This is a genomic window from Streptomyces sp. NPDC001137 (assembly GCF_040298885.1).
Taxonomy (GTDB): domain Bacteria; phylum Actinomycetota; class Actinomycetes; order Streptomycetales; family Streptomycetaceae; genus Streptomyces.
The window spans coordinates 541504-588175 of record NZ_JBEPBA010000004.1 but is presented as its reverse complement, the minus strand read 5'-3'; the positions used below and the strand labels follow the sequence as shown (position 1 = coordinate 588175).

Below are 46672 nucleotides of genomic sequence, written 5' to 3'. Positions count from 1 at the left end.
TATCAACATATCTGGCGTTGATTTTTGGCACGCTGTTGAGTTCTCAAGGAACGGACGCTTCCTTTGTACTCACCCTCTCGGGCTTTCCTCCGGGCGCTTCCCTTCGGTGTTCCAAACTCTATCAGTGTTTTTCCGTCCCCCTGACCACCTGGCTGCAGACATGCAGAAGGTGACCCCGAGATAGGATCTGACAAGTGTGGGTGCTGCTGAAGCCAGGACACTCAGTGGCGCCGCTCGGCCTCAAGCAGGAGTACGACTGTACACGCGGCCGGGAAGCGCGTGCAAATTGAGCGAGCTGGTGGTCTAGACCACTATCCGGTATCTTCCATGCGGAACCGCCAGTTCATCTGACATACGCTGCTCCACAGTGCGCCGTCCGGTACAGGCAGTGACGGCCCATATGGATCTCCACCTCTGGGAGGCTTCCCATGACCACCGTGACGTCCCCGATCGCAGGACGCGCCATCGGCCTGGCTGCAGTGCCTGATCCCGTCTTCTCCGGGGCCATGGTGGGCCCGGGTACGGCCATCGACCCCGTGCGCGAACCGTCCGAGGCCGTTGCTCCCGTGGCCGGAGTCATCGTCTCTCTTCATCCGCACGCTTTCGTCGTCGTCGACGAGCAGGGGCACGGTGTGCTCACACACCTTGGTATCGACACCGTGCAGCTCAACGGTGACGGCTTCGAGCTGCTGGTGAACAAGGGCGACACGGTGACACGGGGACAGGGCGTGGTCCGGTGGAACCCGGCGGCCGTGGAAGCGGCCGGCAAATCCGCGGTGTGCCCGATCGTGGCGCTCGAGGCCACTGCCGAGGCTCTCTCCGATCTTCGTGACGATGGTGACGTGAAGGCGGGCGACAGTCTTTTCGTCTGGAAGTGACGTCAGTGCCGTCATATGACGGCGTGCAGGACAACCACGGCGGCGGCGGGACCCGCCGCACTATCGGAGACGGGTGAGATGGAGACAACGCTGCGAGGCGTCGGTGTGAGTCACGGTGTGGCGATCGGCGAGGTTCGGCACATGGGAACGGCGGTGCTGGAGCCGCCTGCCAAGCAGATTCCGGCGGAGGACGCGGAGCGTGAACAGGGGCGCGCCCGCCAGGCCGTGGACGCTGTGGCGGCCGATCTGATGGCGCGCGGCAATCTGGCCGGGGGCGAGGCCCAGGCGGTGCTCGAGGCGCAGGCCATGATGGCGCAGGACCCCGAGCTGATGGCGGACGTCGAACGGCGTATCACCGTCGGAAGCACGGCCGAGCGTGCCGTGTACGACGCTTTCGCCGCCTACCGGGCCCTGCTGGCCGGTGCCGGCGAGTACCTGGCCGGTCGTGTGGCCGATCTGGATGACGTGCGGAATCGTATCGTCGCCCGGCTGCTCGGGGTGCCGATGCCTGGTGTTCCGGACAGCGACGAGCCGTACGTTCTTATTGCACGTGATCTTGCGCCCGCCGATACGGCGCTGCTCGACCCCGCACTGGTCCTCGGTTTCGTCACCGAGGAGGGTGGGCCGACCAGCCACAGTGCGATTCTGGCGCGGGCGCTGGGTGTTCCGGCCGTCGTGGCGCTGCCGGGCGCCGGTGAGCTCGCCGAGGGCACGGTGATCGCTGTCGACGGCAGCACCGGCGAGATCTTCGTGAACCCCAGCGAGGACAAGAAGGCGCAGCTGGAGGCCGCGGCCGCCGAGCGCAAGGCAGCGCTCGCCGCCTCGACCGGTCCCGGCGCCACCTCCGACGGTCACAAGGTGCCGCTGCTGGCCAACGTCGGCGGGCCTGCGGATGTGCCCGCCGCCGTCGAGGCCGGGGCTGAGGGTGTGGGCCTGTTCCGTACCGAGTTCCTCTTCCTGGACGACAGCAAGAACGCCCCTTCGGAGGCGAAGCAGGTCGAGGCGTACCGGCAGGTGCTCGCGGCGTTCCCCGAGGGCCGTGTGGTCGTCCGTGTACTGGATGCCGGCGCGGACAAGCCGCTGGAATTCCTCACTCCGGCCGACGAGCCCAATCCGGCGCTGGGCGTTCGCGGTCTGCGGACGCTGCTCGATCACCCCGAGGTTCTGCGCACCCAGCTGACGGCGCTCGCGAAGGCCGCGGAGGGGCTGCCGGTCTACCTCGAGGTCATGGCCCCGATGGTGGCGGACCGTGCCGACGCCAAGGCGTTCGCGGACGCCTGCCGTGAAGCGGGACTGCAGGCGAAGTTCGGCGCCATGGTCGAAATTCCTTCGGCCGCGCTCCGGGCTCGGTCGATTCTGCAGGAGGTCGAGTTCCTGTCCCTGGGGACCAACGACCTCGCGCAGTACACGTTCGCGGCCGATCGTCAGGTGGGTGCGGTGTCCCGTCTGCAGGATCCGTGGCAGCCCGCTCTCCTCGATCTGGTGGCGCTGTCCGCTGAGGCGGCGAGGGCCGAGGGCAAGAGCTGTGGCGTGTGCGGTGAGGCGGCGTCCGACCCTCTGCTCGCGTGTGTGCTGACCGGTCTTGGTGTCACCTCCCTTTCCATGGGTGCGGCGTCGATTCCTTATGTGCGGGCCACTCTCGGCAAGTACACGCTGGCCCAGTGCGAGCGTGCTGCCGCTGCGGCGCGGGCTGCGGAGAGCGCCGAGGATGCGCGCACCGCGGCTCAGGCGGTGCTGTCCGGCGAGTAGCCGAGTCGGCACGTCGGCTGATTGTTTCGCCGGCTGTTCTTGAGGGGCGTTCCACCCGCGGGTGGAACGCCCCTTCTGCTGTCAGTGGCGGTGACCCGGTGTCTGTCCTTCCTCCCCGAGGTCCGGCGGTACGCAGTAGTCGACGTCTGATTCCGGGGAGATCAGGTCTCCGGATTCGATGTCGGTGCAGTAGGCGTCGAAAACCTCGCCGGCCGTGAGGGGTTCGAGGCCTTCCCCGCGCAGACGCCAGCCGTAGACGCGGTCGGTGGTGCCGGGGGCGCTGGTGCGAATGACGAGTCCGCCCGGGCTCTGGGTGGCGATGCCGAGAGCCAGGACAGTGGTGAATTCGAGGGCTTCGGCCTCGTCGAGTTGGATGGCGCCCTCGTCGTCCTCGTCGGCGTGGAGGGCGGACAGGAGCGTCTCGGGTGTTGCCGTGACACTGCAGACGAGGTGGCGCTTGCCTGCCCCTGCTGTGTCGAGGATGCGTACGAGAAGGTGGGAGGCGCGTGTGAAGGCGGCGCGGCCGATGTCCTCGCCGCAGGAGGCGCAGGCGCCGAGGCGGGCGAGGAGTGTCGATGCGTACTCCCAGGTGGCCTGGCGGACGGCCTCGTCGACAAGGGCGGGGACCAGGTCGGCCAGGGGCTGGCCCTCGTAGGGAAGCACGGGTCCTTTGGTGGCCAGTTCGGCGGTGAAGCGGGTGCGGCTGGACTGGACGTCGGGGTCGAGGCCCGTGTCGGCGCAGAATTCCGCGTACTCCTGCGGGTCGAAGAGGGCGACGGCGGTGTGGCTGCCCTGGGAGGCGCGTGTCTTGAGGAGCGCCTCTACCTGTTGGAGGTAGCTCGTGTGGTTGTCGAAGGCGAAGCTGCGGTAGCGCCGCATGGCACGGAAGTCGTGCTCGTCGGTCAGCAGGCCGATGGTGCCTGCGATTTCGCGACGCAGGTCGCGTCGCATCGTCTGGTGGTCGTTGTGCGCCATGTTTCCCCCTGTACACGGTCGATCAATGCTCACTCACAGTAACCGGCGGCACTGACAATGGCGTCCGCGTGAGGCGATCACGGACCAGGCGGTGCTGAATCAGGCAGGTCAGGCCGATGATGGCGCCGAAGGTCAGCCAGCCGGCCGGGCCCGTGGTGATGGCGGCGGTGACGGCCAGTGGCCCGACGCTGCGTTGGGCGGACTGGGCCAGGCCGTGCACGCCGAGGTAGGCGCCCTGCGCGGTGCCGGGGGCCAGGGCGACGGAGAGTTCCCAGGAGATGGTGGCGTGGAGCATCTCGGCAACGGTGAAGGCGACAGCCGACGCCGTGAGGAGCAGGGTCGCGGTGACGGTTTCCCCGGTGGCCGAGAGCGCCATGGCGATGCCGCCGAGAGCGAAGGCGGCTGACAGCGGGAGGAGGAGCGCGCGGGCGGCCGCAGTGGTGGTCCCGAAACGGGCCAGGGGAACCTGGAGGGCCACCACCATCACGTTGTTGAGGACCAGGAGCAGGGGTGCGAGGCCGTGTGGTGCGTTGCCCGCGTGTGCGATCCACAGCGGAAGGCCGACCTTGAAGACGGCGTCGTCGAGGAAGAGAACGGTTTCGGTGGCGACGTAGGCGAGGTAGGTGCGGTCGCGCCAGGGATTTGCCCTGGTCGTCTTGGTCGCGGGTGGGGTCTTCGAGGTGGCGACAGTGCGGGAGGCGGACGGGGGCTCGCCGCAGCGCAGGGTGAGGAGGGCGGAGGCAAGGAAGGAGAGGGCGTCGCCGGCGAGGAGCCACTGATAGGCGGAGGTGGTGCCGAGGGCCAGGGCGGCCGCGGCGGCAAGACCGCCCAGGGCCCAGCCGGCGTTGGCGATGGTGCGGTGGACGGCCTGGTAGCGGACGCGGTCGGGTCCTGCCACGCGGGTGGCGTAAAGCCTGGTGAGGACGCTCGCCGCGCGGTCTCCGAGGCTGCCGACCGCGGAAAAGGCGAGGAGCAGGGCGTAGTCGTTCGTGGTGAGGAGCGCCAGGGAGGCCACTGCGCGCAGGAGTTGGACCGCGAGCAGAACGCGGGTGAGCGGGAATCGGTCGGCGATGCGGCCCCCGAGGGGCGCTCCGGCGATGCCGATGGCTCCGGCGGTTGCGGCGAGCGTGCCGACCTGGGTGACGGAGAGACCCGAGACGTAGGTGAAGTACAGGACGGAGACGGACGCCCACAGCCCGCTGCCGATGCGGTCGACGAGGGCGATGGTGAGCATTCTGCGTCCGTCACGCCCTCCGGGTATGCGGCTCGACCATGCGGCTGCGCGGCGCATCGGATGCACTGCTCCCCCTTGCCTTCAGTTATGTACTGATACATAATTTTCAACGTGGCAACACAATATGGGATCTCTGGTACGACGGCCAAGGGAATTGCGGCGTCCGTCGAACGGGCCGTGACGGATGGGTCGTTGAGGCCCGAAGCCGCGCTGCCTCCCGTGCGGCGGCTCGCGGATGACCTCGGAGTCAGCCCCGGCACCGTCGCCACCGCCTACAAGGAGCTGCGTCGGCGGGGCATCGTCGTCACACGCGGGCGGGGCGGGACCGTGGTGGCCCCGGCTCCCGCGGTGGCCTCACGGCGGCCGCCCAAGGTCCCACAGGGGCTGCGGGACTTGTCCGGCGGACATCCGGATCCCGCCCTGTTGCCCGCTCTCGTACCGCCGTCACGGCTGTCCCCCGGTGCCCGTTCGCACCGTTCGACGCCGAGGCTGGCGCGGCTGGAGGACGCCGCGCGTGACTGGATGGGGGCCGATGGGGTCCCCGTGGAGCATGTGACCTTCGCGCATGGGGCGTTGGATCTGATCGGACGGCTGCTGTCCGTGGAGTTGCGCCCCGGCGACGCCGTGGCGATGGAGGACCCGGGGTACCACCATCTGCTGGACCTGATCACCGCGTTGGGGCTGCGCATCGTGCCGGTGGCCGTGGACGACGAGGGTGTGCGCCCCGAGGCCCTGCGGGGGGCGCTGCGGGCAGGTGTGCGAGCTGTGGTGTGCAGTCCTCGGGCACAGAACCCGTACGGTGGCTGCTTCTCCGTGGCACGCCGGGACGCGCTCGTGGACGTGCTCGGGGACCAGCCTGACGTGCTGGTCGTCGAGAACGACCACGCGTCGGCCGTCGCCGCCGCGTCCCTCCACTCACTGACCGGGAGCGGATTGACCCGCTGGGTGCATGTACGCACGGTGAGCAAGTTCCTCGGGACCGACCTGCGGTGGGCGGCGGCCGCGTGCGACGCGACGACACTGGCCCGCCACGACGGGCGGTTGCTGCTCACCTCCGGATGGGTCAGTCATCTCCTCCAGGAGACCGTGCACGGGTTGCTGACCGACACCGCCACGCGCGCGTTGGTGGCGCGTGCCCAGGAGACGTACGAGGTGCGCCGCGGCGCACTCCTGCGTGAGCTGGAAGACCGCGGCATTCCTGCGTGCGGAGCCAGCGGGATGAACCTGTGGGTGCCCGTGCAGGACGAGTCGGCCGTGGTGAACGGGCTGCGCTCGTACGGCTGGTGGATCGCCGCCGGGGCCCGGTTCCGGTCCTCGTCGCCCCCAGGGGTGCGGATCTCCGTGCCCGAGCTGGAGCCGGTCGACGCGGGGCGACTGGCCTCGGACTTCGCTGCCGTGCTCGGTGAGTCCGAGGCCACCTACGGCGGTTGAGAGGGCCGGGTCAGGCGCGTTTGCGGGCGAGGTCCTCGTAGAAGTGCAGCAGATCCAGGTTGTCGATGGAGCCCGGGTTGACGGCCTTTTCCAGCGGAGTGCCCTGGAGGAGGCGTTTGACGGGGACCTCGATGCGCTTTCCGGTGAGGGTGTGCGGAATGCCGGGGACCTCGATGATCTCGTCGGGTACGTGGCGCGGTGAGAGCTGCTCGCGGATGGTCTGCTTGATCCGGGCCAGCAGGGCCTCGTCCAGGGTGGCGCCGGCAACGAGGTGCACGAACAGGGGCATCCAGTAGCCGCCGTCAGGTTGTTCGATGCCGATGACGAGGGATTCCCTGATCTCGGGGATGCGCTCGACGGCTTCGTAGATGTCGGCCGAGCCCATGCGCACGCCCTGGCGGTTGAGCGTCGAGTCGGAGCGGCCGTGGATGACGACCGAGCCGCGGGAGGTGACGGTGATCCAGTCGCCGTGGCGCCATACACCGGGGTAGGTGTCGAAGTAGCTGTCGTGGTAGCGGCTGCCGTCGGGGTCGTTCCAGAAGCGGGTCGGCATCGACGGCATGGGGTTGGTGACCACGAGCTCGCCGACCTCGTCGATCAGGGGCTTGCCGGTCGGATCCCAGGACTGCAGATCGGTGCCGAGGCCGGGTGCCTGGAGCTCGCCGATGTACACCGGGAGGGTCGGTACGGCTCCCGCGAAGCAGGAGCACACGTCCGTGCCGCCGCTGACGGAGGCGATCCACAGATCGTCGCGCACCTCGTCGTGCAGCCAGCGGAATCCGTCGGGCGGCAGCGGGGATCCGGTGGTGGCGACGCACTGGACCTTGGAGAGGTCGAAGTCGCGGGCCGGGTGGACGCCGGCCTTGCGGCAGGCCATGATGTACGCCGCCGAGGTGCCGTAGAGGGTGGCTCCGGTCCGTTCGGCGATGCGCCATTGGGCGCCCGTGTCGGGGAAGCCGGGGCTGCCGTCGTAGAGCACGATCGTCGTTCCGGTGAGGAGGCCGGAGACGAGGAAGTTCCACATCATCCAGCCGGTCGAGGTGTACCAGAAGAAACGGTCCTCGGGGCCCAGGTCGCAGTGCAGGCCGAGCTGTTTGAGGTGCTCGATCAGAATGCCGCCCTGAGACTGGACGATCGCCTTGGGCAGGCCGGTCGTGCCCGAGGAGTAGAGCACCCAGAGGGGGTGGTCGAAGGCGACCTGCTCGAAGAGCGGTTCCACGTCCGCGCTGGTCAGGGCGGACCACTCGAGCGCCCCTGCGGGGGGCTCGGTGCCGAGAAGGGGGATGTGGACGACGGCACGCAGCGTGGGCAGTTCGTGGCGCAGCTCGGCGACGATGTCGCGCCGGTCGTGCTCCTTGCCGCCGTAGCGGTAGCCGTCGACGGCGAACAGGACGACCGGTTCGATCTGCTGGAAGCGGTCCAGGACGCTGCGGGCGCCGAAGTCGGGGGCGCAGGACGTCCAGACGCCTCCCACGGCGGCCGTGGCGAGGAGGGCGACGACGGCCTGCGGGATGTTCGGGAGGTAGCCGCTGACGCGGTCTCCGGGGCGTACGCCGAGGGCGCGCAGTTCGGCGGCCAGGGAGCCGACCTGGCGGCGCAGCTCGGACCAGGTCACCGGGCGCGGCTCGTGTGTCTCGTCGACGTGCAGGAGGGCCGGTTCGTCCGCGCGGGTGGCGGCTGCGCGCAGGGCGTGCTCGGCGTAGTTGAGAGTCGCCCCGGGGAACCACTGGGCGCCCGGCATCGAACGGTCGCCGAGTACGCGCGCGTAGGGCGTCGAAAACCGTACGTCGAACCACTGGGTGACGGCTTCCCAGAACGTGTCCAGTTCGTCGACGGACCAGCGGTGCAGTGCCGCGTAGCCGCCCTCGGCGGGAGCGCCGTGCTGCTCGGCCGCCCAGGCCTGGAACTTCGTGACCTGCGCCTGGGCGATGCGTTCCGGATCTGGCTGCCAGAGCGGCTGGGGGTTCACGGTCGACATGGGGCGGCTCCCGGACTGTGCGCGTCGTATGCGTCGGTCGCGCACGGGCTGGGGTGTGCGCGTGACGCGGCTGACACGGACGATGCCATGTGATCGACTTCTACACCAGGGCGCGCCCCACATAGTCCGCGTCGTGAAGATGTGGTCCTGGCACGGGTGAACGGCAGTTGAACGACACGCGCGCGTGGGGCGGTCAATGGCAGGGTGAGCAGCATGGACGGTCGTGACCTGGTGCGTTCGATAAGGGTGGTCGGTTCGGTGAGGTCGGCCCAGGGGTTGCGTACCGTGAGGGCTGCGTGGCGCAGGAGGCGTGCCGATGCCTCCGCGCTGCCGTCGCGGGGTGCCGAGCGTGCCCGGGTGCCCGGGACCGTGCAGGAGGTGGAGCCCGGTCCGGGCGGTGGCATCGTCCGGTTCAGCCGGTCCGAGCTGCGCATCTTCGTCGCGGTGAACGGGGCGGTCTTCTGGGGCTGGGACGGGGCCTCTCCGGAGCCGTCGTACGCGCTCTCGGGCCGCTGTCCGGAGCCGGATCCCCGGGCGGTCCTGGAGCCGGACAAGGACGGCGGCTGGCGGGTCGTGGCCGAGCGGGTGACGGTCGTCGTCTCGCGGCACGGCGCGATCGAGGTGCTCACCCCCGGAGGCGTGCCCCTGCGCCGTGATCTGCCGCCCCGGTGGTGGGAGCCGGTCGGGGGCGGTACCGCGCGCTGGATGCAGCGCTCGGAGACGGCCGCGGACGCGCGGTTCTTCGGGCTCGGCGGGCGGGCATCGGGGCCGCGGCTGCGCGAAGGAACGTACCGCCTGTGGAATACGGACCAGGGGCGCGCGTTCGGTCCCGGAGAGGATCCGCTGTACCTCACGATGCCGGTGCAGCTGGTGGTGGCCGACGCGGCGACGCATCTGGTGTTCCACGACACCTCGTGGGACGGCACGGTGACGCTGCGGGAGGGCGAGGAGGGTGCCGGTTCCGGGCACGACCGGGCGGGGACGTGCGAGCTGCGGATGGACGGCGGCCCGCTGCGCTGCTGGGTGGTCGTGGGCACCCCCGCGCGCGTGCTGCTCACCTGGGCGTCCCTGACGGGTGCGCCCGCGCTTCCGCCCGCGTGGGCGCTGGGCCATCACCACGCGCGCTGGGGCTTCGGCAGTGAGCAGGAGGTGCGGCGGATCGTCTCCGGCTACCAGGAGCGCGGGCTGCCGCTCGACGCCGTCCATCTGGACATCGACCACTACGACGAGCACCAGGTGTTCACGGTCGACCAGGAGCGTTTTCCGAAGCTGCCGGTGCTGGCCGAGGAGCTGCGCCGGGACGGCATCCGGCTGGTGTCGATCGTCGACTGCGCGGTCAAGGCCGCAGAGGACAACGCGGTGTACGCGAGCGGGGCCGCGGTGGACGCGTTCGTGCGTGACGCTTCGGGGCGGCTGGTGCGGGGGGTCGTGTGGCCCGGAGAGGCGGTCTTCCCGGATTTCACGCACGCGCGCGTGCGTGAGTGGTGGGGCGGTCTGTACGAGGAGCGGCTCGCCCAGGGGTTCTCGGGTTTCTGGCACGACATGAACGAGCCCACTTCGTTCGCCGCTTTCGGGGAGTCGACGCTGCCGCGTTCGGCGAGGCACTCGCTGGAAGGACGGGGCGGAGACCACCGGGAGGCGCACAACGTCTACGCGCTGGGCATGGCCAGGGCCGCCTACGAGGGGTTGCGTGAGCTGGCTCCCGAGGAAAGGCCGTTCATCTTCTCGCGTTCCGGTTGGGCCGGCCTGCAGCGCTACGGGGGAACGTGGTCCGGTGACCTGTCGACGGGCTGGCCCGGGCTGCGGGCCTCACTGTCGCTGGTCATGGGGCTGGGGCTGTGCGGTGTGCCGTATTCGGGGCCGGACGTGGGTGGTTTCGACGGGAGCCCGTCGCCCGAGCTGTATCTGCGCTGGCTCCAGCTGGGCGCGTACCTGCCTTTGTTCCGCACGCACGCGAGTCTGCGGGCGGGGCGCCGGGAGCCCTGGGAGTTCGGTGCCGAAGTTCTGGAGCACGCGCGCGTGGCGCTCGTCGAACGCCGTCGGCTGCTGCCGTACTTCATGACGCTCGCGCATCTGGCCCGGCGCACCGGAGCGCCGTATGTACGGCCGCTGTGGTGGGCGGCGCCCGAGGACCGTGCGCTGCGCGACTGCGAGGACGCGTTCCTGCTGGGCGACTGTCTGCTGGTGGCGCCGGTGCTCGACCCGGGCGCGGACCGGCGGGCGGTGCAGCTGCCCCGGGGGCGCTGGTACGACACGGTGACGGAGCAGGTGTACGAGGGGCCGGGGCAGGTGCTCCTCGACGCCCCCTTGTCGCGGATTCCGGTGCTCGCGCGCGCGGGTGCGGTCGTCCCCGTGCGCGGGGACGACGGCGGACTGGAGCTGGAGGTCTGGGCGCCCGCCCGGGGACGGAGCGGGGGCGGGCTGGTGGTGCAGGACGCGGGTGACGGATGGGACGAGCCGGAACTGGAGCGCTACGTCGCCCGTTGGACGAGACGGCGGCTCATCGTCGAGCGCCAGGGCGAGGGCGGCACGAGCGAGCCGCCCTACCCGGTGCGTGTGCGAGGCCTGAAGGAGGGCTGACTCAGACGTACCGGCCCTCGAACCAGGCCCGTACGGCGAGCGTGTGCAGGGGGAAGGCGAGCTCCTCCGGCCTGCGCAGGAGGTGCCAGCCCTCCGTCTCGTCGGTGGCCGTGGACTGCGGGAGGCCTTCGGCCGGCCGCTCCGGAAGGAGTCCGAACAGCAGCAGGTGCCCGTCGGGTGAGCTCATGGCGTCGACGAGCCGCACGTCGCGGCCGGCCGCGTCGATGCCGGTCTCTTCCTTGAGCTCGCGGACGACGGCCTGCCGCCAGTCCTCGCGGTCGTCGATGTAACCACCGGGCAACGCGATGCCTCCGCGCGCGGGGGCGACGGTTCGGGTGATGACGACCAGGGCGGTGCCCTTCGTGTCGTACACGGGCTGGAGCGCGATGGCCACCGGCAGCGGGTTGCGGTAGGCCACCGCGTGGCAGGCCGGGCAGGTGCGGGGCCAGCCGGAGACGCCCTCTCCGTAGGGCGCTCCGCAGCTCGAACAGTGTGAGTCGGGCGCGGAGTTGGGGGTGGAGGCATGAGTTTCGGACACGAAGCGGAATGTATCCGATCAACTGATGGACGTCTCCGGGGGGCGGCTCAGTTGCCGCTGGTGAGCGCCTTCCAGGAGACGGGGAAGTCGAAGTAGGTGTCCGGGTAGGGCTCGGGCTTGTACGTGTAGTGCCACCATTCCTCGGCGAGGTTCACGAATCCGAGCCCTTCAAGGGTGGCCTTGAGGAGCAGCCTGTTGGCGCGCTGTTCGCCCTGGATGCGCGGGTCGAGGGTGTGGGCGAGGGTGTCGAAGCAGTCGAAGCCGGTGCCCATGTCGACGGAGTTGTCGGGGAAGCGCTCGTCCTTGGGGGCGTAGCAGGGCACCAGGGGCTCTCCCGGGTGGTACGGCCGGGTCGGTTTCGCGGGGAGCTTCACGATCGTGAGGTCCATGGTCGAGCCGCGGCTGTGGCCGGATTTCTCCGCGATGTAACCGTCCTCGAACAGACGGGTCTTGTCGACGTTCGGGTAGAACTCGCCCTTCATCGCCTGGTCGTCGAGGTCCTCGGCCCAGCGGACGAAGTGGTTCACGGCGCGCTGCGGCCGGTAGCAGTCGTAGACCTTGAGGGTGTAGCCCTTGCGCAGCAGCCTCAACTGGGCCTTGTGGAGTGCTTCGGCGGCCGGCCGGGTGAGGAGGCAGATCGGCTGCTGGTAGCCGTCGATGCGCTCGCCGACGAAGTTGTGCGGGGTGAAGTAGCGCATCTCCTGGATGATCGTCGGGTCCACGGTTCTCAGGGCCACGAAATCCCTCGGCGCCCTGGGCTCCGTCGTGGCCCGGGTGGGAGCGGAGGCTGCGGTCACGGCCAGCAGGGCGGCGAGTGCGGTGATCAGACCGCGTACTGCACTGGAGAGACGTGTCATGTCTCCTGCCCTGCCCAATTCCGGATGCCCGTGACACACTTCTGACGTCCCGTCAGATCGTATGCCAGGGAGGGGCTTTGTCTCGTACACGCATGCCCGTGGTCGACGGGTGGTTCACCGGCGACGGGGACGGCTTCAGGCTCCTCGGCACCCGCTGCGCATCGTGCGGCTCGGTGTTCTTCCCCCGCGAGGACACCCACTGCCGGAATCCCGGATGCGCCGGCGGAGCTCTTGAGGAGGTGCCGCTGTCCCGGGGCGGGCGCATCTGGTCGTACACCGACAGCCGGTACCGGCCACCGTCACCCTATGTGACCGATCCGGAACTTCCGTGGGAGCCGTACGCGTTGATCGCTGTGGAGCTGGAGTCCGAGCGGATCGTGGTGCTGGGGCAGGCGGCTCCCGGGGTCACCGTCGCCGATCTGACGGTGGGCATGGAGGTGGAGGCCGTCCCGGGCGTGCTCCATGAGGACGGGGAGACGGTCTGGACGACCTGGCACTGGCGGCCGACGGGGGTGAGGGCATGACGGGTGAGGTGGCGGTGCTCGGCGCGGGAATGCACCCGTGGGGCAAGTGGGGGCGCAGCTTCGTCGAGTACGGGGCTGCGGCGGCCCGTGCGGCGCTCGCCGACGCCGGGCTGGAGTGGCGGGACATCGGCTCGGTCGTCGGCGCCGACACCGTGCGGGGCGGCTATCCGGGCTATGTGGCGGGGGCGACCTTCGCGAAGGCTCTGGGCTGGCAGGGGGCAAGGGTGGCCAGTGTGTACGCGGCGTGCGCGTCCGGGGCGCAGGCCGTCAACACCGCGCGGGCGCAGATTCTTTCGGGACTCGCGGACGTGGTCCTCGTGGTCGGCGCCGACGCGGCACCCAAGGGGTTCTTCCGCCCGGCGGGAGGGGACCGGCCCGACGATCCGGACTGGCTGCGCTTCCGGGTGCTGGGGGCGACGAATCCGACGTACTTCGGGCTGTACGCGCGCCGCCGCATGGCCGTGCACGGCGACACGCCGGAGGACTTCGCACAGGTCAAGGTGAAGAACTCGGTCCTGGGGGCGCTCAATCCGAACGCCCGCTACCGCAAGCCGGTCACCGCCGAGGAGGTCGCCGCCTCGGCGGTGGTCGCCGATCCGCTGCGGCTGCTCGACATCTGCGCGACGTCGGACGGAGGCGCGGCTCTGGTGCTGTCGAGCATGGAATTCGCACGTCGGCACGGAGCGAGCCGGCCGGTGCGGATCCGGGCCGTGTCCACGGTGACGCCTCGTTACCCCAACACGGTCCTTGATCTGCCGGACATCGCGACGGACTCCGCGGTGGCGGTGGAGCCCGCCGCCGACACGTTCCGCGCGTCGATCGCGCGGGCGGCCTACGAGGAGGCGGGCCTCGGCCCCGAGGACCTGTCCCTCGCGGAGGTATACGACCTGTCCACCGCCCTGGAGTTGCAGTGGTACGAGGATCTGGGGCTGTGCGGGCAGGGAGAGGGCGCCAAGCTGCTCAGAGAGGGGGCGACGGCCCTGGGCGGGCGAATACCGGTGAACGTGAGTGGCGGGCTGGCCTCCTTCGGAGAGGCGGTTCCCGCTCAGGCGATTGCCCAAGTGTGCGAGCTGACCTGGCAGTTGAGGCAGCAGGCGGGTCAGCGGCAGGTGGCGGCGGCGCGTGTGGGCATCTCGGCGAACCAGGGACTGTTCGGGCACGGGTCGGCGGTCGTCGCGCTGCGGTAGGACGACGTCGCAAGCCCTTTCCCATACGCTGAGTGATCGGCCCGGAATCCTGCGTGAACGTCTCATGAACTGGGCCTGGGCGTGCGCCGGCGGAGCCATCATGCTCCCGTGCACTCCTGGACGGATACTCTCCGCTTCGCCTTTCAGCCGGTGGTCAACCTGACCACCGGAGGGGTCGCAGGGCTGGAGATACTCGCTCGCCCGGAGACCGGCGACATCCTGGCCGAGGCACGTCGAGACCCCGAACTCGACGGCCGGCTGGCGGTGTTGGCCGTCCGTGCGGCCGCTCGCAAGGAGACGCTGCTGCCGCTGCACGTCAACGTGTTCGCGGGCACCCTGGCCGACCTCGGCGGCCTGACCCCGCTGCACACCGCCGTGCGGGAGGCGGGACGGCTGCCGTGGGAGGTGACGATCGACATCGGGCCGCCGTACACGCACGTCCCGCAGCAGGCGTTGCTGGAGGCGGTGAGCGCGCTGCGGGCGCAGGGCTTCCGGATCAGTGCGGACGGCGTCGGGGACGGGGACGTACCCCTGCGGCTGCTCACCGACATGGGGCCCGACCTGGTGAAGCTGGATGCGTCGCTGCTGGCGCGTCCGGCAGCGGTCAGGGCGATGCGGACACTGTGCGAGCACTTGGGAGCGCTCCTGTCCGTGGAGGGGGTCGAGACGGAACTGCAGTGCGCGGCGGCGGTCTCGGCCGGTGCTCAGCTGGCGCAGGGCGAGCTGTTCGCCCCGCCGGCCCGGCTGCCCGCGGCGGACGTATACGTTCCGCCCCGCTCCCCCGGCGCCCTGGCGGTCCCGAGGTCGGGCCCTTCGGTGCTGGAATTCGTACGGCCCGCCGCGCTGCTGCCCGCCACCGCGTCGGCAGGTCAGGTACGGGCACTGCTGACCGGGGCTCCCGAGGTGTCGGGAGTGCTGCTCGTGGACGCGCACGGAAGGCCCGTCCGGTCGGTGCACCGCTCACGCTTCCTGCTGTCGATGTCGGGACGCTACGGACATGCGCTGTACGCCGACCGGCCCGCCGCCAAGCTGGGGGACGCGCCGCGGACGGTGGGCGTCGACGCCACCGCCTGGGAGGTCCTGGACGTGGTGGCCGTCGGTGACCGTGGCCGCACCTCGGACGATGTGGCGGTGGTGGACCGGGCCGGGCGGTGCGTGGGTGTCGTGCGGCTCGCGGACCTCGTGCGGGCACTGGCCGAGAGCCGGGTCGAGGAGGCGGCCGGGCTCAATCCGCTCACCCGTCTGCCCGGCTCGGACGCGATCACCGGCGAGGTGGACCGCCGCATCGCGGACGGCCGGCCCTTCGCGCTGAGCTGGCTGGACGTGGACCACTTCAAGCAGGTCAACGACGGGGCCGGGTTCGCGGCAGGGGACGAGCTGATCCGCTCGGTGGGGCGGGCACTGCAACATGCGGCGTCCGGGAACACTCGCGTCGGCCACATCGGCGGGGACGACTTCCTGGTGCTCGCAGAACCGGAGTGGCTGGATCCGCTGGCCGGTGCGGTGCTGGACATGCCCTGGTCGGCGGGTGGGCGTCCCGTCACGTTGTCCCTGGCCACAGTCGTGTGCCCGCCGGGCAGTGTGACGGACCACCGGCAGGCCGCCGCGTGTCTCGCGCCGCTGAAGAAGGCCGCGAAATCGCTGCACGGGCCGAGCTGGGTGCTGGGCCGGGCGGGTCTGCCGGGCCACGAGATCCGGCGCGGCTCGGGGACGGCTCCCGCCCAGGCCGGGTGCGCGGTGGCGGAACCCGGCCTAGGCTGATCGTCGTAACCGACCGACCGCAATTCCCTTCGCTCGGACACAACGGCGGCTGTCACCGTTGGTGTCGGCGACCTTGACGCTCTGTGGGCGCCGGTGAACACTTCCGGTGTCAGTCGACATCGCCGTACATACACGGTGTATCCAGGCACGCGCCGCGCGGGCCCCGCCTGAAGACAGGTCCGTTCCCCCACGGGCGATTCGGCTGCGACGGCACGCTCGTCACGGACGCCGGGCGGGGCGCGGGAGCTTCCCCGCCTTCGGCTGAAGTCGCCACGGGAAACGCACCCTGCACCGAGAACCGGGGTCGATCACCCCGGGACAGGGCCTAGGAGCCGCCATGAGCAACGCAGACACCCACGGCGAAGGCCGCGGCATGTGGAACCCGGTGGTCGGACCGCTGATCGGCGGGGTGCTTTCCGGGCTCGTCCTCCCAGCAGCCCTCTGATCCAAAGCAGCCTTCTGAAGGAACGACGAAGGGGACGTCATGACGGACAAGTTCGTCGCCGCTATCGACCAGGGCACCACGTCCAGCCGCTGCATCGTGTTCAACCAGGACGGCGCGATCGTCGCTGTCGACCAGCGCGAACACCGCCAGATCTTCCCGAAGCCCGGCTGGGTGGAGCACGACGCCACGGAGATCTGGTCCAAGGTGCAGGCGGTGGTCGCCGGCGCGATCGCCAAAGCCGGGCTGCGCACCGACCAGCTCAGCGCACTCGGCATCACCAACCAGCGCGAAACCACGGTCCTGTGGGACCGCGCGACGGGCAAACCCGTGCACAACGCCATCGTGTGGCAGGACACCCGCACCGCGGCGCTGACCAACCAGCTCGGCGGCTCGGACGGGCAGGACCGTTTCCGCGAGCAGACCGGACTGCCGCTGGCCACCTACTTCTCGGGGCCGAAGGCCGCCTGGCTGCTGGACAACGTGCCCGGGCTCAGGGCCCGGGCCGAGAACGGCGAGATCGCCTTCGGCACCATCGACTCCTGGCTCATCTGGAACCTGACGGGCGGCACCGACGGCGGACAGCACGTCACGGACGTCACCAACGCCGGGCGCACCATGCTGATGAACCTGGAGACCCTCCAGTGGGACCCGTCCATCCTCTCCGCGATGAACATCCCCGAAGCCGTCCTCCCCGAGATCAAGTCGTCGGCCGAGGTGTACGGCACCGCCGTGGGTCAGCTGGCCGGGGTGCCGGTCGCGTCGGCCCTCGGCGACCAGCAGGCGGCCGTGTTCGGGCAGGCCTGCTATGACGTGGGCACGGCCAAGAACACCTACGGCACGGGCAGCTTCCTGCTGCTGAACACCGGCAACCGTCCAGTGGCGTCGAAGAGCGGGCTGCTGACGACCATGGGCTACAAGATCGGCAGTGAGGCGCCTGTCTACTGTCTGGAAGGGTCCATAGCCATCACCGGTGCCCTCGTGCAATGGTTCCGCGACCAGCTGGGCATCATCCGTACCGCCGACGAGATCGAGCCCCTGGCGGCGAGTGTCGAGGACAACGGCGGAGCGTACATCGTGCCCGCCTTCTCCGGCCTGTTCGCGCCGTACTGGCGCTCCGACGCGCGCGGGGTCATCACCGGCCTGACCCGCTACGTCACCAAGGCACACCTGGCCCGGGCCGTGCTCGAAGCGACGAGCTGGCAGACGCGCGAGGTCGTGGACGCCATGTACCAGGACTCCGGGGTGCACATCACCACCCTGAAGGTGGACGGCGGCATGACCAAGAACAACCTGCTCATGCAGCACCAGGCGGACGTGCTCGATGTTCCGGTGGTCCGCCCGAAGGTCTCCGAGACGACCTGTCTCGGCGCCGCGTACGCTGCCGGGCTCGCCACCGGCGTGTGGAACGACCTCGACGAGCTGAAGTCCCACTGGCAGAAGGACGTCGAGTGGACGCCCGCCATGGAGGCATCCGTACGGGACCGCCAGTACCACAACTGGCGCAAGGCCGTGGAGAAGAGCTTCGCCTGGGAGGAGGACGGCGAGAACTAGGCCCACGCGCGCGTGCGTGAGCCCTTCGGCTGCGGCCCGTACCCCGGTCGGCGGGGGTACGGGCCGCGCACATGGTTCAGGTGGTGACGGTCTGGCGGCGGTCGGCCGCGTATGCCATGGCGTGCTGGACCACGCCGATGAGGACCTCCTTGACGGACTCGCGGTCGCGGGCGTCGCACAGCACGAGTGGTACGTCCTCGTCCAGGTCGAGGGCCTGGCGGACGTCGTCGGCCGGGTATCGGGCCGAGCCCTCGAAGCAGTTGACGCCGACGAGGAAGGGTATGGAGCGCCGCTCGAAGTAGTCGACCGCGGCGAAGCAGTCCTCCAGGCGGCGCGTGTCGGCGAGCACGACGGCTCCGAGGGCGCCCTCGGAGAGCTCGTCCCACATGAACCAGAACCGTTCCTGGCCGGGCGTGCCGAACAGGTACAGCACCAGGTCCTCACGGAGGGTGATGCGGCCGAAGTCCATGGCCACGGTGGTGGTGTGCTTGCCCTCCACGCCGCTCGTGTCGTCGACGGGCCGTCCGGCCTCGGTGAGCAGCTCCTCGGTGCGCAACGGCCTGATCTCGCTGACCGCGCCGACGAGGGTGGTCTTGCCCACGCCGAAACCGCCGGCCACCAGGATCTTGAGCGTGACGGGCTCTACCGGAGGCTTCCCGCGCTCAGAACGCCCGAAGATCATCGATCTCTTCTCCTGCTTGCTGGGGGTGGGACGACGGCGGTCCATAGCCTCCGCCGCCGGGGGTTTCGATGACGAGCACGTCGCCGGGGCCGACGTCCGCGGAGTCGCTTCCGGCGAGCGGGGTGACCGTGCCGTCCGCGTGCTCCACCCGGTTCGCGCCCAGCGCACCGGGCCTGCCGCCCGCCATGCCGTAGGGCGGAACCCTGCGGTGCTGGGAGAGGGTGGAGACCGTCATGGGCTCGTGGAAGCGGATGCGGCGCACCGCGCCGTCCCCGCCCCGCCACCGGCCGGAGCCGCCGCTGCCGTGCCGGACGGCGAACTCGTCGAGCTGCACGGGCAGCCGCCACTCCAGGACCTCGGGGTCGGTGAGCCGCGAGTTGGTCATGTGGGTCTGCACGACGGGCGCACCCGGGAAGCCCTCGCCCGCGCCGGAGCCGGAGGCCACGGTCTCGTAGTACTGGTGCCGCTCGTTCCCGAAGGTGACGTTGTTCATGGTCCCGGAGCCTTCGGCCTGGACGCCGAGGGCCGCGTAGAGGGCGCCGGTGATGGCCTGGGAGGTCTCGACGTTGCCCGCGACCACTGCGGCCGGCGGCTCGGGCGCGAGCATGGAGCCGGGCGGGACGACGATGTCGAGAGGGCGCAGACAGCCGTCGTTGAGCGGGATGTCGTCGGCGACGAGGGTGCGGAACACATACAGGACGGCCGCGTTGACCACGGCGAAGGGGGCGTTGAAGTTGCTCGCCAGCTGGGGGGAGGTTCCGGTGAAGTCGATGGTCGCGCGGCGGTTTTCGCGGTCCACGCGCACGCGTACGCGGATGACGGCACCCGAGTCGGTCTCGTAGGCGTACTCGCCGTCGTCCAGGGCGTCGACGACCCGTCTCACGGCCTCCTCGGCGTTGTCCTGGACGTGCCTCATGTAGGCCTGCACCACGTCGAGGCCGAAGTTCTCGATCATACGGGCGACTTCGTCGACGCCCTTCTGGTTGGCGGCGATCTGGGCGCGCAGGTCGGCGAGGTTGGTCCTGGGGTTGCGGGAGGGGTAGGGCGCCCCGGTGAGCAGGCCGAGGGTCTCCGTCTCGCGGAAGCGGCCGTCCTCGGCGAGCAGCCAGTTGTCGAAGAGGATGCCTTCCTCGTCGATCGTGCGGCTGCCCGCCGGCATGGAGCCCGGGGCGATGCCGCCGATCTCGGCGTGGTGGCCGCGCGAGGCGACGTAGAAGAGGATTCGGTCACCCTGCGTGCTGAACACGGGGGTGATCACCGTGACGTCCGGCAGGTGGGTGCCGCCGTGGTACGGGTCGTTGACGGCGTAGGTGTCGCCGGGCCGCATCGACGTGCCCCGGCGCCGGATGACCTCCTTGACGCTGGTGCCCATGGAACCCAGGTGGACGGGGATGTGCGGCGCGTTGGCCACCAGGTTTCCATCCGGGTCGAAGAGGGCGCAGGAGAAGTCGAGCCGCTCCTTGATGTTGACGGACTGGGCGGTGGACTCCAGCCGGGCGCCCATCTGTTCGGCGATCGACATGAAGAGGTTGTTGAAGACCTCAAGGAGAACCGGATCGGCTTCTGTGCCGAGGTCGGAACTCTCCGTAATCACCGCACGTTCCATGACCAGATGCCCGTCGTCTCGTGCCACGGCCTGCCAGTCGTCGTCGACGACGGTCGTCGCACTGGCCTCGGTGATGATCGCGGGGCCGGTGACGGTTTCGCCGGGAGGGAGGTCCTCGCGGCGGTGGAGGGGGACGTCGCGCCAGGCGCCGCCGGTGTGCAGGCGCACGGCGTCCGGGGCGGCGGTGCGGCCTTCGTACGGGGCGAGGGCGGAGAGATCGGGGGGTTCTGTGATGCCGGTGGCTTCGACGGAGAGGGCTTCGACGACGATCGGGCGGTCGAGCGTGAAGGAGTACGTGGCACGATGACGTTCTTCGAAGGTGTGACGCATCGTGTCGGGGTCGGTCAGCTCGACGGTGAGGGTGGTGTCCGTGCCGTCGTAGCGCAGCTGCGCGCGGCGGGTTACCTGGATGCGGTCCTCGGGGACGTCCTCGGCGAGGAGTTCCGCGCGGGCCGCTCCCTCCAGGTCGTCGGCCGTCTTGAGGACGGCGGGCATGGAGGCCGGCTCCAGCGGCGCCTCGACGGACTGTTCACGCATGGCGGTGGTGTCCGCGAGGCCGATGCCGAGCGCGGACAGAACACCCGCCATGGGTGGTACGAGGACGGTGCGGATGCCGAGCGAGTCGGCGACCTTGCACGCGTGCTGGCCGCCCGCGCCGCCGAAGGTGGTGAGGGCGTAGCGGGTGACGTCGTGGCCCTTCTGGACGGAGATGCGCTTGACGGCGTTGGCGATGTTGGCGACGGCGATCTGCAGGTATCCCTCGGCGACCTGCTCGGGGGTGCGGTCGTCCCCGGTCCTGGTGCGGATCTCGCGGGCGAGGGCGGTGAAGCGGTCGCGGACGAGCGCCGCGTCGAGGGGCTGGTCGCCGTCCGGCCCGAACACCTTGGGAAAGTGGGCGGGCTGGATCCGCCCGAGCATGACGTTGGCGTCGGTGACGGTGAGCGGACCGCCGCCGCGGTAGCAGGCGGGTCCCGGGTCCGCGCCCGCCGAGTCCGGCCCTACGCGGTAGCGGGAGCCGTCGAAGTGGAGGATCGAGCCGCCACCGGCTGCGACGGTGTGAATGTCCAGCATGGGGGCGCGCAGCCGGACGCCGGCGATCTGTGTGGTGAAGACGCGCTCGTATTCGCCCGCGTAGTGCGAGACATCGGTGGAGGTGCCGCCCATGTCGAAGCCGATGACGCGGTCGAAGCCGGCCAGCTGCGACATCCGGGCCATGCCGACGATGCCTCCGGCCGGCCCGGAGAGGATGGCGTCCTTGCCGCGGAACTGCCCGGCTTCGGCGAGCCCGCCGTTGGACTGCATGAACATCAGCCGTACGCCGTGGAGTTCGTCGGCGACGTGCTGGACGTAGCGGCGCAGTACGGGCGACAGATAGGCGTCGACGACCGCGGTGTCCCCGCGCGGCACGAGTTTCATCAGCGGGCTGACCTCGCTGGACAGCGAGATCTGCGGAAAACCGACGCGTGCGGCCAGCTCCCCCACGGCCTGCTCGTGGGCGGGGTGCAGATGGCTGTGCATGCAGACGACGGCCACGGCGCGGATGCCGTCCTCGTACGCCTCCCGGAGGGGCACGAGCAGGGCGTCCAGATCGGGGGCGCGCAGGACGGTCCCGTCCGCGGCGATGCGCTCGTCGACCTCCACGACGCGCTCGTGGAGCAGTTCGGGCAGTTCGATGCGGCGGGCGAAGATGTGCGGCCGGTTCTGGTAGGCGATGCGCAGCGCGTCACGGAAGCCCCGGGTGACGACGAGCAGTGTGCGTTCGCCCTTGCGTTCCAGAAGGGCGTTGGTGGCGACCGTCGTCCCCATCCGGACGGCCTCAATGGGGTCCTGGGAGCCGTCCAGCAGTTGGCGCACGCCCGCGACCGCCGCGTCGGAGTAGCGCGCCGGGTTCTCCGACAGCAGCTTGTGCGTCAGCAGGTGGCCGTCCGGGCGCCGCGCGACGATGTCGGTGAACGTGCCGCCGCGGTCGACCCAGAACTGCCAGCCTGTCACGTCAGTACCCCGCTTCCGCACCTCTCACAGTGCCCGGAGGCCGTTGATCACGTCGCGCAGAATACTCTCGTCCGGCAGTTCGGCAGGGGGCACCGGCCGCGTCACATGGACGAATTCCCCTGCGACGAGATCACCGACGAGGACCCGCACCACTCCGATCGGCAGATCGAGTCCGGCGGCGAGCTCGGCGACCGACTGGGGGGCGTCACGGCACATATCGACGATGTCCACGTGTTCCGGGGACAGTGTCGCGTCGGCATCCGGATCGTCCGCATGAGGCTCCGTGACGACCACCGCGATCAGGTCGAGGCGGTGCTGGCCCGCACTGGTGGTGCGGCCGCGCGTCATCGCGTACGGACGGACGACCGGACCGGCTTCGTCGTCGAACCAGTGGCTTCTTCCCTGACCGTCAGTGCTCATGACATCCCACTACCCGCCTGCGGGCAGATCGGTGCGCGGAGCGGCCCCCAGATGCACACCGACCCGCTTGACGAGGAGTGTCATCTCATAGGCGACCTGGCCGACGTCCGAGTCGGCGTCCGAGAGGACGGCCAGGCAACTGCCGTCGCCGGCGGCCGTCACGAAGAGAAAGGCGTCGTCCAGTTCCACGACGGTCTGCCGGACGTTTCCGGCCTCGAAGTGCCGGCCCACCCCCTTGGCCAGGCTGTGGAATCCGGAGGCGACGGCGGCGAGGTGCTCGCTGTCCTCCCGGGTCAGGTCCTTGGACACGCCCGTCGGCAGGCCGTCGCCGGAGAGCACGAGGGCTTTGCGGATGCTCGCCACGCGGTCCACCAGGTCGTCCAGGAGCCAGTTGAGCTCCCCGGACTTGCCGGTGTCGGTGTGGCCGCTCGCCTTCGGTGCGGTCATCGACCGTCCCCCTTTGTCGTTCGTTGTGGTGCTGTGCCGCTGTGGGCGTCGTCGCCCGCGGCGTTCTCGTCACGGCCGCGCTGCCAGCCGCGCTGGAGCGAGGCCATACGGCTGCGTACCTCGTCGGCGTCCCGCTCCACGAGCTCCGGGCCGTCCTCCGTACGCCGCTGGACGCTCTGCTTGAGCTGCGGTGCCAGGTTGGCCTGCCGTACGCGCCGGGGCAGGGGACCCGCGCCGGGGCCTGTCTCCTGCGGTGCGGCGCCGGATGGCGGGCCGGCGGTGTCCTGGCCGCTCGATGCGATCGCGGTGGGGCGGCTGCGCATGGGCAGGGCGGGGGGCTGCGGGCGCCCGCCGCGGCCCCCTGGCTCGGGTGCCGCGGATGGGGCGCGCTCGGCAGACCGGTCGTTCCCGCCGGTGCCCGGGCGCAGCGGTGAGGCGCCGCGCCGCCGGGTCGGCAGCGGGGGTGCGGATTCCTGCTCGGACCGGGCCGGGCCCCGCCCGGTCGGAGGCTCCTCGGCCCGGCGCCGGGACGGCAAGGGGGCGGCGGCTTCCGGCTCGGGGCGTCCCGGACCCGGCGGCGGCTCCTCGGCGGGATCCGCGCGCCACGAGCGCTGCTCGGTGACCGGGCGTCCGTGCGAGCTGACCAGCTTGGGCGTACGGCGGCGGGGCAGCGGGACGGGCGCGTCCATGTCGTCGTCGGCGTCGCCGCGGACCGGTTCGCGGCGGTCGGGCTCGCCATGGAGCGAGGCACCGCTGCCGGTGGTCTCGTCCTGCGCGAGCGCGATGGAGCGACGGGGGCGGAAGAGCCCGCCGCGTTCGCTGTCCTCGTCGTCGAGCGCACCGGGGAAGTCCTCGATGGCGTCGAGGTCGACCGGTGCCTCCAGTTCGACCGGGCCGTCCAGGATCCCGCCGGGCAGACCGGGAAGCTGCGCCGGCGTCCGGGAGAGCGCGTTGCCCGCCCGCTCCTCCAGCTCGGCCTCCTTCGCATGGTGGGGCCGGTCGAGACGGAAGCCGATGCCGTTGGTGTCCGGGACATCGTCCGTCAGCAGCGCGTCGGGGACGAACAGCACCGCGGTGGTGCCGCCGTACGGGGACGGCTGCAGGGAGACTCGGACGTTCTGCCGCTGGGCGAGCCGGCTGACCACGAACAGTCCGAGCCGGTCGGTGTCGGACAGCTCGAACTCCGGTGTCTCGGCGAGCCGGAGGTTGGCGTCCAGAAGGGCGTCCGCCGCCATGCCGAGGCCGCGGTCGTGGATCTCCAGTGTGAAGCCGTTGGCGACCCGCTCGCCCAGGACCTGGACGGCCGTGTGCGGCGGAGAGAACACCGTGGCGTTCTCCAGGAGTTCCGCCACGAGATGGGTCAGGTCGGCGACGGCCGGGCCGGTGACCGCGATCCGCGGCAGCCGGCGCACCTCGATGCGTTCGTAGTCCTCGACCTCGGCGACCGCGGCCCGGACGACGTCCATGAGCTGGACGGGCCTGCGCCACTGCCGGGAAGGGGCGGCGCCGGAGAGGATCACCAGACCCTCGGCGTGCCGCCGCATACGGGTCGTCAGATGGTCGAGGCGGAACAGATCGGCGAGTTCGTCGGTGTCCTCGGTCCGGCGTTCCATGGTGTCCAGCAGGGTGAGCTGCTTGTGCAGCAGGACCTGGCTGCGGCGGGCGAGGTTGACGAACACCTCGGAGACCCCGGCACGCAGTTCGGCCTGCTTGACGGCGGCCTCGACGGCGGCCCTCTGCAGGGTGTTGAGGGCCTGGCCGACCTCGCCGATCTCGTTCTTGTCGTACTCCAGGCGGGGGACCTCGGTCTCCACGTCGACCTGTTCACCGGCGGACAGGCGGCGCATGACGCTCGGCAGCCGCACACCGGACGCCTCGTGGGCCTCCAGGCGCAGTTGACGCAGGTCGCGGATGAGAGTGCGGCCGATGCGCGCCGAGACCACGAGCGAGAGCACCACGGCGACCAGACCCAGGACGCCGGCGACGGCCGCCTTGACGATGACGTTCATCGCGACGGGTTGCACCCGGTCCTGCAGGCGGTCGCCGGCCTGGTCGTCGAGGGTGGCGAGTGCGGTGAGGACGCTGTCCGCATCGGCGTCCCAGCTCTTGGCGCTGACCGAACGGGGCGTACCGGCGCCGGAGTCGATGACGGACTTCTCGGCCGAGCGCAGCGGGGCGGTGGCGGCGTTCTTCCAGAACCGGTCGTAGCGTTCACTTTCGGCCGACGGAAGCACCGGCAGGCTGATGTCGTACAACTGGGTGCGCTGCGCGACCAGGTCGGAGACCTCGCGGACCTCCTGGCGGGTGAGTGTGCCGACCAACAGGGAGGAGCCCAGCAGGGCGTCCTCCCGGGAGAGGAGTTCGCGGGCGCGGGAGATGTTGACCAGCGCGCGGGCCTGCCGGTCCATCTCCACGTTGTCGACCGCGTCGAGGGCGGCCAGGAAGGCGTAGCAGGGGTCCACGAGGCGGTTGTAGAGGTGGAGGGCATCGGCGCGGGTCACCGTGCCCTGCTCGGCGCTGCTGCGCAGGGAGTCCAGGCCGTTGAAGGCGTCCAGGACGGCGGTGAGGCGTTCGTCGTCGCCAGCGCTCAGTCCGTCGCGGACATCGGGGTCCTTGGCGTTCCTGCGGACCTTGGCGATGGCCTCGTCGGAGGCGCGGCGGGTGCTGCGCAGCGCGGCGAGCGCGTCCGATGCCCGCGGGTCGGCGAGGTAGACGAGGGTCTGTCGGCGCTCCTGCTGGAGGACGCGGACGGTGTCCTCGAGGGGGTAGCCCATGTCCTTGACGGCCGTGGACACCTCGAACAGCTGAGTGACCGCCCGTCCCGTGAGTACCGTGGCGAATCCCCAGATCGCGGTGAGGGACACCAGCGGCACGAGAAGCAGCGCCACGATCTTCCGGCGGATCGACTTCCCGCGAAAGCGCATGGCCTCCCCCAGCTCGTCCCCCTCCGGCCGGGGGTACACATGTGCGTCAACAAACGGCGCGAGCCTACTACCGACGCACAGTTAACTCGAAGACCCGTCCGACGGCTGAACTTCCGCACTGGCTCGGTGAGATGGGGAGTTGTCCGGGCATTGCGGGAGATTGCCGCCCGCGTCAGCGCGGTGACCGCCGGTGCGGATCCGGTCGGCAGGGGCGGTCAGTTGGCCAGAATTTTTCGTTTCCCGGGAATCTTCGAAGCGCGTCGTTCGTCCTTCTCTTCGGGAAATGGGGGCGGAATCGGCCACACGAGCCGCATCCCGCAACCGGGTGGCGTAAAGCAGCGCAAGCCGGGCAGCCACTGGGGAGCTGTGTGTTCGAACACGGACGGGGGTCTGCTGGCGGTGGGGAGTGACACGTTGATGGGCACGGCGGAGCGGTACGAGACGCCCACGGCGGGTGATGCGGAGCACCTGACGGTGCGGCAGAGCCCCGAGGCACTGGATCACGACATTCCGGCGCGCAGGGGCGGGCCCAGCCCCGGTGGACGCGCCACGGCTGAAGAGCAGCCGCACTACCGGCCCTTGTGGATCGAGGAGCCCGCTCGGCGGCGCCGTATGCCCGATCCGGTGCGTACGGCCGCGGTGCGGGCGGTGCTGATCATCGCTGTGACGCTGATCCAGGCGATGGTGGCCTTCCTGTGCACTCTGGCCGGATCATGGCTGGCCTTCCCCATGGTCCTCAGCAGCGTGGCGAGCACCGTGGCGGCGACGTGGGCCGCGCTCGACGTCTGGGTGACCCGCCAGGTGTGGAACCAGCGCAACGGCGTGGTGTCGGTCCCGAGCAGCACCGCCCGCGCCCTGCGGCGCGAGCGGCGAAAGGCACGGCGGCAGGCGCGGGCCGCCGAGCGCGCCCAGCAGCGGATACAGCGGCGGGGCGGAGCAGGGCAGTTGTCGCACCCCTGACGAAGGTGAGGGGTGCCCCGGTCGCTCGCCTCTAGGGGTTTGCAGGTGCGGGGCGTTTGAACATCCGTGTCGCGGTGATCTCGCTGTGCACCGCCTCCTCCTCCCCTTGGGGCTGCTGCGGCAGCCCAGGGCGGAGGTGTTCCTCCACGCTGATGTACTTCAGGCCGGCGCGCAGGTCGGCATCGTTTCGCAGCCGGATCACCAGCGGGAACTCCGCGAGCGCCGTCGTGTCGAACAGGCCGGTGGTGTAGAGGAGTTGGACACCCAGAGCGTCCGACACGGCTCGCTGCAGCTCCAGCAGATAGGTCGCGTTGGCACGGCCGATGGGGTTGTCCAGGAACAGCGTGCCCGCGTGGCGGTGCTTGTCGCGGCCCCGGTCGTTCGAGCGCAGCGCGGCCATCGTGCAGTACAGGGCGATGGCCGCGGTGAGCAGCTGACCGCCGGAGAAGACGTCGCCCATCTGTCCGACGGGCACCCGCTCGGCGCGCAGCACGGCGTCCGGCTTGAGGATCTCGACGGCGACCCCCTTGGGCTGGAGTGCCGCGCCCACGCCCCGCAGCAGCAGGGACATGCCGTCGCGTCGCAGGTCGGAGTTCTTCTTCACGGCCGCCCGGGTGGCCTCGTCGATGACCTCGCCGAGCCGCTCGGTGAGCGTGGCCTGGTCGGGCTCCTCGAAGCGGATGCGCAGGAACTCCTGCCCGGACCACTCGCCCAGGCCCTCGGGCAGCCGGGACAGCCGCTGAGCGGACCGCAGTGTCGCCAGCGCCGACTCCACGAGCCCGCGCAGCCTGTCCACGATCGAGTCCCGGTTCCGCTCCAGCTGCGCCAACTCGTCGGTGAGGACGCGCAGTCGGGGCGCGAACGCGTCCGCCCACTTCTGGGCGTGCTCGGGCAGCGCCGAGGCGGGCAGCTCGCGGATCTGCTGCCGCGCCGGGGTGCGGACCTGCTCGTAGCGGGTGGAGTTGGCATGCCGCACGAGCACATCGCTCGCCTCCCGTACGGCGGCCTCGGCGGCCGACAGGTCGGCGGCGCAGCCGCGCAGGGAGCGGCGGGCCTCCGCGGCGGACTGCCGGGCCTCCTCCAGGCTGCCGGGGTACGGCTCCGGCTCCTCCTGCTCCTCGTCCAGGACATGCTCGCGCAGCAGGTCGCGGAGCATCGCGGCGATCTCGTCGAAGCCGCCGGCCGCGTCCTCGGCGGCGCGGTGGGCGTCGAGGAGCTCGGCGTGTGCCTCGCGGGCCTGGCTCAACGCCTCGGTGCGGGAGGCGAGTTCGGCGGTCGCGGTGCGCAGGAGCGCCTGTGCGTGCTCGGCGTCGCGCGGCTCGAGTTCCTCGGGCAGTTCGGTGTGCGCCTCACCGTCCTCGGGCGCGTGCCGCTCGGCCTCGCCGCGCAGCCGTCCGAGCTGCTCGCTCGCGGTGGACATCCGGGTCTCCAGGAGCTGCACCAGTTCCTCGGCCCGGGCTGCGGCCGCCTGCCGGGACGGCCCGTCGGAGCCGTCCGGCGACTGCAGCAGCTGCTCGGCGCGGGTGCGGACCTTGTTGCTGAGGCGGTCGAGCTCGGCGCGGGCCGCGCTCTCGTCGCTCTCCGCGCGGGCCTGTTCGGCGCGCAGGTCGGCGCCGACGCCGACCTTCTCGTAGACCTGGGAGGCGGCGCGGTAGGCCTCGCGGAGTGCGGGCAGCGAGGACTTCGGGGCCGCTTCCTCGTCCTCGGGCACGTCGTCCGGGGCGCCCGCGATCTCCGCGCGCTCGGCGCGCAGTGCCCGTGCGGTGCGGCGGGCGTCGTCGGCGGCGCGCTGGGCGCCGCGGCGGTCCTCGTCGGCAGCGCGGGCCCGCTCCAGACAGGCCTGGGCGCGGGCCTCCGACTCGACGCCGTCGTCGGCCAGTTCGCGCAGTTTGACCTGCCAGCCGGCCCGCTCGCGCAGCCGGAAGGCGAGCCCGGCGAGGGCGTCGGCCGCGCGCCGGGCCTTCTGCGCCGCCTCCTGCCGCTCGTCCCGCAGCCGCGCGGCCTCGGCGGCGACCTCGTCGGCCTCGGCCCGCACCGCACGCGCCTCGGTCAGCTCGGCCTCTGCCTCCTCGGCGAACACCCGCGCGTCGTGCGCGGCCCGGGCCAGCTCGACGAGCCGGCCCGCCGGGCAGCCGGTACGCCAGGAGGCGAGCCGCGCCGCCAGCTCGCGGTCCTTGCCGAGGCGTGCGGCGAGCGTCCTGATCTCCTCGTCCCGTTCCGTCGCCCGGGCGCGCAGCGCCTGCCGCTCCTCGTCCGCGGCGTGCTCGTCGTGCATGGCGGGGTTCGGCGGCACGAGGAAGACGTTGCTTTCGCCCGCGTCGGTGGCCGGAGTGGGGGCGAGCAGGGCGGCGGCCGTACCGACGGCCACGGCGGACCGCGGCAGCAGCGCCGCCTCGCTGAGGGCCTCGCGGGCGCGGGCGTGGGTGTCGGGATCAGTGATGATCACGCCGTCGACCAGCTCCGGCCGGGCGGCCAGCACGCGCGCGTGGTCGGCGGGGTCCACGGCCTGGGCGAGATAGCGCCAGCCGGGCAGGGCCGGGATGCCGTGCTCGCCCAGGAACTCCACGGTGGCCAGCACGTCCGGCCCGGGCGGCAGCAGCCCGCCGTCACCGAGTGCGCCGAGGATCCGCGCATCGTCGGCCGCGGCGGTACGCAACTCGAAGAGCTGCCGCTCGGCGGAGGACACCGAGTCGTCGAGCAGCTCGCGCAGTTCGTCGGCGAAGCGGTCGAGCTCCTCGGGGGTGAGGGCGGCCTCGTCGCTGTCCGTTTCGTGGCGGGGGTGCGGGACCGACGGCCGGCCGTCCGGTACCGATGGCCGGGTGTCCTTGCCGGACAGGTTCAGCAGCTCCGCGAGTCGCTCCTCGGCCGCCAGCGCCTGTGCGATGCGGCGTTCGGCCTCGTAGGAGCGCTGCGTCGCCGTCGCCGCGTCCGCCGCGCGGGCGGCCGTCAGCTCGGCCCGGGACTCGGCGGAGGCCGCCTCGCGCGCGTGCTCCGTGGCCTTGTGCGAGGCCTCACGTGCGGTGTCCCAGGCGGCGACCGCCGTTTTCTCGGCGTCGCTGGCCGCGAGGGCGGCGCGGGCCGGGTCGGCGTCGGGCGCGCTGTCGTCGAGCCATCCCGCGCGGACCGCCTCGGCGGTCTCCTGCTCGACCTCGGTGAGACGCTGGCGCAGATGCCCGATCTCGCTGCGGGCCCGCTGTGCCTCGGTGGCGGCGGCGGTCGAGTCCCGGTAGGCGGCCTCGCTGACCTCCTGCAGCGCGGCGGACCGCTCCTCCTCCTCGTTGGCGAGGTTCTCGGCGCTCTCCGCGGCCGCGTGCAGGGCCCGTACGAGATCCACGGCGGCCTTGGCCCGGGCGGCGAGCGCGGGCGCCGCGTCCCGTTCGGCCTCCTGGATGGCGGCGGCCACGCGCGCGACGCGGTCGGCGGCGGCGCGGTGGCGCAGCACCGCCTCGGCGGCCTGCCAGGCGGAGTGCAGGGTGCGGGCGTCGGCCAGTTCGCGCTTCTGCCCCGCGGCGGACTTCTCGGCGGCGGCAAGCGCCAAGGAGGCGTTCCGGTAGGCGAGTTCGGCGGCGATGAGTGCGCTGCGCTCACGGGCCGCCTCGGAGTGCGTGACGGCGTACGCGGCGGCGGTGACACGCTGGGCGAGGTCGGCGGCCCGGACCCGCTCCTGCGCGCCCCGCGCCGACAGCCGACGGGCCAGCGTGCGGGTGCGGCGCTCGGCGCCGGTGTGGATGTCACGCGCGCGCGCCCGGGCCTCGGCGGCCTCGACGATCCGGCCGAGCAGATCCACCGACCCGGCGGTGAAGTCCCGTTCGGCGATCAGCTCGGCCCGGCGGCCCAGCTTGTTGCCGAAGCCGCTGACCAGGTCGGCGAGCCCGTCGGTGTCCCGGGTGTCCGTCACGGCGCGCAGCAGCAGGTCGGTGAAGTCGGAGTCCTTCTTGACCGCGAAGAGGCCGGCCGCCTCGCCCTCGTCGGCGTTCATCTCCCGCTGGTAGCGGAAGAGTTCGGGGTCGAGGCCGAGATCGCCGAGGTGTTCGATCCACCGGTCGTGGATCTCCTCCCAGTGCACCTCCAGATGCGGATACGCCTTGCCCGCCTCGGTGAGGGCGTCCCGGAAGCCCTTCATGGTGCGCCGGCGGCCCTGCGCGCCCGACTGGCCCTCGACGGCCGGCCGTACCGAAGTCGCCTCGGCGACGGGCAGGTTGTCCAGGGACAGCCCGGGTCCGGGCCGGAAGGAGTACCAGGCCTCGGCGAACTTCCGCGGGTCGTTGGACACTTGCCGTCCGCGCCACTCGCTGACCTTGCCGACGACGACGCACTCGCCGGTCAGCGTGTGCTGCCACTCCAGGGCGACATGCCCGCAGTCGTCGGCGAGCAGGAACTTGCGCAGCACGCCCGAGCTGGCGCCGCCGAGGGTGTTGCGGTGACCCGGCAGCATCACCGAGAAGATCAGCTTCAGCAGGACCGACTTGCCGCCGCCGTTCTCCAGGAAGAGCACACCGGCGGGCGCGGGGCGGCGCGGCGGGCCGACGGGCTCCTCCTCGAAGAACTCCGCCTGGGTGGGCGCGGGGTCGGGCACGGGCTCGCCCACGCCCCGCAGGTCGAGCACGGTGTCGGCGTAGCGCGCACCGGCTGGACCGATGGAGTAGAGGCGGACCCGGGACAGCTCGTACATGGCGGACTCTCGTAAGTCTTCGGCAGGTCGGGGAAGTTCAGGAGTGCGACGGCGCGTGGAACGGCAGTCCGGCGTCGGCCGCCAGTTCCAGGTCGTCGGTGTCTTCGGGCGGCAGCAGTGTCGGGGTGCCGTCGGTCACCGGGACGACGCCCAGCTCCAGCAGCTCGGCCATCGCGGCGCTGCCCGCCATGTCGCGCACCTGGAGCTGGTAGCGGGAGGTCGTCCGGTACGTGCCGCCGTTGTCGTCGCCGGTGCGCTGCAGGAATCCGGAGTCGGTGAGGAACGCGGCGGCCTTGCCGACGATGCCGGTGGTCGAACCGGCGAGCCTGCGCGCGTCCTTGGTGGCGCCGGCCGCGCTGCGTCTCGCCCAGACCCGCCATGCGGCCTCCAGGCCGGGTGCGTCGGTGGCCGGGTCGGTGTTGTCGCCGTGTTCCTCGGCACGCTCCTCCAGACGGCGGCAGGCCTGCCGCACGAACGCGTCGACACCGTTGACCGTCACGCGTCCGATGTATCCGTCGTCGGCGAGGTCCTCGGGGCGCGGGAACGCCATGGCGGCGATGGCGAGATGGGCCAGGCCGTGCAGGAAGCGGTCGCCGCCGTCGGCGGACGTACGACGCGCGTAGTCGCCCATGCGGACGGCGAACACCGAGTCCTCGGCGGCCGTCACGGCCATCCCCGCGCGCGGGGACACCTCCAGCACCACCAGTCCGAGCCCGGCGGCCACGGCATCCGCGAGCCGTGCGAAGGGCGGGTCCTCGCGGTAGCGGCGCAACAGCTCGGTGTACTCCTGGTCCCGGGCGGGCTGCAGCTTGGGCTGCAGCCCGAAAGCGACGAGCCGCGCCGCGTCGGCGGCGTCGGCGGGGGTGACGGCGGCGGTCGCCGACGGGGCCGGGGCCTCCGTTTCACTCCACTCGACGTGCTCACTCACTGCTCGGGCTCCTTGTCGCTTCCTGCTCGCTCATGCTGCTTCCGTCCGGTCCGCCGCCATGCCCGCCGCGTCCAGCAGGGCCGTGCCGACGATGAGATCGGCGCCGCCGAACTCCGGATCGTCCAGCTCCGTCCCGTCGTCCACGGCGAACAGCAGCTTCTCCTCGCCCTGGCGGTATGCCGTGCCGACCGCCGGACTGGCCGCGTGCACCGCCAACAGGGCCACCAGATACGGCAGGTCGGGGTCCTGTCTCCGGGCCTCGGCCAACAGCCCCGACAAGCGGCGCGGTGCATCGGCAGGCAGGTCAAGCAGCTCCGTCGCCGCGGCCAGCTGCTCCTCGCTGAACCGGCTGTCGTCCGGCGTCGCGATCAGGTCCGGCTCGGGCATCTCCGCGCCCAGGTGCTCGCGCTCTACCGGCGGCGTCAGCAGTATGTCGACCAGGTCGCCGACCCGCACGGACACCGGCGTACGCAATCCGGTGCCGCGGGCGAAGAAGGCGTCCGTGACCCGGACCGCCTGTTCCAGCGGCAGGGGGAGCACGGGGGCGACGAGGTGTCCGTACAGGTCGATCCCGGACGACGTCATGGGGGTCGCGAACGCCTGCCGGTCCTGCTCGGCGCGGAACAGCGGCCCGGCCTCCAGGAGGCGCGACTGCAGCTGGGTGTGTCTGCGGATGCAGTCCTTGACGATGTCGACGAGCTCGGCCGCGCGACGCTTGTGCTCGGGGTCCTCGGTCTCGTCCCGGGCCTTGCGGATGTTGGTGAGGATCGCGTTCTCGTGCCGGTAGCGATCGGCGACGTGGTCCAGTGCCTCGGCGATCATGTCGGGCACGGAGTTGAGCCAGTCCACCGCCCGGACGTTGCGCCGGGTCGCGTCCAGGGCTCGGCGGAGCGTCTCCGAGTACTGCACCGTCCGGTAGCGGGCCTGCTCGGCGGCGAGCTGGGCGTCGGCGAGGCGGCCCCGGTTGATCAGGACCTCCAGTTTGACCTCGGCGGCGATCTGCGCGCTGGTGACGTCCGTGTCCAGGGCGCCGACCAGGACGTTCACGGCCTCGTCCGTCGTACGGAGGTAGACCGTGCCGCCGGGGCCCGGCACCTCCTCGACCAGCTTGAAGTCGTAGTCACGGCGGACATAGCTGCCGTCGGTCGTGAACGTGCCGTAGACGGCCCGGAAGCCGCGGTCGACGCTGCCGACGTTGATCAGGTTCTCCAGGACCCAGCGGGCCACGCGCTCGTGCTCGGACACGGGCCGCTGCGGGGCCTGGGCGGCGATGCGCGGGATGAGCCGGGCGACTATCTGGTCGTGGTCGGCGCCCGTGTCGAAGTCCATGTTCAGGGTGACCAGGTCGATGGCGGCCAGCGCCACCTCCGCCATGCCGTACACCGAGTACTCACCCGCCAGGTTGGCCTTGCGTGCGTCGAGGTCGTGCAGCGGCGCGGTGCAGGCGAGCGCGCGCAGGCGCCGCGCCAGCCCCTCGTCGGCGGCCGGGCCCGGTGCGGGGCGCGGCCCCGCGCTGAGCTGGGGCGGAACACTGTCCGTCGATGCAGGCGAAGTCACGGTGCACAGACTAGGTCCTCGGTCTGACATCGACCCAAACGACTCAGATGCGACCAGGCGTCACGGCTGCCGCACCAATGGGCCGGCACTCCTGCGTCCCGCTATCCGTCCTCGCCGACGCGCCGCCGGTAGACCTCCACGACCCGTTCGAGCGAGTCGTCGAGGTAGACCTCCAGCAGCTTCTCGGCCTCCGGCCGGTCCCCCGCCTGAAGGGCCTGCAGAATCTGCCGGTTGCGGGCCAGGTACGGCTCGTGCAGCGCTCTGGGGTCGTCCACGATGTGGAAGGCCAGGCGCAGTTCGGCGAAGACGCTGCGCATCAGCTCGTCGGTGCGGGCGCTGCCGGCGAGGGCCACCAGCTCCCGGTGGAAGTGGATGTTGGCGGTACCCACGCTTTTCCAGTCACCTTCGCGCGCCGCCCGCTGCCCCTCCTCGACGACCTCGGCGAGGGCGTCCAGGCCGTACGGCGGCGCGCCGAGCCCGCGGACGACGGCGCACTCGACGAGGCGGCGGGTGCGGTAGATGTCCTCGACGTCCTCGACGGTCAGCACCCGGACGAAGACGCCCCGGTTCAGCTCGTGGACGAGCAGACGTTCATGGGTGAGCAGCCGGAACGCCTCCCGCAGTGTGTTGCGGGAGACCCCGAGCGCGCCCCCGATGCTGTCCTCCGACAACCGGGTGCCGGGCGGGAAGAATCCCTCGGCGATGCGGCCCCTGAGGATGTCCGAGACGCGCTCGGCGGTGCTGGTGCGCCCCAGGAGAGCCCGGTCGTCGGCCAGTCCTGTCAGCTGCTCTGCCATGCCCGGAATTCAACCGCAGATACAAGAACGAAACAACGTGGGTATTGAAGGATCGTTCAACGATCCTCTACCTTGCTACGCACGGCGCCTGCTTTCGCCCCGGGCGCCGACCGCTCCTCACGCACGGCACGGCTCATTTCTGAAGCACCCTCCGTCCTCCCACTGCGAGGTGCCCATGAGTACGACCCCTCCACCCCAGGCTCTGACCGAACAGCCCGGAACCGACCAAAACGCCCTCGACGACGGCGCGTTGGGCTGGCTGCGCGCCCTCGGCCCGCGCGGCCGCCGCGCCTTCGCAGGCGCATTCGGCGGCTATGCCCTGGACTCGTACGACTACTTCACGCTGCCCCTGAGCATGGTCGCGCTGGCCGCGTACTTCGGCCTGGACAGCGGCCAGACGGGCCTGTTCACCACGGTCACCCTCGCGGTCTCCGCGGTCGGCGGCGCCGTCGCGGGAGTGGTGGCCGACCGGGTGGGCCGGGTCAGGGCACTGATGATCACGGTGATCACCTACGCGGTCTTCACCGTGGCCTGCGGCTTCGCACCCAACTACGAGACGCTGCTGGTCTTCCGTGCTCTCCAGGGCCTCGGCTTCGGCGGTGAGTGGGCGGTCGGCGCGATCCTCGTCGCCGAGTACGCGAGCGCCAGGCACCGGGGCCGTACCCTCGGCGCCGTCCAGAGTTCGTGGGCCGTGGGCTGGGCGCTGGCCGCGATCGTGTACACCCTGGTCTTCTCCTTCGCCGACGCCGATCTGGCCTGGCGCATCATGTTCTGGACCGGAGCGCTGCCCGCGCTGCTGGTGATCTGGATGCGACGCCGGGTGCACGACGCCCCGGAGGCGGCGGCCGTGCGCGAACAGAGCACACAGAAGGGTTCGTTCACCGCGATCTTCAAGCCCGGCCTGCTGCGTACGACGGTCTTCGCCGGACTCCTGTCCACCGGCGTCCAGGGCGGCTACTACACACTCGCCACCTGGGTACCGACGTACCTGAAGACCGACCGCGGCCTGTCGGTCGTCGGCACCGGCGGCTATCTGACGTTCCTGATCTCCGGCGCCTTCCTGGGCTATCTGACCGGCGGCTACCTCACCGACCGGCTGGGCCGCAGGCGCAACATCTGGCTGTTCGCCCTGCTGTCGGCCGTCTGCATCCTGGCGTACGCGAACATCCCGCACGGCGCCAACACCCTGCTCCTGGTGCTCGGTTTCCCGCTCGGGTTCTGCATGTCGGCGATCTTCAGCGGCTTCGGGTCCTACCTGAGCGAGCTGTACCCGACGGCGGTACGGGGCACCGGACAGGGCTTCACGTACAACACCGGGCGGGCCGTGGGCGCCGTCTTCCCCACGACCGTCGGCTTCCTGGCCGACAGCTGGGGTGTGGGCGGCGCGCTGGTGTTCGGTGCGATCGGCTACGGGCTCGCGGCGCTGGCGCTGCTGGGGCTGCCGGAGACCCGTGGGAAGGAGCTCGCGTGAACCGCACGGAAGACCGCCCGCTGACCGTGGTCGACGAGCACGCGCACGCGTGGAGCCCGAGAACCGCCCGGGCCCGTTTCCGGGAAGGACTCAGCGGACCCACCGCCGGGGTGGCGGCCGGACACACCCAGGTCAACCTGATCTCGGTGCCCGCCGACTGGGCGTACGACATGCTGCTGTTCTGCCAGCGCAACCCCAAGCCCTGTCCGGTGCTCGACGTCACGGACGCCGGCTCCGCCACGACGATCCTCGCGGAGGGCGCGGACCTGCGCACCGATCTGCCGCGCTACCGGGTGTGGCAGGACGGCGAGTTGGTGGACGAGCCGACGGACGTCCGTGCGCACTGGCGCGAGGACCTGGTGTCGTTCCTGATCGGCTGCAGCTTCACCTTCGAGTGGGCGCTGGCGGAGGCGGGCGTGCCGATCCGCCATGTCGAGCAGGGCCGCAACGTCCCGATGTATGTGACGAGCCGTCAGTGCCGTCCGGCGGGGCGGCTGCACGGCCCACTGGTGGTGTCCATGCGTCCGGTGCCGCCGCAGCACCTGGGCGCGGCGATCAGGGAGAGCAGTCTGCTCCCGGCGGTGCACGGCAGCCCCGTACACTGCGGCACTCCTTCGGGGCTGGGCATCGAGGATCTCGGCCGCCCCGACTTCGGCGACCCGGTGGACCTCGAGCCGGACGACATCCCGGTGTTCTGGGCCTGCGGAGTGACCCCGCAGGCGGCAGTGATGGCCTCGCTCCCGCCCTTCGCCATCACCCATGCACCCGGCCAGATGTTCCTGACCGACGCCCGCGACGAGCAGTACCGCGTGGCCTGAGAGAAACACGAAGGACCATGACCTCGATCGATCTGAACGCCGACCTCGGCGAGGGCTTCGGCCGCTGGCAGCTGACCGACGACGAACAGCTGCTGTCCGTCGTCACCAGCGCCAACGTGGCCTGCGGCTTCCACGCCGGGGACGCGGCCACCATGCGGCGAGTGTGCGAGCTGGCGGCCGAGCGCGGCGTCCGGATCGGTGCCCAGGTCTCCTACCGGGATCTGGCGGGGTTCGGGCGGCGCGCGATGGACGTGCCGCCCGCGGAGCTCGCGGCCGAGGTGGCCTACCAGATCGGCGCGCTGGAGGTCTTCGCGCGCGCCGCGGGCACGCGCGTGTCGTACGTGAAGCCGCACGGCGCGCTCTACAACCGCGTCGTGCACGACGAGGAGCAGGCCGCGGCGGTCGTGGACGGCGTACGCCTTGCCGACGCCTCGCTGCCCCTGCTCGGCCTGCCCGGCTCGCGCCTGCTGGAGCTTGCCGCGAAGGCAGGTCTGCCGGCCGTCACGGAGGCCTTCGCGGACCGTGCGTACACCCCGGAGGGAACGCTCGTGCCGCGCGGCCACGAAGGCGCCGTCGTCACCGACCCGGAGACCGTGGTGGAGCGCTCGGTGGGCCTGGCCCGCTTCGGCACGGTCACCTCGCACTCCGGTGCGCGCGTCGACGTACGCGCGCGTTCCCTGTGCCTGCACGGGGACACTCCGGGCGCCGTCGAACTGGCCCGGCGCGTCCGGGAACGCCTGCAGGAGTCGGGAATCCGGGTGGAGGCCTTCGCATGAGGGCGCTGCCCGTCGGGGACAGCGCCCTGCTCGTCGAGGTGTCCTCCGGGAACGAGGCGCAGGCCCTGCACGCGGAACTGCTGCGGCGCCGCGCGGAGGGCCTGCTCACGGTGCGCGAGATCGTCCCCGCGGCCCGCACCGTCCTGCTCGACGGCCTGGCCGACCCGGTCCGTCTGGCTTCCGAACTGACCGCCTCCGAGGTGCCCCCCGCTCCCCCTCTCGAACAGCCGGTCGTGGACATCCCGGTGCGCTACGACGGTCCCGACCTGGCCGACGTCGCCGCCCACTGGGGCGTCGGCGAGCAGGAAGTGGCCCGTATCCACGCGGCCACCGAGTTCAGCGTCGCCTTCTGCGGGTTCGCCCCCGGCTTCGGCTACCTGACCGGCCTGCCGCCGCTGTACGACGTCCCGCGCCGGGCCACCCCCCGCACGGCCGTCCCGGCCGGTTCGGTGGCGCTGGCGGGTCCGTACACGGGCGTGTACCCCCGCTCGTCACCGGGCGGCTGGCAGCTGATCGGGCGCACGGACGCCGTGCTGTGGGACCACGCGCGCGTGCCGGCCGCGCTGCTGTCGCCCGGCACGCGTGTGCGTTTCGTCCCGGTGGGGTGCCCGTGACCGACCGCGCACTCGTCGTCGTCCGAGCCGGAGCACTCACCACGGTGCAGGACGAGGGACGCCCCGGCCACGCCCACCTCGGGGTGCCCCGCTCCGGTGCGCTCGACGGCCCCGCGGCGGCGCTCGTCAACCGGCTGGTCGGCAACCCGCCCGGGGCTGCCGTTCTGGAGACCACGGTCAACGGGTGTGCCCTGCGGCCGCGTTCGACGGTCACGGTCGCGGTCGGCGGCGCGCCCAGCCCGGTCAGGGTGGACGGCCGGCCGGTCGCCTGGGGAGCACCGGTGCTCGTGCCCGCCGGTGCGCTCCTGGAGGTCGGCACGGTCGTCTCCGGAGTACGCAGTTATGTGGCCGTCTCCGGTGGCATCACCGTCGAGACGGTGCTCGGCAGTCGCTCGACGGACCTGCTGTCCGGGCTCGGCCCCGCCCCTCTCACGAACGGGATGGTGCTCCCCTTGGGGACGCCGAAACACCTCCACGCACGCGTGGACGTCGCCCCGCAGCCCGCTCCTGCGACCGAACTCGTCCTACGGGTGACACCGGGACCGCGAGACGACTGGTTCACACCGGAGGCCCTGCGCACGTTCACGTCCCGCACATACCGCGTCTCCGCCGCGAGCAACCGCATCGGCCTGCGCACGGAAGGCCCCGCCCTGGAACGGGCCCTGCCCGGCGAACTCCCCAGCGAGGGCATGGTTCTGGGTGCGATCCAGGTTCCGCCGGACGGCAGGCCGGTCGTCTTCCTGGCCGACCACCCGACCACCGGCGGCTATCCGGTGATCGGCGTCGTCCACCCACAAGACCTCCCGGCCGCAGCCCAGGCGGCGCCGGGAACACCGGTCCGCTTCGTGGCGATGCGCACGCGCCAAGGTGGTTAGGGGTGCGGGGCTGTATCGATTTGCGGCTCCGCCGCGTGGGCGCGACCAGCGACATCGGACCCGCAGAGACCCACCGACCTCCAAATCCCTCGGCCGCTGCGTACAGCGCTACGCCGCATCCGGCTGCTCCACAACAGAAACCGCAGCCAAAGCTGCCGAAACCGCCGCAGCGGCCCGCAGATCCAGCCGCGCGCTCGTCCCCCGCACCCGGTGCCGCATCTCGTCCGCGGCCAGGCCCAGCAGCTGAGGCAGCAAATCGGTGCACCGCCGGGCCACCCACGCCGTACCCGCCGTGGCCAGCCACAACAGGCTCGCCGACCTCGTGGGCACCGGGAACTCCGGCTCGGGCGAAGGCGCGGCACCCGTCGCACGGTCGGTTTCCGCCAGCAGCGAGTGGAAGCGGACGGCCAACTGCCGGTGCCCCTGTTCGCCCGGGTGCAACCGGTCCGCGCTCCACATCGCACGGTCGGTGATCCAGGCTTCCTCGGCCGCGTGCAGATGGACGGCCCCGTAGCGGTCGGACAGGGCGTGGACCACCCGGTTGACCGCCCGCTGCCGCCGGGCCAGCGGACGGGCCAGGGAGCCGGGCAGGCCGAGCATCGAGCCGGGGTCGGGCAGACAGGCCGTGAGCAGCGTCGCCCCCTGCTCGGTGAAGGCGGCGTACACCTTGTCGAGCCGCTCGGCCACGGCGTGGATGTCGAAGGTGCAGCGCAGGGTGTCGTTGACGCCGATGACCACGGACACCACGTCCGGCCGCAGAGCGAGTCCGGCCGGTGTCTGCTGCTCCAGCACCTCCCGGGTCTGGGCACCACTGACGGCGAGGTTGGTGAACTCCACCGGCTCCTCGGCGAGCCCGACGGCGAGCAGCGCGGCCCAGCCGCGCCACCCGTCGGCGACCGGATCGCCCACGCCCTCGGTCAGCGAGTCCCCGAGGGCGACGAAACGCACCGGTCTCATGCCACGCCTCCGGGCACGAAACGGCGTACCGGTACCGGCGCGTCATGTGCGGCGAGAAACGCGTCCACGGCCGTGTTCCACCCGAAGCACTCCGCACGCGCGCGTGCGCTCTCGCGCCGCTCCCGCTCGGGAAGTCCGAGCAGCATGTCGACGGCGTCCGCGAAGGCCTTCCCGTGGTCGGCGGCGACGGCTCCGGCGGATCCGATCACCTCGGGCAGCGCGGACGACGTGCTCACCACCACGGGCGTGCCGCAGGCCATCGCCTCCAGCGCGGCGAGTCCGAAGGTCTCGGCGGGCCCGGGTGCCAGGCACACGTCGGCGGAGGCCTGGAGGGCGCCGAGCGCACCGCGGTCGGAGACGTGCCCGAGGAAGGTGACGGGCAGCCCGCGCTCCCGCGCCCGCTGTTCGAGCCGCGGCCGCAGCGGCCCGTCCCCGGCCACCACCAGCACCGCCCGCCTGCCCCGCCGCAGCAACGCCTCGAGGGCGTCCAGCGCCGTGCCGGGCCGCTTCTCCACGGACAGCCGGGTGCACGTCACGAGCAGCGACTCGTCCACGCGCGCGTAGCGTGCCCGCAGCCCCGGATCGCGCAACGCGGGATGCCGCTCGACCAGGTCGACGCCCAGCGGCGCCCGTACGACATTGCGGGCGCCGATCCGCACGAACTCCCGCTCGGCGAACTCGGTGGTGCACACCACGCGCGCGTACGTGTGCGCCGTACGCACGTTGAGGGCGTCGGCGGCGCGACGGGCCGCGCCCTCCGGCAGCCCCCAGGTACGCAGCACGCCGTCGGCGGTCTCGTGGGAGACCATCACGGCGGGGATGCGGGCGCGCCGCGCCCACTTGCCGGTCCAGCGCAGGGTCGTACGGTCGGAGACCTCCAGACGGTCGGGGGCCAGGTCCTCCAGGAGGCGGGCCACGCGCCGCTTGTCGGTGAGCACGCGGTATCCGCCCGTGCCGGGCAGCAGCGGTCCGGGCAGGGTGATGACGCGTCCCTGCTCGGTGTCGCGGTCGTCGGCGCGTTCGCCGGGGACGATGAGCACGGGCTCGTGTCCCGCGGCCTTGAAGCCCTTGCCGAGTTCCCGCAGGGCGGTGCGCAGGCCCCCGGAGGAGGGGGCGACGAAGTTGGCGAGTCGCACGATCCGCAACGAGGTCATGCCGCCACCGCCGTCTTCTGCCGCGCGGCGAGCACGTCCGCGTAGTGCCCGATGAGCTGGTCGCCCACGGCGGCCCAGGTGCGGCCCTCGACGGTGGCGCGCGCGGTGGCGCCGAAGGAGACCCGCCGCTCCGGGTCCGCGGCCAGGGACTGCACGGCGTCCCTTACGGCGTCCGCGTCATGAGGTGGCACCAGCAGCCCGGTGCGCCCGTGGGCGACCAGGTCGAGGGGGCCGCCGACGGCGGGAGCGACGACGGGGACGCCGCTCGCCATGGCCTCCTGCACGGTCTGGCAGAAGGTCTCGAAGGGGCCGGTGTGCGCGAAGACGTCCAGTGAGGCGTAGATCCGGGCGAGTTCGTCGCCGGTGCGGCGGCCGAGGAAGACCGCGCCCGGCAGCGCCTCGTCGAGGCTCGGCCGGCTGGGGCCGTCGCCCACGACCACGACCTTCACCCCGTCGAGGCCGCAGACGCCGGACAGGAGCTCGATGTGCTTCTCGGGGGCGAGCCGGCCGACGTAGCCGACGATCAGCTCACCGTTCGGGGCGAGTTCGCGGCGCAGGGCCTCGTCGCGCAGGTGGGGGCGGAAACGGACGGTGTCCACGCCGCGCTGCCAGAGCTTGACCCTGGGCACGTCGTGGGTCTTCAGGTCGTGCATCGAGGCGCTGGAGGGGGCGAGGGTGAGGTCGGCGGCGGAGTGGACGGAGCGGATGCGCCGCCAGGCCGCGGCCTCGCCGGCACCCATGTAGGTACGGGCGTATCCGGCCAGATCCGTCTGGTAGACGGCCACGGCCGGGACTCCGAGCCGGGCGGCGACCGCCATACCGCGGACGCCGAGGACGAAGGGGCTGGCCAGGTGGACGATGTCGGCCCGGTGTTCCATGACCGCCGCGGCAAGGCGGCGGCTGGGCAGGGCGACACGGACCTGGGGATAGCCCGGGAGCGGGAGGGAGGGGACACGGACGACGGGGCACGGAGCCTGGGCGTCGGGCCCGGTCCCGGCCCGGGCGGCAAGAGCGGTTGCGGCCGGGGCGACGACGAGCGGAAGGTGACCGCGATCTACGAGGTGCCGGGCGGTCTGGAGCGCGCAGTGGGCCACGCCGTTCACGTCGGGGGGAAAGGATTCGGTCACTATGACGACACGCATACCCGTGTTGTCGCCGTGCTGGACGTGGTCGCGTCAACGTGGATCTTTGCGAAGAATGAACGTCCCGTGAGCGTTCCTGTGCACACCCGAGCAGGTCAGGCCGCGTCCATGACCGCCTGACCCGCGGGTCACCCGTTGTTCATCCAGCGGCCGTGCCGCGGCCCGGGGAGCGCGTGCGTGCTCAGACAGCGGGTCCTTCGGGTGCGATCCGACTTCGTACGGCGGTCTGCACTTCGGCTTCCTCGGCCGGGTCGGCGGCGAGCCGGCGGAGCTGTTCGACGACCCGTGCGTCGCCGGTCTCGGCGTGCCGGGCGGCGATCTCGCGGGTGGTCTCCTCGCAGTCCCAGAGGCACTCGACGGCGAAGCCCGCCGGGAAGGAGGGGTCGGTGGCGGCCAGGGCGCGGGCGGCCCGGCCGCGGAGATGGGAGGAGGCGGTTTCGCGATAGATATGGCGCAGTACGGGGGCGGCGCAGGCGATGCCGAGCCGGCCGGTGCCGTCGACGAGGGTCCACAGGGTGGGGGCGTCCGGCCCTTCGCCCCGTACGGCTTCGCGCAACGCTCCGAGGACGAGGTCCTTGTCCTCGGTCCCCCCGCGGCAGGCGAGCATGCGGCCGGCGGCGGCGCCCAGGGGGTCGGGCCGGTGGGCCCAGCCGCGGGCGCGGTCGACGGCGGCGACACTGCGCATCCGTTCGAAGGCCTCGACGGCGGCTTCCACAACGGCCGGTGAGCCGGCGAGCACGGCCCCCTCGATCAGATCGAGGGCGTCGGAATCATTGCTGTCGGCGAGATAGCGCAGCGCGGTGCAGCGGGCTCCGTCGGTGCCGTCCTTGGCGGCCTGCACGATCTCGGGCCGGTCCTCGGGACCGGCGACGGCGGTGAGACAGCGGGCGGCCGGGACATGCAGCGCGGCGCCCCGTTCGACGCCCTGCTGGGCCCATTCGAACACGGCCTGCACGCTCCACCCCGGACGGGGCCCGGATGGTCGCATCTGCCGCTGCCAGCGGTCGAAGCAGCCGGTCTCCTGAGCGGCACGCACACGCGTGGCGATCGATTCGCGCGGATCCTCCGCCCACAGCCGCCACGGCCGGGGCTCGAAGGCGTCCCGCACGACGGCGGCCAGCGCGGCCTCGCCCTCGGCGTCGGTGGCGAAGCGGGCCAGCACGGGAGCCGCGAGGGCCCGCAGGCCGGCGTCGTCGTCGCGCAGCGCCAGCTCGTCCAGGGCCCAGGCCCAGTTGGAGCCGGAGGCGGCGTACCTGCGCAGCAGTCCGAGCGCGTCCCGCCTGCCGTAGGAGGCGAGGTGGCCGAGGACGGCCAGGGCCAGCCCTGTGCGGGACTCCTCGGTGTCGAAGACGTCCTCGACGTCGAAGAGGTGCGCCTCGATCTCGTCCAGCTCGCCGTTCAGGTCGAGGAAGAGACGGGCGTAGTAGAGGGAGCGGTTCTCCACCTGCCAGTCGTGGCGGGGGTCGCGCAGCACACAGTGGTTCAGCGCCGCGAGCGCCTCGGCGCGCGGGGCGGTGAGCGCGTGCAGTGTGCCGTCGCCGCGGCCCCGCTGGAGCAGGCCGAGCAGCGTACCGCTGGGCGCTATGACCGGATCGAACATGGGAAACAGCCTCACATCAAGCGTCGACGCAACCGGGGAACACGCATTACCTGGCCGCGTGACACAACGTCGGGGCGCCCGCCGTCTCGTGCTTGCTGTAGACCATCTTCCTCTGCCTCTCGTCAGTGGCCCTCGCGGACCGCATCACGGCCCGCGCGGTGCGGCAACACCTGCCCAGCCATCGCGTCCGTGAATCACGACGTCATGATGACTCGGCACTTCGACCTGCCGCGACCGAAATTTCGGCGGCCCTGTACCGCCTCCCCCGTTTTCTGTGTTTTCGCTGGTCAGAACATTTGGATCAGTGTGCGCCGAACAACTCGAGCAGTTCCGTCTTGCCGAACATCCGCGCCGTGTCGACGGCCGACGGAGTGCCCGCGGCCGGATCGGCACCCCCCTCCAGGAGGGCCTTGATGACATCCGTCTCACCCTTGAAGACGGCCCCGGCGAGCGGGGTCTGGCCCCGGTCGTTGATCCGGTCGCCCTCCGCGCCCCGGGCGAGCAGGGCGCGTACCGCGTCCGCGTGTCCGTGGTAGGCGGCGAGCATCACGAGCGAGTCACCGCGGTCGTTGGTGAGATTGGCGGGAACGCCCGCGTCGACGTACGCCACGAGCGCCTCGGTCTGCCCCTGCCGGGCCAGATCGAAGATCTTGGTCGCCAGCTCCACGACCTCTGGGTCGGGGGCTTCTGTCATCGGCCGGACCGCCTCTCCATACAACCGTTCAGGTGAATCGCCAGGGTACTGGCTTCCGCGGTACATGACCCGGTGCACCGGAGGTAAAGATCACCACAGACCAGGCAGGACACGGAGGTTCGGCCCGGTCGCTCCGGGCCGGCTCGACCAGTTGAGGGAAATCCACCGAGATTCATCCATTTGCACCTTTAATACTATGGATACATGCTGTGATCCTGGAAGTACTCATGGTGACTGTCCCCGTGAACCAGGAGAAAAAAATGATCCTGTCCATCTCCGGCGTGGTCCTCCTCGGCATCATCGTCTTCCTCTTCTTCCGCAAGGACGGCCTGAAGGCCTCGCACATGCTGGTCTCGGCCCTGTTCGGCTTCTACCTCGCAAGCACCGCGATCGCCCCGAGCATCAAGGCCGGCGGCGAGAGCCTCGCGAGTCTCCTCGGCGGCATCAAGTTCTGACGCCGCCCCTCCCGCCCGTACGCACCACCAGGAGAATGCAGTGGCCCGGCGTCCCCTCCCCCGCATCCTGAGCAAGGACAACGCGCAGATCGCCCGGATGCAGCTCGCCCGGAGCCGGGAGCTGGCCCGGACGGCGGCCGACAGCGCCACTGACGTCCTCCACCCGCTGATCACGGTCACCCGCGGTCTGCGCCGACTGGCGGCGGCCGGGCGGCACAAGTGGGCCGACACCCCCAAGGACCGGCGTGGGCCGCTGCTGTTCCTGGTGGCCTCGGTGATCCTGGTCCTGGCACTCGTGCCGTACGGGCCCCTGCTCGCCGTCATCGGCCTGATGACGGCGGCAGCACTGCACGGCCGGGACCGCGCACCGGCGACACCCGAAGGGCCGGACGAGTCCCAGGTGCAGCGCCTCAAGTCGCTGTACGAGGCCCTGATCCCGTACTTCTCGATCGCCGAGGACCCCTCCCCCCTGTACGCCCACGGCGGCGAGTGGGAGAAGGCCTTCCCGGCCTACGAGTTCGACGAGTCGGGCCGGGTCACCCGTCTCGTGATCCGCTACCCGGCGTACTTCACCGACGGCGAGGCCGAGTCCCGCGCCCGGATCGAACAGCTGCTGCACGCCAAGTCGGGACGCGGCCGCGAATACCACTTCGCATGGGAGGAAGAGGGCAACGAGCTGACGGTCACCGTGCTGCCCCCGCTGCCCACCGACATCACCGCCCAGCGATACGTCACGGCGCCCGGTGAGACGGTCCTCGGCTTCACGGACCCCACCCAGGTCCAGCGCACGCTGCCCCTCACCTACGGAGCGGACACACGTGACGTTCCGCCGGTCGTCTGGCGCACCGGCATCCGCTCCACCGCGCCGCATCTCCTGATCATGGGCCAGCCCGGCAGCGGCACCTCGACCCTGCTGCGCTCCATCGCCGTGCAGGCCCTCCAGCACGGCGATGTCGTGATCGTCGAGGGCGGCACCGGCGAGTACGCGTGCCTGACCGGCCGGGAGGGTGTTCTGGCCGTCGAGTGCGGGCTGACCGGCGCGCTGACGAGCCTTGAGTGGGCCGCCCTCGAGACGGAGCGCCGGCTGATCGCAGCGAACCGCGCCCGTCAGGCCGGGCAGCCGCCGCCGGAGGACACCAGGCGTCCCCTGTGGCTCCTCCTGGACCGCCCGAGCGCCTTCGCCCATCTCGCCGCCGCGGACGGCCGCGAGGACCCTCAGTCACTGCTCCAGGTCCCGCTGCGGCACGGCCGCGCGGTGAATGTGACGGTCGTGGTGGGCGAGCAGTTCGACCACGCCGAAGCACTCAGCGACGACGTACGGCAGCACACGCGCGCGCGTGTCGTTCTCGGCCCCGCGACGGCCGAGCAGCTGTCAGGGGTCCTGGGTGCCCTTCCGGCCACGACTCCGGCCGCCGAGGTCCCGCCCGGCCGGGGCTACGCCCG

At 71.5% G+C, this 46672-nt stretch carries 35 protein-coding genes (1 of these 35 cut by a window edge); 16 read left to right on the top strand and 19 right to left on the bottom strand.

Going from position 1 to position 46672, the window contains the following annotated elements:
• Positions 1 to 428: 428 nt before the first annotated feature.
• Together ABT254_RS11240 and ptsP are read left to right on the top strand one after the other, a co-directional pair.
• The gene (locus ABT254_RS11240) at positions 429 to 878 is read left to right on the top strand and encodes a PTS sugar transporter subunit IIA (protein WP_351466877.1); all 450 of its coding nucleotides are present in this window, start codon (positions 429 to 431) and stop codon (positions 876 to 878) included.
• 78 nt (positions 879 to 956) lie between these two features.
• Positions 957 to 2627 (top strand): phosphoenolpyruvate--protein phosphotransferase, encoded by a 1671-nt coding sequence (gene ptsP / locus ABT254_RS11235; protein ID WP_351466874.1) that lies wholly within the window; start codon positions 957 to 959, stop codon positions 2625 to 2627.
• Positions 2628 to 2708: 81 nt separating this feature from the next.
• Here the strand turns inward: ptsP and ABT254_RS11230 are convergent, their stop codons facing one another.
• Together ABT254_RS11230 and ABT254_RS11225 are read right to left on the bottom strand one after the other, a co-directional pair.
• Positions 2709 to 3602, bottom strand: coding sequence for a DUF8829 domain-containing protein (locus ABT254_RS11230; RefSeq protein WP_351466871.1), 894 nt, complete (start codon positions 3600 to 3602; stop codon positions 2709 to 2711).
• Between the two features lie 22 nt (positions 3603 to 3624).
• Positions 3625 to 4836, bottom strand: coding sequence for an MFS transporter (locus tag ABT254_RS11225; protein WP_351466869.1), 1212 nt, complete (start codon positions 4834 to 4836; stop codon positions 3625 to 3627).
• Positions 4837 to 4947: 111 nt separating this feature from the next.
• On the opposite strand from ABT254_RS11225, the gene ABT254_RS11220 reads away from it, so the two are divergent.
• Positions 4948 to 6267, top strand: coding sequence for an aminotransferase class I/II-fold pyridoxal phosphate-dependent enzyme (locus tag ABT254_RS11220; RefSeq protein ID WP_351466867.1), 1320 nt, complete (start codon positions 4948 to 4950; stop codon positions 6265 to 6267).
• A gap of 10 nt (positions 6268 to 6277) precedes the next feature.
• Here ABT254_RS11220 and ABT254_RS11215 read toward each other — a convergent pair whose 3' ends face one another.
• Positions 6278 to 8245, bottom strand: coding sequence for an acetoacetate--CoA ligase (locus ABT254_RS11215; RefSeq protein ID WP_351466864.1), 1968 nt, complete (start codon positions 8243 to 8245; stop codon positions 6278 to 6280).
• Positions 8246 to 8458: 213 nt separating this feature from the next.
• On the opposite strand from ABT254_RS11215, the gene ABT254_RS11210 reads away from it, so the two are divergent.
• Entirely contained in the window at positions 8459 to 10825 is a 2367-nt protein-coding gene (locus tag ABT254_RS11210) for a glycoside hydrolase family 31 protein (protein ID WP_351466862.1), read from the top strand.
• A 1-nt stretch (position 10826) separates the two neighbouring features.
• Here the strand turns inward: ABT254_RS11210 and ABT254_RS11205 are convergent, their stop codons facing one another.
• Both ABT254_RS11205 and ABT254_RS11200 read right to left on the bottom strand, forming a co-directional pair.
• On the bottom strand, positions 10827 to 11363 hold the full coding sequence (locus tag ABT254_RS11205) for an NUDIX domain-containing protein (protein WP_344405891.1): 537 nt from the start codon (positions 11361 to 11363) through the stop codon (positions 10827 to 10829).
• 47 nt (positions 11364 to 11410) lie between these two features.
• Complete coding sequence (locus ABT254_RS11200) at positions 11411 to 12220, bottom strand: M15 family metallopeptidase (RefSeq protein ID WP_351466858.1); 810 nt, start codon at positions 12218 to 12220, stop codon at positions 11411 to 11413.
• A 98-nt stretch (positions 12221 to 12318) separates the two neighbouring features.
• On the opposite strand from ABT254_RS11200, the gene ABT254_RS11195 reads away from it, so the two are divergent.
• The 4 genes from ABT254_RS11195 to glpK all read left to right on the top strand — a co-directional run bounded on the left by ABT254_RS11195 (position 12319) and on the right by glpK (position 17688).
• Entirely contained in the window at positions 12319 to 12744 is a 426-nt protein-coding gene (locus ABT254_RS11195; RefSeq protein ID WP_351466911.1) for a Zn-ribbon domain-containing OB-fold protein, read from the top strand.
• Entirely contained in the window at positions 12741 to 13931 is a 1191-nt protein-coding gene (locus ABT254_RS11190) for a lipid-transfer protein (RefSeq protein WP_351466855.1), read from the top strand. The genes ABT254_RS11195 and ABT254_RS11190 overlap by 4 nt, the downstream gene beginning before the upstream one ends.
• A 108-nt stretch (positions 13932 to 14039) precedes the next feature.
• Positions 14040 to 15692, top strand: a complete 1653-nt coding sequence (locus ABT254_RS11185) for an EAL domain-containing protein (protein ID WP_351466853.1) — start codon at positions 14040 to 14042, stop codon at positions 15690 to 15692.
• A gap of 484 nt (positions 15693 to 16176) precedes the next feature.
• Positions 16177 to 17688: a glycerol kinase GlpK gene (gene glpK, locus ABT254_RS11180; protein ID WP_351466851.1), complete on the top strand. Its 1512-nt coding sequence runs from the start codon at positions 16177 to 16179 to the stop codon at positions 17686 to 17688.
• A 76-nt stretch (positions 17689 to 17764) separates the two neighbouring features.
• Here glpK and ABT254_RS11175 read toward each other — a convergent pair whose 3' ends face one another.
• From ABT254_RS11175 to ABT254_RS11155, 5 genes are read right to left on the bottom strand one after another with little or no spacing between them, the layout of a single operon-like run.
• Positions 17765 to 18370, bottom strand: a complete 606-nt coding sequence (locus tag ABT254_RS11175; RefSeq protein WP_123963798.1) for a GTP-binding protein — start codon at positions 18368 to 18370, stop codon at positions 17765 to 17767.
• On the bottom strand, positions 18351 to 21968 hold the full coding sequence (locus ABT254_RS11170; protein WP_351466849.1) for a hydantoinase B/oxoprolinase family protein: 3618 nt from the start codon (positions 21966 to 21968) through the stop codon (positions 18351 to 18353). The genes ABT254_RS11175 and ABT254_RS11170 overlap by 20 nt, the downstream gene beginning before the upstream one ends.
• Positions 21969 to 21992: 24 nt before the next feature.
• Entirely contained in the window at positions 21993 to 22388 is a 396-nt protein-coding gene (locus ABT254_RS11165; RefSeq protein WP_351466847.1) for a DUF742 domain-containing protein, read from the bottom strand.
• 9 nt (positions 22389 to 22397) lie between these two features.
• Positions 22398 to 22835: a roadblock/LC7 domain-containing protein gene (locus ABT254_RS11160; protein WP_099927375.1), complete on the bottom strand. Its 438-nt coding sequence runs from the start codon at positions 22833 to 22835 to the stop codon at positions 22398 to 22400.
• Positions 22832 to 25759, bottom strand: coding sequence for a nitrate- and nitrite sensing domain-containing protein (locus ABT254_RS11155; protein WP_351466844.1), 2928 nt, complete (start codon positions 25757 to 25759; stop codon positions 22832 to 22834). The genes ABT254_RS11160 and ABT254_RS11155 overlap by 4 nt, the downstream gene beginning before the upstream one ends.
• A 417-nt stretch (positions 25760 to 26176) precedes the next feature.
• Here ABT254_RS11155 and ABT254_RS11150 point away from each other — a divergent pair, with 417 nt between their 5' ends.
• Positions 26177 to 26719, top strand: coding sequence for a hypothetical protein (locus tag ABT254_RS11150; RefSeq protein ID WP_351466908.1), 543 nt, complete (start codon positions 26177 to 26179; stop codon positions 26717 to 26719).
• Between the two features lie 31 nt (positions 26720 to 26750).
• Here ABT254_RS11150 and ABT254_RS11145 read toward each other — a convergent pair whose 3' ends face one another.
• The 4 genes from ABT254_RS11145 to ABT254_RS11130 form a co-directional block, all read right to left on the bottom strand.
• A complete protein-coding gene (locus tag ABT254_RS11145) occupies positions 26751 to 31391 on the bottom strand; it encodes a coiled-coil domain-containing protein (RefSeq protein WP_351466841.1) in 4641 nt (1546 codons plus the stop codon).
• Between the two features lie 37 nt (positions 31392 to 31428).
• Complete coding sequence (locus tag ABT254_RS11140; protein ID WP_351466838.1) at positions 31429 to 32319, bottom strand: hypothetical protein; 891 nt, start codon at positions 32317 to 32319, stop codon at positions 31429 to 31431.
• Between the two features lie 30 nt (positions 32320 to 32349).
• On the bottom strand, positions 32350 to 33876 hold the full coding sequence (locus tag ABT254_RS11135; RefSeq protein ID WP_351466835.1) for a hypothetical protein: 1527 nt from the start codon (positions 33874 to 33876) through the stop codon (positions 32350 to 32352).
• Positions 33877 to 33977: 101 nt separating this feature from the next.
• On the bottom strand, positions 33978 to 34673 hold the full coding sequence (locus ABT254_RS11130; RefSeq protein ID WP_351466832.1) for a GntR family transcriptional regulator: 696 nt from the start codon (positions 34671 to 34673) through the stop codon (positions 33978 to 33980).
• 175 nt (positions 34674 to 34848) lie between these two features.
• Here ABT254_RS11130 and ABT254_RS11125 point away from each other — a divergent pair, with 175 nt between their 5' ends.
• From ABT254_RS11125 to ABT254_RS11105, 5 genes are read left to right on the top strand one after another with little or no spacing between them, the layout of a single operon-like run.
• Positions 34849 to 36144 carry an MFS transporter gene (locus ABT254_RS11125; RefSeq protein ID WP_351466831.1) on the top strand — a complete coding sequence of 432 codons (1296 nt, stop codon included), beginning with the start codon at positions 34849 to 34851 and terminating at the stop codon, positions 36142 to 36144.
• On the top strand, positions 36141 to 36962 hold the full coding sequence (locus ABT254_RS11120) for a putative hydro-lyase (protein WP_351466828.1): 822 nt from the start codon (positions 36141 to 36143) through the stop codon (positions 36960 to 36962). The genes ABT254_RS11125 and ABT254_RS11120 overlap by 4 nt, the downstream gene beginning before the upstream one ends.
• Before the next feature lie 17 nt (positions 36963 to 36979).
• Entirely contained in the window at positions 36980 to 37738 is a 759-nt protein-coding gene (locus ABT254_RS11115) for a LamB/YcsF family protein (protein WP_351466826.1), read from the top strand.
• The gene (locus ABT254_RS11110) at positions 37735 to 38352 is read left to right on the top strand and encodes a 5-oxoprolinase subunit B family protein (protein WP_351466823.1); all 618 of its coding nucleotides are present in this window, start codon (positions 37735 to 37737) and stop codon (positions 38350 to 38352) included. Before ABT254_RS11115 ends, ABT254_RS11110 begins: the two co-directional genes overlap by 4 nt.
• Positions 38349 to 39227 carry a 5-oxoprolinase subunit C family protein gene (locus tag ABT254_RS11105; RefSeq protein ID WP_351466820.1) on the top strand — a complete coding sequence of 293 codons (879 nt, stop codon included), beginning with the start codon at positions 38349 to 38351 and terminating at the stop codon, positions 39225 to 39227. Before ABT254_RS11110 ends, ABT254_RS11105 begins: the two co-directional genes overlap by 4 nt.
• A gap of 108 nt (positions 39228 to 39335) precedes the next feature.
• Here the strand turns inward: ABT254_RS11105 and ABT254_RS11100 are convergent, their stop codons facing one another.
• The 5 genes from ABT254_RS11100 to ABT254_RS11080 form a co-directional block, all read right to left on the bottom strand.
• The gene (locus ABT254_RS11100) at positions 39336 to 40184 is read right to left on the bottom strand and encodes an SGNH/GDSL hydrolase family protein (protein ID WP_351466818.1); all 849 of its coding nucleotides are present in this window, start codon (positions 40182 to 40184) and stop codon (positions 39336 to 39338) included.
• Entirely contained in the window at positions 40181 to 41338 is a 1158-nt protein-coding gene (locus ABT254_RS11095; RefSeq protein ID WP_351466815.1) for a glycosyltransferase, read from the bottom strand. Before ABT254_RS11095 ends, ABT254_RS11100 begins: the two co-directional genes overlap by 4 nt.
• On the bottom strand, positions 41335 to 42480 hold the full coding sequence (locus ABT254_RS11090) for a glycosyltransferase family 4 protein (protein WP_351466812.1): 1146 nt from the start codon (positions 42478 to 42480) through the stop codon (positions 41335 to 41337). Before ABT254_RS11090 ends, ABT254_RS11095 begins: the two co-directional genes overlap by 4 nt.
• Before the next feature lie 181 nt (positions 42481 to 42661).
• A complete protein-coding gene (locus tag ABT254_RS11085; RefSeq protein ID WP_351466809.1) occupies positions 42662 to 44080 on the bottom strand; it encodes a HEAT repeat domain-containing protein in 1419 nt (472 codons plus the stop codon).
• 301 nt (positions 44081 to 44381) lie between these two features.
• Positions 44382 to 44774, bottom strand: coding sequence for an ankyrin repeat domain-containing protein (locus ABT254_RS11080; RefSeq protein ID WP_123963814.1), 393 nt, complete (start codon positions 44772 to 44774; stop codon positions 44382 to 44384).
• Between the two features lie 260 nt (positions 44775 to 45034).
• On the opposite strand from ABT254_RS11080, the gene ABT254_RS11075 reads away from it, so the two are divergent.
• A complete protein-coding gene (locus ABT254_RS11075; protein ID WP_099934012.1) occupies positions 45035 to 45229 on the top strand; it encodes a hypothetical protein in 195 nt (64 codons plus the stop codon).
• A gap of 40 nt (positions 45230 to 45269) precedes the next feature.
• On the top strand, positions 45270 to 46672 hold the 5' portion of the coding sequence (locus tag ABT254_RS11070) for an ATP-binding protein (RefSeq protein ID WP_351466806.1). It continues 262 nt past the right edge of the window; the window shows 1403 of its 1665 coding nt (coding positions 1-1403); it begins with the start codon at positions 45270 to 45272; its stop codon lies beyond the right edge, outside the window.

Bases quoted from the DNA above. Each gene is read 5' to 3' on its own strand.
- ABT254_RS11145 (WP_351466841.1), bottom strand. From the start codon at position 31,391: ATGTACGAGCTGTCCCGGGTCCGCCTCTACTCCATCGGTCCAGCCGGT.
- ABT254_RS11210 (WP_351466862.1), top strand. From the start codon at position 8,459: ATGGACGGTCGTGACCTGGTGCGTTCGATAAGGGTGGTCGGTTCGGTG.
- ABT254_RS11090 (WP_351466812.1), bottom strand. From the start codon at position 42,480: ATGCGTGTCGTCATAGTGACCGAATCCTTTCCCCCCGACGTGAACGGC.
- ABT254_RS11100 (WP_351466818.1), bottom strand. From the start codon at position 40,184: ATGAGACCGGTGCGTTTCGTCGCCCTCGGGGACTCGCTGACCGAGGGC.
- ABT254_RS11155 (WP_351466844.1), bottom strand. From the start codon at position 25,759: ATGCGCTTTCGCGGGAAGTCGATCCGCCGGAAGATCGTGGCGCTGCTT.
- ABT254_RS11110 (WP_351466823.1), top strand. From the start codon at position 37,735: ATGAGGGCGCTGCCCGTCGGGGACAGCGCCCTGCTCGTCGAGGTGTCC.
- ABT254_RS11160 (WP_099927375.1), bottom strand. From the start codon at position 22,835: ATGACCGCACCGAAGGCGAGCGGCCACACCGACACCGGCAAGTCCGGG.
- ABT254_RS11075 (WP_099934012.1), top strand. From the start codon at position 45,035: ATGATCCTGTCCATCTCCGGCGTGGTCCTCCTCGGCATCATCGTCTTC.
- ABT254_RS11225 (WP_351466869.1), bottom strand. From the start codon at position 4,836: ATGCTCACCATCGCCCTCGTCGACCGCATCGGCAGCGGGCTGTGGGCG.
- ABT254_RS11130 (WP_351466832.1), bottom strand. From the start codon at position 34,673: ATGGCAGAGCAGCTGACAGGACTGGCCGACGACCGGGCTCTCCTGGGG.
- ptsP (WP_351466874.1), top strand. From the start codon at position 957: ATGGAGACAACGCTGCGAGGCGTCGGTGTGAGTCACGGTGTGGCGATC.
- ABT254_RS11095 (WP_351466815.1), bottom strand. From the start codon at position 41,338: ATGACCTCGTTGCGGATCGTGCGACTCGCCAACTTCGTCGCCCCCTCC.
- ABT254_RS11240 (WP_351466877.1), top strand. From the start codon at position 429: ATGACCACCGTGACGTCCCCGATCGCAGGACGCGCCATCGGCCTGGCT.
- ABT254_RS11115 (WP_351466826.1), top strand. From the start codon at position 36,980: ATGACCTCGATCGATCTGAACGCCGACCTCGGCGAGGGCTTCGGCCGC.
- ABT254_RS11200 (WP_351466858.1), bottom strand. From the start codon at position 12,220: ATGACACGTCTCTCCAGTGCAGTACGCGGTCTGATCACCGCACTCGCC.
- ABT254_RS11230 (WP_351466871.1), bottom strand. From the start codon at position 3,602: ATGGCGCACAACGACCACCAGACGATGCGACGCGACCTGCGTCGCGAA.
- ABT254_RS11080 (WP_123963814.1), bottom strand. From the start codon at position 44,774: ATGACAGAAGCCCCCGACCCAGAGGTCGTGGAGCTGGCGACCAAGATC.
- ABT254_RS11175 (WP_123963798.1), bottom strand. From the start codon at position 18,370: ATGATCTTCGGGCGTTCTGAGCGCGGGAAGCCTCCGGTAGAGCCCGTC.
- ABT254_RS11125 (WP_351466831.1), top strand. From the start codon at position 34,849: ATGAGTACGACCCCTCCACCCCAGGCTCTGACCGAACAGCCCGGAACC.
- ABT254_RS11150 (WP_351466908.1), top strand. From the start codon at position 26,177: ATGGGCACGGCGGAGCGGTACGAGACGCCCACGGCGGGTGATGCGGAG.
- ABT254_RS11190 (WP_351466855.1), top strand. From the start codon at position 12,741: ATGACGGGTGAGGTGGCGGTGCTCGGCGCGGGAATGCACCCGTGGGGC.
- ABT254_RS11215 (WP_351466864.1), bottom strand. From the start codon at position 8,245: ATGTCGACCGTGAACCCCCAGCCGCTCTGGCAGCCAGATCCGGAACGC.
- ABT254_RS11085 (WP_351466809.1), bottom strand. From the start codon at position 44,080: ATGTTCGATCCGGTCATAGCGCCCAGCGGTACGCTGCTCGGCCTGCTC.
- glpK (WP_351466851.1), top strand. From the start codon at position 16,177: ATGACGGACAAGTTCGTCGCCGCTATCGACCAGGGCACCACGTCCAGC.
- ABT254_RS11165 (WP_351466847.1), bottom strand. From the start codon at position 22,388: ATGAGCACTGACGGTCAGGGAAGAAGCCACTGGTTCGACGACGAAGCC.